This is a genomic window from Amycolatopsis oliviviridis, assembly GCF_014654365.1.
In the GTDB taxonomy this organism is placed as follows: domain Bacteria; phylum Actinomycetota; class Actinomycetes; order Mycobacteriales; family Pseudonocardiaceae; genus Amycolatopsis; species Amycolatopsis oliviviridis.
Genome location: NZ_BNAY01000016.1, coordinates 1 through 57671 on the forward strand (window position 1 = coordinate 1; position 57671 = coordinate 57671).

54 protein-coding genes (1 of these 54 running past the window's edge) are annotated in these 57671 nt (G+C 68.9%); 26 read left to right on the forward strand and 28 right to left on the reverse strand.

The window, feature by feature from the left end; genetic code table 11:
* Nucleotides 1-198: 198 nt before the first annotated feature.
* The gene (locus IE302_RS40815; protein WP_191259826.1) at nt 199-828 is read right to left on the reverse strand and encodes an MBL fold metallo-hydrolase; all 630 of its coding nucleotides are present in this window, start codon (nt 826-828) and stop codon (nt 199-201) included.
* Nucleotides 825-1910, reverse strand: a complete 1086-nt coding sequence (locus tag IE302_RS40820) for an S-(hydroxymethyl)mycothiol dehydrogenase (protein ID WP_191259922.1) — start codon at nt 1908-1910, stop codon at nt 825-827. The genes IE302_RS40815 and IE302_RS40820 overlap by 4 nt, the downstream gene beginning before the upstream one ends.
* A 151-nt stretch (nt 1911-2061) precedes the next feature.
* Between IE302_RS40820 and IE302_RS40825 the strand changes: the two genes are divergently transcribed.
* From IE302_RS40825 to IE302_RS40835, 3 genes are all read left to right on the forward strand, one after another.
* The gene (locus tag IE302_RS40825; RefSeq protein WP_191259827.1) at nt 2062-3321 is read left to right on the forward strand and encodes a helix-turn-helix transcriptional regulator; all 1260 of its coding nucleotides are present in this window, start codon (nt 2062-2064) and stop codon (nt 3319-3321) included.
* Between the two features lie 277 nt (nt 3322-3598).
* Entirely contained in the window at nt 3599-4426 is an 828-nt protein-coding gene (gene ldt-CoaP / locus IE302_RS40830) for a L,D-transpeptidase family protein (RefSeq protein WP_191259828.1), read from the forward strand.
* Nucleotides 4427-4452: 26 nt separating this feature from the next.
* Complete coding sequence (locus tag IE302_RS40835) at nt 4453-5139, forward strand: choice-of-anchor P family protein (RefSeq protein ID WP_229908288.1); 687 nt, start codon at nt 4453-4455, stop codon at nt 5137-5139.
* 466 nt (nt 5140-5605) lie between these two features.
* On the opposite strand, the gene IE302_RS40840 is transcribed toward IE302_RS40835, so the two are convergent.
* The 6 genes from IE302_RS40840 to IE302_RS40860 form a co-directional block, all read right to left on the reverse strand.
* Complete coding sequence (locus IE302_RS40840; RefSeq protein WP_229908290.1) at nt 5606-7636, reverse strand: hypothetical protein; 2031 nt, start codon at nt 7634-7636, stop codon at nt 5606-5608.
* Nucleotides 7637-7671: 35 nt separating this feature from the next.
* On the reverse strand, nt 7672-8913 hold the full coding sequence (locus IE302_RS40845) for an ATP-grasp domain-containing protein (protein WP_191259829.1): 1242 nt from the start codon (nt 8911-8913) through the stop codon (nt 7672-7674).
* Between the two features lie 142 nt (nt 8914-9055).
* The gene (locus tag IE302_RS43140) at nt 9056-9178 is read right to left on the reverse strand and encodes a hypothetical protein (RefSeq protein WP_268246802.1); all 123 of its coding nucleotides are present in this window, start codon (nt 9176-9178) and stop codon (nt 9056-9058) included.
* Nucleotides 9160-10035 carry a cation:proton antiporter gene (locus IE302_RS40850; protein WP_308436961.1) on the reverse strand — a complete coding sequence of 292 codons (876 nt, stop codon included), beginning with the start codon at nt 10033-10035 and terminating at the stop codon, nt 9160-9162. The genes IE302_RS43140 and IE302_RS40850 overlap by 19 nt, the downstream gene beginning before the upstream one ends.
* Before the next feature lie 491 nt (nt 10036-10526).
* Entirely contained in the window at nt 10527-10823 is a 297-nt protein-coding gene (locus IE302_RS40855; protein ID WP_191259831.1) for an L-histidine N(alpha)-methyltransferase, read from the reverse strand.
* A 90-nt stretch (nt 10824-10913) separates the two neighbouring features.
* Entirely contained in the window at nt 10914-11234 is a 321-nt protein-coding gene (locus IE302_RS40860; RefSeq protein ID WP_191259832.1) for a hypothetical protein, read from the reverse strand.
* Between the two features lie 88 nt (nt 11235-11322).
* On the opposite strand from IE302_RS40860, the gene IE302_RS40865 reads away from it, so the two are divergent.
* Nucleotides 11323-11682, forward strand: a complete 360-nt coding sequence (locus IE302_RS40865) for a MarR family winged helix-turn-helix transcriptional regulator (RefSeq protein ID WP_191259833.1) — start codon at nt 11323-11325, stop codon at nt 11680-11682.
* On the opposite strand, the gene IE302_RS40870 is transcribed toward IE302_RS40865, so the two are convergent.
* Together IE302_RS40870 and IE302_RS40875 are read right to left on the reverse strand one after the other, a co-directional pair.
* Nucleotides 11683-12507, reverse strand: coding sequence for an SAM-dependent methyltransferase (locus IE302_RS40870; RefSeq protein ID WP_191259925.1), 825 nt, complete (start codon nt 12505-12507; stop codon nt 11683-11685).
* 52 nt (nt 12508-12559) lie between these two features.
* Nucleotides 12560-14293, reverse strand: a complete 1734-nt coding sequence (locus IE302_RS40875; protein WP_191259834.1) for a cation:proton antiporter — start codon at nt 14291-14293, stop codon at nt 12560-12562.
* 668 nt (nt 14294-14961) lie between these two features.
* On the opposite strand from IE302_RS40875, the gene IE302_RS40880 reads away from it, so the two are divergent.
* Nucleotides 14962-16158, forward strand: coding sequence for a PLL family lectin (locus tag IE302_RS40880; protein WP_191259835.1), 1197 nt, complete (start codon nt 14962-14964; stop codon nt 16156-16158).
* Nucleotides 16159-16219: 61 nt separating this feature from the next.
* On the opposite strand, the gene IE302_RS40885 is transcribed toward IE302_RS40880, so the two are convergent.
* On the reverse strand, nt 16220-19165 hold the full coding sequence (locus IE302_RS40885; protein WP_191259836.1) for an AfsR/SARP family transcriptional regulator: 2946 nt from the start codon (nt 19163-19165) through the stop codon (nt 16220-16222).
* Between the two features lie 523 nt (nt 19166-19688).
* Between IE302_RS40885 and IE302_RS40890 the strand changes: the two genes are divergently transcribed.
* The gene (locus IE302_RS40890) at nt 19689-21236 is read left to right on the forward strand and encodes a flavin monoamine oxidase family protein (RefSeq protein WP_229908292.1); all 1548 of its coding nucleotides are present in this window, start codon (nt 19689-19691) and stop codon (nt 21234-21236) included.
* A gap of 79 nt (nt 21237-21315) precedes the next feature.
* Here the strand turns inward: IE302_RS40890 and IE302_RS40895 are convergent, their stop codons facing one another.
* Entirely contained in the window at nt 21316-22083 is a 768-nt protein-coding gene (locus IE302_RS40895) for a class I SAM-dependent methyltransferase (protein ID WP_191259838.1), read from the reverse strand.
* Nucleotides 22084-22268: 185 nt separating this feature from the next.
* Here IE302_RS40895 and IE302_RS40900 point away from each other — a divergent pair, with 185 nt between their 5' ends.
* From IE302_RS40900 to IE302_RS40920, 5 genes are all read left to right on the forward strand, one after another.
* A complete protein-coding gene (locus IE302_RS40900; protein ID WP_191259839.1) occupies nt 22269-23255 on the forward strand; it encodes an LLM class flavin-dependent oxidoreductase in 987 nt (328 codons plus the stop codon).
* Between the two features lie 93 nt (nt 23256-23348).
* A complete protein-coding gene (locus IE302_RS40905) occupies nt 23349-24050 on the forward strand; it encodes a response regulator transcription factor (protein WP_191259840.1) in 702 nt (233 codons plus the stop codon).
* Entirely contained in the window at nt 24047-25642 is a 1596-nt protein-coding gene (locus tag IE302_RS40910) for a GAF domain-containing sensor histidine kinase (protein ID WP_191259841.1), read from the forward strand. The genes IE302_RS40905 and IE302_RS40910 overlap by 4 nt, the downstream gene beginning before the upstream one ends.
* A gap of 199 nt (nt 25643-25841) precedes the next feature.
* Nucleotides 25842-27032 carry an FAD-dependent oxidoreductase gene (locus IE302_RS40915; RefSeq protein ID WP_229908294.1) on the forward strand — a complete coding sequence of 397 codons (1191 nt, stop codon included), beginning with the start codon at nt 25842-25844 and terminating at the stop codon, nt 27030-27032.
* Nucleotides 27033-27287: 255 nt separating this feature from the next.
* Nucleotides 27288-28013, forward strand: a complete 726-nt coding sequence (locus IE302_RS40920) for a hypothetical protein (RefSeq protein ID WP_229908295.1) — start codon at nt 27288-27290, stop codon at nt 28011-28013.
* A gap of 34 nt (nt 28014-28047) precedes the next feature.
* Here IE302_RS40920 and IE302_RS40925 read toward each other — a convergent pair whose 3' ends face one another.
* From IE302_RS40925 to IE302_RS40935, 3 genes are all read right to left on the reverse strand, one after another.
* A complete protein-coding gene (locus IE302_RS40925; RefSeq protein ID WP_191259843.1) occupies nt 28048-28653 on the reverse strand; it encodes a TetR/AcrR family transcriptional regulator in 606 nt (201 codons plus the stop codon).
* Nucleotides 28650-29771 (reverse strand): glycosyltransferase, encoded by a 1122-nt coding sequence (locus IE302_RS40930; protein ID WP_191259844.1) that lies wholly within the window; start codon nt 29769-29771, stop codon nt 28650-28652. Before IE302_RS40930 ends, IE302_RS40925 begins: the two co-directional genes overlap by 4 nt.
* Before the next feature lie 108 nt (nt 29772-29879).
* Nucleotides 29880-30869, reverse strand: coding sequence for a hypothetical protein (locus tag IE302_RS40935; RefSeq protein WP_191259845.1), 990 nt, complete (start codon nt 30867-30869; stop codon nt 29880-29882).
* Between the two features lie 223 nt (nt 30870-31092).
* Here IE302_RS40935 and IE302_RS40940 point away from each other — a divergent pair, with 223 nt between their 5' ends.
* From IE302_RS40940 to IE302_RS40950, 3 genes are all read left to right on the forward strand, one after another.
* The gene (locus tag IE302_RS40940) at nt 31093-31464 is read left to right on the forward strand and encodes a hypothetical protein (protein WP_191259846.1); all 372 of its coding nucleotides are present in this window, start codon (nt 31093-31095) and stop codon (nt 31462-31464) included.
* A gap of 233 nt (nt 31465-31697) precedes the next feature.
* Nucleotides 31698-32009 carry a LysR substrate-binding domain-containing protein gene (locus tag IE302_RS40945; RefSeq protein WP_229908296.1) on the forward strand — a complete coding sequence of 104 codons (312 nt, stop codon included), beginning with the start codon at nt 31698-31700 and terminating at the stop codon, nt 32007-32009.
* Nucleotides 32010-32124: 115 nt separating this feature from the next.
* Nucleotides 32125-32436, forward strand: coding sequence for a hypothetical protein (locus IE302_RS40950; RefSeq protein ID WP_191259847.1), 312 nt, complete (start codon nt 32125-32127; stop codon nt 32434-32436).
* A 26-nt stretch (nt 32437-32462) separates the two neighbouring features.
* On the opposite strand, the gene IE302_RS40955 is transcribed toward IE302_RS40950, so the two are convergent.
* The 8 genes from IE302_RS40955 to asnB are packed head-to-tail and all read right to left on the reverse strand — an operon-like array spanning nt 32463 to nt 39596.
* Complete coding sequence (locus IE302_RS40955; protein ID WP_191259848.1) at nt 32463-32738, reverse strand: hypothetical protein; 276 nt, start codon at nt 32736-32738, stop codon at nt 32463-32465.
* Between the two features lie 4 nt (nt 32739-32742).
* Complete coding sequence (locus IE302_RS40960) at nt 32743-33363, reverse strand: LysE family translocator (protein ID WP_229908297.1); 621 nt, start codon at nt 33361-33363, stop codon at nt 32743-32745.
* Between the two features lie 32 nt (nt 33364-33395).
* Entirely contained in the window at nt 33396-34319 is a 924-nt protein-coding gene (locus tag IE302_RS40965) for an ornithine carbamoyltransferase (protein ID WP_191259849.1), read from the reverse strand.
* A gap of 14 nt (nt 34320-34333) precedes the next feature.
* Nucleotides 34334-35374, reverse strand: coding sequence for a pyridoxal-phosphate dependent enzyme (locus IE302_RS40970; protein WP_191259850.1), 1041 nt, complete (start codon nt 35372-35374; stop codon nt 34334-34336).
* Between the two features lie 3 nt (nt 35375-35377).
* Complete coding sequence (locus IE302_RS40975) at nt 35378-35632, reverse strand: CDGSH iron-sulfur domain-containing protein (protein WP_191259851.1); 255 nt, start codon at nt 35630-35632, stop codon at nt 35378-35380.
* A complete protein-coding gene (locus IE302_RS40980) occupies nt 35632-36645 on the reverse strand; it encodes an iron-containing redox enzyme family protein (RefSeq protein WP_191259852.1) in 1014 nt (337 codons plus the stop codon). Before IE302_RS40980 ends, IE302_RS40975 begins: the two co-directional genes overlap by 1 nt.
* Nucleotides 36646-36681: 36 nt before the next feature.
* Nucleotides 36682-37746 (reverse strand): ornithine cyclodeaminase, encoded by a 1065-nt coding sequence (locus IE302_RS40985; protein WP_191259853.1) that lies wholly within the window; start codon nt 37744-37746, stop codon nt 36682-36684.
* Nucleotides 37747-37766: 20 nt separating this feature from the next.
* Entirely contained in the window at nt 37767-39596 is a 1830-nt protein-coding gene (asnB, locus tag IE302_RS40990) for an asparagine synthase (glutamine-hydrolyzing) (protein ID WP_191259854.1), read from the reverse strand.
* Between the two features lie 381 nt (nt 39597-39977).
* Between asnB and IE302_RS40995 the strand changes: the two genes are divergently transcribed.
* The 7 genes from IE302_RS40995 to IE302_RS41025 are packed head-to-tail and all read left to right on the forward strand — an operon-like array spanning nt 39978 to nt 47377.
* Nucleotides 39978-41294 (forward strand): phenylacetate--CoA ligase family protein, encoded by a 1317-nt coding sequence (locus tag IE302_RS40995; protein ID WP_191259855.1) that lies wholly within the window; start codon nt 39978-39980, stop codon nt 41292-41294.
* Nucleotides 41291-43027, forward strand: coding sequence for a prenyltransferase/squalene oxidase repeat-containing protein (locus tag IE302_RS41000; protein ID WP_191259856.1), 1737 nt, complete (start codon nt 41291-41293; stop codon nt 43025-43027). The genes IE302_RS40995 and IE302_RS41000 overlap by 4 nt, the downstream gene beginning before the upstream one ends.
* A gap of 28 nt (nt 43028-43055) precedes the next feature.
* Complete coding sequence (locus tag IE302_RS41005; RefSeq protein ID WP_191259857.1) at nt 43056-43463, forward strand: hypothetical protein; 408 nt, start codon at nt 43056-43058, stop codon at nt 43461-43463.
* On the forward strand, nt 43460-43762 hold the full coding sequence (locus IE302_RS41010; protein ID WP_191259858.1) for an acyl carrier protein: 303 nt from the start codon (nt 43460-43462) through the stop codon (nt 43760-43762). Before IE302_RS41005 ends, IE302_RS41010 begins: the two co-directional genes overlap by 4 nt.
* Complete coding sequence (locus IE302_RS41015) at nt 43759-44748, forward strand: class I adenylate-forming enzyme family protein (protein ID WP_191259859.1); 990 nt, start codon at nt 43759-43761, stop codon at nt 44746-44748. The genes IE302_RS41010 and IE302_RS41015 overlap by 4 nt, the downstream gene beginning before the upstream one ends.
* Nucleotides 44748-46151 (forward strand): amidase family protein, encoded by a 1404-nt coding sequence (locus tag IE302_RS41020; protein ID WP_191259860.1) that lies wholly within the window; start codon nt 44748-44750, stop codon nt 46149-46151. Before IE302_RS41015 ends, IE302_RS41020 begins: the two co-directional genes overlap by 1 nt.
* A gap of 26 nt (nt 46152-46177) precedes the next feature.
* On the forward strand, nt 46178-47377 hold the full coding sequence (locus IE302_RS41025) for a 3-deoxy-7-phosphoheptulonate synthase (RefSeq protein ID WP_191259861.1): 1200 nt from the start codon (nt 46178-46180) through the stop codon (nt 47375-47377).
* Nucleotides 47378-47396: 19 nt separating this feature from the next.
* Here IE302_RS41025 and IE302_RS41030 read toward each other — a convergent pair whose 3' ends face one another.
* Entirely contained in the window at nt 47397-47960 is a 564-nt protein-coding gene (locus IE302_RS41030) for a MarR family winged helix-turn-helix transcriptional regulator (protein ID WP_191259862.1), read from the reverse strand.
* 94 nt (nt 47961-48054) lie between these two features.
* Between IE302_RS41030 and IE302_RS41035 the strand changes: the two genes are divergently transcribed.
* Genes IE302_RS41035 through IE302_RS41050 form a run of 4 tightly spaced genes read left to right on the forward strand, consistent with a single transcriptional unit; the run spans nt 48055 to nt 52893 of the window.
* On the forward strand, nt 48055-48780 hold the full coding sequence (locus IE302_RS41035; protein ID WP_191259863.1) for an SDR family NAD(P)-dependent oxidoreductase: 726 nt from the start codon (nt 48055-48057) through the stop codon (nt 48778-48780).
* 9 nt (nt 48781-48789) lie between these two features.
* The gene (locus IE302_RS41040; RefSeq protein WP_229908300.1) at nt 48790-50262 is read left to right on the forward strand and encodes an MFS transporter; all 1473 of its coding nucleotides are present in this window, start codon (nt 48790-48792) and stop codon (nt 50260-50262) included.
* Nucleotides 50259-51848: a tyrosine 2,3-aminomutase gene (gene cmdF, locus IE302_RS41045; protein WP_191259864.1), complete on the forward strand. Its 1590-nt coding sequence runs from the start codon at nt 50259-50261 to the stop codon at nt 51846-51848. The genes IE302_RS41040 and cmdF overlap by 4 nt, the downstream gene beginning before the upstream one ends.
* 40 nt (nt 51849-51888) lie before the next feature.
* Nucleotides 51889-52893, forward strand: coding sequence for an aldo/keto reductase (locus IE302_RS41050; RefSeq protein ID WP_191259865.1), 1005 nt, complete (start codon nt 51889-51891; stop codon nt 52891-52893).
* Between the two features lie 15 nt (nt 52894-52908).
* Here IE302_RS41050 and IE302_RS41055 read toward each other — a convergent pair whose 3' ends face one another.
* The 4 genes from IE302_RS41055 to IE302_RS41075 all read right to left on the reverse strand — a co-directional run bounded on the left by IE302_RS41055 (nt 52909) and on the right by IE302_RS41075 (nt 56596).
* Entirely contained in the window at nt 52909-53979 is a 1071-nt protein-coding gene (locus IE302_RS41055; RefSeq protein WP_191259866.1) for a DUF4037 domain-containing protein, read from the reverse strand.
* 42 nt (nt 53980-54021) lie between these two features.
* Nucleotides 54022-54585, reverse strand: coding sequence for a nucleotidyl cyclase domain-containing protein (locus IE302_RS41060; protein ID WP_191259867.1), 564 nt, complete (start codon nt 54583-54585; stop codon nt 54022-54024).
* Between the two features lie 1260 nt (nt 54586-55845).
* A complete protein-coding gene (locus tag IE302_RS41070; RefSeq protein ID WP_191259942.1) occupies nt 55846-56073 on the reverse strand; it encodes a hypothetical protein in 228 nt (75 codons plus the stop codon).
* A 61-nt stretch (nt 56074-56134) separates the two neighbouring features.
* Entirely contained in the window at nt 56135-56596 is a 462-nt protein-coding gene (locus tag IE302_RS41075) for a MarR family winged helix-turn-helix transcriptional regulator (RefSeq protein WP_191259868.1), read from the reverse strand.
* Between the two features lie 298 nt (nt 56597-56894).
* Between IE302_RS41075 and IE302_RS41080 the strand changes: the two genes are divergently transcribed.
* On the forward strand, nt 56895-57671 hold the 5' portion of the coding sequence (locus IE302_RS41080; RefSeq protein ID WP_191259869.1) for a DUF5996 family protein. The gene runs 159 nt beyond the window's last position; the window shows 777 of its 936 coding nt (coding positions 1-777); the start codon lies at nt 56895-56897; its stop codon lies beyond the right edge, outside the window.

Below are 57671 nucleotides of genomic sequence, written 5' to 3' on the forward strand. Positions count from 1 at the left end.
CTGAGGCGACCTGTCCCTGCGGATCTCGAACAACACACAACCCCTGAACAACTCAGGTGTTGCAACCACCGCTAGAACCCAAGAGGAAGGGGGCCTTCATGTACTTGGGTCGCTGTGAAGGTCGAGTTTCCTCGGCTGAGCCGCGTGAAGGGGTCCTTCACGGACTGTCGTTAGAACGACACTTACCACTCACGAGGCTCAGTGGCCGCGGGCGATCCATTCGGCCAGATGCGGCGACTCCGTGCCGATGGTGGTCCCGTCCCCGTGGCCGGTGTGCACCCGGGTGTCCTCCGGCAACGCGAACAGCCGTTCCTTGATCGACGAGATGATCGTCGGGAAGCTGGAGAACGAACGCCCGGTCGCCCCCGGCCCGCCCGCGAACAGCGTGTCGCCGGAGAACAGCGCCTTCGCCTCGGGCAGGTGCAGGCAGACCGAACCGGGCGAGTGACCAGGGGTGTGGATCACTTCGAGATCCGTGCCCGCGACGGAGATCCGCTCGCCGTCCTCCACGTCCCGGAACCGGCGGCCGGGATGGGTCATCTCCCACAGCTCCCGGTCCCCGGGGTGCAACAGGACCGGCGCGTCGAGACTCTCACCGAGCTGCGGAGCGACGGTGACGTGGTCGTTGTGCCCGTGCGTGCACACGACGGCGACCACCCGGCGGCCGCCGACCGCCTCGGTGATCGCGCGTTCGTCGTGCGCGGCGTCCACGATCACGACCTCGTCGTCGTTCCCGACGAGCCAGATGTTGTTGTCGACGTTCCACGATCCGCCGTCGAGTTCGAACACCCCGCTCGTGACGACCCGGTCGATCCGCGGGTCGCTCACAGGATCACCACCGAACGCAGCACCCCGCCCGCGTGCATGGTGTGGAACGCCTTTTCGACGTCACCGAGCGCGATCCGCTCGGTCACGAACGCCTCGAGCGGCAGCCTGCCCTGCAGGTGCAGGTCGATCAGCGTCGGGAAGTCCCGCTCCGGCAGGCAATCGCCGTACCAGGACGACTTCAGCGCGCCGCCGCGGGAGAAGAAGTCCAGCAGCGGCATCTCCAGCCGCATGTCCGGGGTCGGCACGCCGACCAGCACCACGGTGCCCGCCAGATCGCGTGCGTAGAAGGCCTGCTTCCAGGTCTCGGGACGGCCGACCGCGTCGATGACGACGTCGGCGCCGAAGCCGCCGGTCAGCTCCTGGATCGCGGCGATGGGGTCGGTCTCGGTGGCGTCGACCGTATGCGTCGCGCCGAGTTGTCGCGCCCAGTCCAGTTTCCGCGCGTCGCGGTCGACGGCGATGATCGTCGCCGCGCCCGCCAGCCGGGCACCGGCGATCGCCGCGTCGCCCACTCCCCCGCAGCCGATCACCGCCACCGAGTCACCCCGGCCGACACCGCCGGTGTTGACCGCGGCGCCGAGACCGGCCATCACGCCGCAGCCGAGCAGGCCGGCGACCGCGGGATCCACCGCCGGGTCGACCTTCGTGCACTGTCCGGCGTGGACGAGCGTCTTGTCCGCGAACGCGCCGATGCCGAGCGCGGGCGTCAGCTCCGTGCCGTCGGTCAGCGTCATCTTCTGAGTCGCGTTGAAAGTGTCGAAGCAGTACTGCGGACGCCCTCGCTTGCAAGCCCGGCACTGCCCGCACACCGCGCGCCAGTTGAGCACGACGAAATCCCCGGGCCGCACGGAATCGACGCCCTCGCCGACGCTTTCCACCGTGCCCGCCGCCTCATGGCCGAGCAGGAAGGGGAATTCGTCGTTGATGCCACCGTCGCGATAGGTCAGATCGGTATGGCAGACGCCGCAGGCCGCGATCGACACGACGACCTCGCCGGGTCCCGGGTCGGGGATCACGATGTCCGTCAGCTCGACCGGCGCCCCCTTCGACCGGGCGATCACCCCGCGCACCTGTTGTGGCATTCCCTGTTTCCTCCGCTCGGCGACGAAGGCATGCGCGGTCACGCATGCCTGCCGCGAGGCTAAACCGGGACACGAGCGGCCGCGACCTGACCGTCGGTCGAGGAAAACCTGGTCTTTCGACCGGGTCAAGGGAGAGGTTAGGCTGACGCCGATGCCCGAATCCGCCGATCTGACAGCGCTGCGCGAAGTCGTCGAAGGCCCGCTGGCCGAGATCGCCGGCCGGTTCTCACGGCTGCTCGCCGAAGACTGGCCGCATCAGGCACTCGTCATCTTCACTCTGGAATGTACCGGCAGGCCGCGCAAGGTCACCGGCGCGAAGGAGATCGCGGACAAGGTCGCCATCCGCGAACTCGAAACGATCAAGTCACTCGTCGAGCCTGGCGGGCACCTGGCCCTGACGGCCACACTCGGCGGCGCCGCGCGAACGGTGTGGGCCGTGCGCGATCCGGTCGGGACGTTGCTGGTGCTCGTCCCGCGCGCCAGCCGCAAACGCTTTCCCCAGCCCGCGCGGCTGGCCGGGATCTTCGGCATCGTCGCGACGTCGATCCGCCAGCAGGTCACCCAGGCCAGCCCCGACTACCTCGCCGAGTCGCGCGCGGCGTCCAGCGAACGCGCGCGCACGATCGTGGAGATGGCCGCCGCGCACGAAACCGCGCTCGTGACGATCCTGACCGCGTTGCGTTCCACCCGGCTGGACGACCATCGCGCCCGTCTCGTCGCGACGGACTCCGCCTCCGCCGCGCTGGTGGCGCTCCGGTCCGCGCACGAAACCGATCTCGCGCTGTCCGAAGAACCGGCGCACACGGCGTTCGGCAGGCTCCGCCGGGAAGTCCGGCAGGTGATGCGACATCACGACGCCGAAGTCGAGTTCGTCGCGCCGACGAAGGACGGGCGGCCGCTGCCCGGCGAGGTCGCGCACGCCGCCCGCGCGATGACGTGCACCGCGGTGCTCGCGTTCACCACCCAGCCGGAGCTGGCCCGCCTCCGGATCGCGTGGACGAGCGATGCCGCGGCACTGCGCCTCGACATCCGTGACCAAGGATCCGGCGACCTCGACATCGCGGGCCTGCGCCTGCAACTCGACGGCCGCGCGAAGACCCTCGGGGCCACCGTCGAGGTCGACGCCGTTCCCGGCTGGGGCAGCCGCGTCACCGTCGAACTCCCCTTCGAGCCGAATTCGGACCGGACCGGCGAGGCCGTGCTCGCCGACCTCAACCGCCGCGAACTCGAAGTGCTGCGGCTCGTGGCGCGAGGACAGCGCAACAAGACCATCGCCGCGGCGCTCGGGATCACCGAGAGCACGGTGAAGTTCCACGTCGCGGGTGTGCTGAGGAAGCTGGACGTCGGTTCCCGGGGCGAAGCGGCGGCCTTGGCCCTGACCGCGGGAATCACCGCCGGACACTCCGCGTGATCAACATGCTTGACCGCACCGACGCTTCTCCACCGAATGGCCGCAGGAAGAAATACACAGAGTGTGTTTCTTCTCGGCGTTACCGAAATCGCTTTTTCACCTCGATCGAGTGAAACTCGGCACCCCCTCCTGAACTGCGGAAACGCGGGAAAACCGCAGGCAGATTCGCTCTGAAGAAGCACCGCGAGGATTGATCGGCGCGCTGCCTTGCTGTTAGAGATAGGCCTCCCGGATTCGCATCCCGTTGCGAATGACCCTGCGCATGGACAGGCATTGAATGACCCGATCGCAGACCTCTTGCGGTGCCGCACGCCCTCATGCGGCCGCCGCGCTTTTCGCACTGGCGCTGGTCGTGCTGCCGCTGGCCGGCTGCGGCACCACCACCCAGGCCGAAGGCGGCAGGGCGGCCGCTCCCGTCGTCCCGCGGGCTTCGTCTCCCGAAGCACTGGCCGCGCTGCCCGAGGCGAACACCTTCGGTGAACTGAAATCCGCGCCCGCCGACCCGGCCCACGAACTCCCCGCGGGCGGCGAAGTGCTGCACCCCAAGGCGGACGCGGCGATCTACCGTGCTCCCGGCGCCGAACCGATCGCCCGGCTTCCGGAGACGCAGATCGGCTCGCCGACCTGGGTCCCGGTGATCGCCCGGCAGGGCGACTGGGCGCAGGTGCTGCTTCCCACGCGTCCCAACGGCGCGACCGGCTGGCTGCACGCCACGCCGGAAACCGTGGAATCGGCACGGAACGATTTCGAGGTCCGCGTGGACCTCGCCGGATTCCGCCTGGAGATCCTCGAGGCGGGCAAACAGACCGGCTCGTGGACCATCGGTACCGGCAAACCCCAGCACCCCACCCCCACCGGTCGCGCGTTCATCCTCGCCTCGATCAAGGAGAGCGTGAACACCTACAGCCCGATCGTGTTGCCGCTGAGCAGTCATTCCGATTCGCACGAGACCTTCGGCGGCGGGCCCGGCACGGTCGGCCTGCACACCTGGCCGGACGACAGTTTCGTCGGCAAGGCCACCAGCGACGGCTGCATCCGGGTCACTCGCGAGGCACTGGACCGCCTCGTCGAGCTGCCGCTCGGCACCGTCGTGCACATCACCTGAGTATTCGAACCACGGAGGTAATTTCCTTGTCCCCACGTACAATCGGCGTGCTCGCCTGCACGGCCGCGGCCGGTCTCGTGCTCGCCGCCGCCCCCGCGACGGCCGCCCCCACCGAGTCCGCGTACGCCATCGCCGCGTCCGGCCTGGTCAAGATCCCTCGCACGCCCTCGGTTTCCGGGCCTGGCAAGGAATCCCTCGCCTCGGTGGCACTGCCGACGCCCGGCCCGTCGCTGGTCGGCGCGAAGGCGCTGAACGCCGAAGTGAAGCCGGGACACGCCGAATCCAGTGTCGCCGGTCTCGCTCTGAACCTCGGCCTGCTGCCCACCGGGACCGCCCTTCCCGCGTTGAGCGCCGAAGTGATCAAGGCCGATTGCCGTGACGGCAAGGGTTCCGTGTCGATCGCGAACCTGAAGGTCGGCGGCAAGACGCTCAAACTCGACCAGGTCGCGCCGAACACCACCGTCCCGGTGGCGTCGCTGCTCGAACTGACGGTGAACAAGCAGACCAAGAACGCCGACGGGACCCTGACCGTGACCGCGGTTTCGGCCAAACTGCTCGGCAAGACGCAGACCCTGGACATCGCGTCGGCCACCTGCGCCAAGTCCGCGGGCGAGACCCCGGAACCGCCGACCAAGCCCGGCGACAAGCCCCAGCCCGGTGGCAAGGCCCCCAAGCCCACCCCGGTCCCCGCGCACCTGGACGTCACCGGCTGACGTCGGGTCCAGGTGGTCGTGAGTGGTAAGTGTCGTTCTAACGACAGTTACCACTCACGACCACCTTGCCCGACTCGGTACGCGCGCTCGCTCACCTGCTGTCCGTGAAGGCCTCCTTGCCTACCCTGAAGGTAGTGAAGGAGGCCTTCACGGACTCTGGATCCCTCAAGGGGGCCTTCACGGACAGCCGCATCACCCCGGAACCCTCATTCGCCCCAGTAACCTCACACGTCACGACGGGTGCGCGTGAAGGACCCCTTCACGCGGCTCAGCCGAGGAAACTCGCCCTTCACGGGCGACCCAAGTACCTGAAGGGGTCCTTCACGGAGCCAAGCGCAAGCAAGGGGGCCTTCATGTACCGCAAGCGGGCAAGCGCCGGTACCGATTGGGGCAAGGGGGTCGTGAGTGGTAAGTGCCGTTCTAACGACACTCGCCACTCACGACCCACTGGACCGACTCGCCAAGGTCAGGTCTGCGGCGTTTTCGAGGCCTGGAGGGTGCCGCCCGGCAACCGGTTCGCGCCCCAGCTGCGTTCGATGTAGTCGATGATCCGCGTGACGTCCTCGGCGGGCACCTTGTCCGGCTCCCCGTGTTCGAGCGGGTCGGTGTGGAAGATGTAGAGCCGCGAGGCGAACTGGTCGAACGGCAGCGAAGCCTCGCCGAACCGCTCGCCGTTGCCCGCGGTCGACACCACGACGCCGTCGCCCCAGTCCTGTCCGCTGTCGTTGTTCGGGTTGTAGAAGTACACCCGGGTGACGTCCTGCGGGTCGGCGGCCACCCGCAGGATGGTGATGGCGTGCCAGCCGACGTACCGGGCGGCGCTGTCGGTGACGGCGACCCCGGCGGGCTGCGGGTGGATCAGCGGCTGCCCGCCGTTGTAGGCCGGGTGGTAGCTCACGTGGAACTGCCGCAGGAAGTTGTCGAGGTCGATCAGATTCCCGGTCTCGACGTCGACGTTGATCCGGAACCCGCGCGCGGCCCACCAGCCGTGGAACTCGGGGTTGACCCAGCGGTGCGGATCGCCGGGCCTGCCGATGCAGCGGCGCCCCATCTCGGCGTAGATCCGGTCCAGATGCGGCACCACCAGCAACGAGACCGGGTCCAGGTCCGTCTGCGGGGTGTTCGCGAGTCCCTCGGCGCTGTCCGTCGACGAGATCGGCTGGCCTTCGAAGTGCATGACGATCTCGTCGTCCCGTGCCGCCCAGACCACGATCTGCAGCAGGTAGTCCGGGTCGTTGTAGGCCCACATCGACAGCGCGCGGGCCGACTGGCAGGTCGGGTTGTCGCCCTGCCCGACGCCCAGCGGCAGGCCCAGCATCGACAGCACGCCCGCGATCAGCCTGGCCTCGGGACCCGGTTTGTCGCCGAACACCGTCGTCAGCCGCTCGCGCGCGTTCTCGGACAGTTCCAGCCCCAGCTGACGCCAGAGCGCGGGCACCACCGGCGGCGCGTGGAGGATGCCGCGGTCGAGCAGCAGCGCCAGCCCGTAGACGCACTGGGCGGTCTGGGTGTGCACCGCCACCTCGATCAGCCGGTGGATCAGGGCGCGGTGGCGCAGCAGGCAGTTGCGGCCGGTTTCGGACAGGCCGAGCGCCTCCCCGAGCAGGTAGTCGCCCTTGTTCAGCAGGAATCGCAGCAGCTCGGCGTGATACGGCGAGACCAGCCCGGTGTCGTGCATCGCCCTGGCGAACCCGGTGGCCTCGTACTGCAGGCCACCGTCGTCCATCGCCTCCAGCCGGGACCGGAAGACCTCGACGCCCGGATCCTCACGGCAGGCTTCCGTGGTACCGAACAGGGCGCTGATCAGCCTGTCGATGCCCTGCCCGGGGGCGCTGGCGAGATCGACCTCCGGATCCCCGCGGTAGACCGCGATCCGGGTGATCAGCGACTGCACCTGGTCGACCTGGATCGGCCGCTGGCGCAGGATCCGCCAGATCTCCTCGACCAGCTTGTCCAGCACGCTCTCGTAGCCGATCTCGTCGGCGACGTGCCGGAACAGGTCCCTGATCAGCTGCGCGGTCCGGCCTTGCCGCCGTTCCGCCTCGGTGGGCGGGGTGAACAGCAGCTCCAGGTTGAGCGCGATCACCTGGGACAGGAACTCGCGGGCGTCCTCGGCGGACAGCGTCGGGTGCGCGTAGTCACCCCGGGCGACGGCGAGCGTGCGCAGCTCGCTGCACGCCTCCATCACCACGGTGTCCGGGTCACCCGCGTGGAGCCCCGGCCCGACCAGCGCCGGGATCAGGATCTCCGGAGTGGCCCAGTCGGTCCCAAGGAACAGGCCCGCCTCCTCCAGCGCCCGCGCCCTGGCCTGGACCGCCGCGGCGCCGCCCGGCTGCATCAGCACCCGCCGCAACGCCTCCAGCATCCGCCGCAGCTTGGTGTGCTTGCCGAAGTCGCGGGTCTCGGCCATCACCTTGATGGCCTCGTCGAGCGAGGCCACCCGTTTGTCCAGCGTGGCGGACGCGCCATGAACATCGACGGTCGGTTTCAAAGGCATCCCTCGGGTCGGTCTCCTGCGCGCTGGGCTGCCCCTCAGACGTAGAAGTCTAGTTCTTCCTGTTGCTTCAGCAGGTCACGCATCTGGTAGGCGTCATCCCCGAAGAAGTACAGCAGACCCCAGTGTGTACCGAACGCGGTCCGTTTGGTGACCGTCTCCTCAAGCGGCGCCGAAAGATCGTGTGACTCGTAGTAGTCGTGATCCTCGGTTTCCGGCGGGATCCGCAGCTCACTGACCACGCGGCGGCGCGGGTAGACCCCGAAGCAGCCGGCGACCCCGGTGGCGTCCTCGACCTCCTGCGGGAAGAACGCGTCGATCTCCTCCTCGGTCGTCTTCGGATCGAAGGCCAGCGCCAGTCCCTGGTAGGCGTTGAACCCGTAGGCGCGTTCGAGCAGTTCGAACACCTTGAACCCCGGCGGCCGGTAGGCGACCTCGCCGAAGTACATCTCGCCGTCGTTGGTGACGAAGTACTCCGGGTGCACGAAACCGAACTCGATGTCGAAGGTCTTGATCAGCTTTTCGATCTGCGCGGTGATCTGCGGCCGGTACCGCTCCAGCTCGGGAGTGGCGGGCACGAACACCGAGTAGCCCAGCGTGACGTACTCGGAGATGTTCAGGAACTTGATCTTCCCGTTGTGGATCCACGCTTCGACGGCGAACTCCCAGCCGTCGAGATGCGACTCCATCAGGACCGGGAACTCCTCCTCCGGGATCGCGTCGACGTCGTCGGGCGTGCGGACGACGCGGTGACCGAGGCAACCGGCCTTGTCGAAGGCCTTGAGATGGATCGGGTCGTTCGGATCACCGTCGAGTTTGAGCAGAGTTTGGTTGACCCGCTTGAGAAAGCGGATCACGTCGTCCCGGTCGTGGGCCTCTTCGAAGATCCCGACCCGGATCCCGCCGAGTTGCGCCCGGCGTTTCATCAGCGACTTGTCCCGCAGCAGCATGGCCTGCCCGAACAGGCGCGGGTTGTCCAGCAGGACCGCGTTGATCGCCCCGGCCCACTCCACGGTTTCCTCGAACAGCGGGATCGCGACGTCGACGCCTTCGCGTTGCAGTGTCTCGGCGATCTCCAGCGAGCGGTCGTTGAGCCGTTCGAAATTCCATGGCAGATAAGGAATATCGTGTTCCACACAGTATTTCTCGGCCCAGTCCGGCGCCACGACGACATAGCGCCGATCGAACCGGTCCAGCGCCTCGACCGCGTTGAGGCTCCAACCCAGAAGAGCCACGTAACCTTTGTCCGGATCCTTCGTGGCCGCGTCGAGCCGCGTCATAGACCGTTCCTCCGTGTCGGCGTCGTCAGCTCCTCACCAGCTGAAGGGAAGCTACGTCCAACGCTAAGCGACATCGGGGCGTTCCGCAGAACGCACGATCGACCACGAACGGGTCGGCGGCACGTGAAGCACCGGAATCACTTCACGTCCGGGACACCGATCCGGCCGGTCCGACTTCGCGCTCGGTACGGTCCCGGCGGGCGACGGCGGGCGGGTACACCCAGCGAAGCAACGTCCCGAGCAGGATCAGTCCGAGCTCACCCACCCCCGGAAGTCCACAGTAGACAGAATGACGCCAATCCCCGCGCTGGCGAAGAAAACCGGGATGAGCGGCGTCTCGCTCCCCCGCTTCACCTTTGGCAGCAAGCGCTCGCGCAAGAACGCCGCACCGCCCTCCGGCATGGCGACGCCGAACATGAACGCGCCGAAGATCAGGTGCAGTCCCATCCAGTCGGTGGCCAGCGCGCACGCGGTCGCGCCGGCCACCATGAACACGAACAGAAGGCATCCGGACAGCACCCCGTCCATGGGACGCCGTCGCAGCCATCGCTTCGCCAGCGGGCGCACGACCGTCAGGAGCACGACGACCAGAGGCACCACGAGCAGGACCCGGGTGGGATCGGTGCCCGCGCCCGCGATCGGCGCCACCACCGCCAGCAGCGACCAGATCAGGACGTCGTCGAGCGCCGCGCAGGCCAGGGCGAGCCCGCCGATCGGCATGTCGAGCAGGTCGCGGTCGCGGAGGATCCGGGCCAGCACCGGAAACGCCGTGCAGGCGATCACGGCCCCCATGAACAGCGTGAACACCAGGCCGCCGCCTTGGGCATGACGGTCGGCGAGCAGCAAGGCCAGCAGCACCCCGGCGGCGAACGGGAGCGCGACGGCGCTGATCGAGACGGTCGACATGATCCGGCCGTGCCCGCGCACCAGGCCGCGGTCGACGTGCAGGCCGACGAAGACCATGAAAACGCAGATGCCCACGTCGGCCAGCACCGACATCGCCGGACGCACCTCGAGCGGGAACATGGCCCTGGTCACCGCGCCGTCGGCCCGGGTGGGACCCAGCAGGATCTCCCCGATCACCGGCGGCTGCCCCAGCCGCCGGGCCAGCGCGCCGAGCAGAGTGCCGCAGGAACGTCGTCCCCGTGCGCAGGAGACCGGTGATGACGACCGGCCCGATCCGTCCCCGTTCCAGCTCCGGGTTCTCCGCGACCCGGCGCGTGGTCTCGATCTGTTCGGCGAGCGAGCGTACGAGCGACTTCCTCGCTCTACTGTGTCCCGCGGGGCTCAACCGTCCTTTCTCGTCGAGTGAACGAGTGAACTGTTCCAATGCCGTCAATTCAGCCGGACATGATGCTTCGGTCGATCAAAGGAAGTTCATGAGCGCGCACTCCTGAGCCGTCCGCCCCACGAGAGAGGCAGGAAAAACCATTCATTACATTCCCGCGTAGTCCGAAATCCCCAGGAGATCGATTGCCCATGAGTGATGCCATCACACCTTGAGCCGACCGGGCAAGATCAATATGATGATTTCGTAGTCGCGGCGCCCGTAGACCATTGATTCTATTGCGTTCGAGCGCGAGTTTCACTTAATGAAGGCAACCTGATCGCAATCAGTCGCAATTCTCTTGTGAACCATTGGCTGTACCGCAACCCAGTTCGACCATCTCGTCCCGTTTGACGAGATCGCTGATCGAGTCGATATTGCGCGACAGCAGTTCCCACTCGGTCCGATACGGGTAATAGCTGTCCAGATCGCAGATCCACGCGTACAGATCCGATCCCCGTTCGTCGTATCCGTACACGGTGGGGATCAGGCGCGGAGCTTCCGAAAGGCCCGCTATCAGCTCTTGGATTTCGCTCGTGGCATCGTCGACACGGACGTCGATCAGATCGTTTACCGCACCCATTCCCGCCATCCAATGCATAGATTTTCAAGAACGGACAAGCCTTGTCACACTTACCGGAGCAGAACGGTCACCCGGGCGGCAGTGGCCGTGTCAACGCGCCGAGGCCAGGCCGGCGGCCGCTTTGTGCGCGTTCTCGATCGCTTGGCGACCTGTCGCCGAGGCCGCTCGCGCCTGCTCGACCCAGAGCAGCATCGTGGCCAGAGCCTGTTCGGGTTCCCCGACGAAGGGGCCTTCGGCGACTTCGAGTTCGCCCGCGCCGACTCGCCGTTCCAGTTCGCCGAGGAGGACTTCCAGCATTCCGTCGATGGCGCCGAGGGTGTTCCCCAGAAGGCCCACTTCTTCGACGAGCACCGCGGTGGCGACCGTGTTCACCGGCAGGGCCGCGGCCCGGCGCGTCGCGGTGCGGGCCATCCTGACCAGTTCCCCGTGGTTGTACCGATGCAGAGATTCAGTGCGAAACGGCATAGTCGCGGTTCGGCCTGTCGCCGGTGAACGGGGCGTGAGCCCTGCAACCGGCAGGCACCTGACCTGTTCGCCGGCCGCCGTGCCGGAGATCGCGCGCCGGCTCGGGCAGGTGCGCCAGGGCGTGCAGCGCGTGGTCGACGACCTCGTCGAGTCGGGACATCTGATCCGGCACCCGAACCCGAGCAACTCCCGGTCGCCCAAGGTCGGCGTCACCCCGGCGGGCCGCGCCCTGCTCGACCGGCTCTGGGAAGTCAGCGAAAACTCGCGTCAGGTGGTCACCTCGGCCGCCGACCTCGACGAGTACACGTTGCAGGAGGCCCGGAGCACGCTGCGCCGGTTGACACTTTCCTTGCGGGAACACGAAAACCGCCAGAACGACGACCGGACCGCCTAGTCAGCTGGTGCGTGCCACCCCGGCGAGCCCGCGCGAACGAGCGGCTTCGTCGTCGAAGTCCCCGGCGCCGGGCCGCCACTGGGGCAGCCACACCAGTCCGGGCTCGATCAGGTCCAGATCCCCGAAGAACTCGGCGATCTGTTCGCGCGACCGCATGATCGCGGCGTGGTTGGTCCGGCGGCCGTACTCCTCCGCCACCTGCTTGCCCGCGTTCTGGGTCTCGACGTCCTCGGGCGCGACGTGGATGTGCGACACCGCGAGGAAGCTGCCGGGCGGGAGCATCGCGCGGTGGAAACCGAGCGCGGCGTGCGGGTTCCGCTCGTCGGGCATGAAATGCAGCAGGGCCACCAGCAGCAGTCCGATGGGCTGTGTCCGGTCGATCAGGCCGGTGTCCAGCACGCGTTCCCACAGCAGGCCCTGGTCGAAGAAGTCGGCGTCCAGCGCGGCGTGCCGGTTCGGGTCCGCGGTCTGTTCGAGCAGGATCTGCGCGTGCGCACGGGCGATCGGCTCGTTGTCGATGTAGACGACCCGGCATTCGCCCGGGGCGACCTCGTCGGCCACCTCGTGCACGTTGCCCTGCGTCGGCAGGCCGGAGCCGATGTCCACGAACTGCCGGATCCCCTGGTCGACCATGAACCGGACCGCACGGCCGAGGAACGCGCGGTTCGCCCTGGCGAAGTCGCGGATCTCCGGCAGCACGGCGAGCTGCTTCTCGGCGAACGCCTGGTCCACGGCGTAGTTGTGCGTCCCGCCGAGCAGGTAGTCGTAGACCCGCCCCACCGAAACCTTGTCCACCGCCGAGCTCAAGCGCGCGGCCTCGTCCATGCTCATCCCGAACCCCAAGATCTTCGCAGGCGGCAAATCAAGTACCCGCACCTTACCGGTCCGCCAGCTGTTCGAGGCGTGCCATCTCCACGTCCAGGGAGGTTTGCGCGCGCCCCAAGGCTTCCGAGCTGTAGCGGCCGCCCGACCGGGCCCGCTGCAGGCACTCGGACTGCTCGGTGAGCACTCGCAACCTCAGCCGCAGGTACTGGTGGACGTTTTCGGATCGTTCGGGCACCGGGTCCTTCACCGACGCTTCGGCCGGGATACGGGAGTCCGAGCGCACCCGGTCGAGGACCTGCTCGCTGAACGGCCCGCTGTCCTGGTCGGCCAGGGCCGGGTCGTCCAACAGGGATCTGGCCGCGCCGGTCAGCTCGGTCATGAGGCCGACGTACTCCCGGCGCAGCTTGCCCGGGTCCTCCTCGGGCACGCGTGCCGCGCGGATGACCGCCGGGAGCGTCAGGCCCTGGACCAGCAGCGTCGTGGTCGCAACCACGTAGGCGATCAGGACCAGCAGCGCGCGATCCGGTGTGTCCTGCGGCAGGGTCTGCGCCGCCGCCAGCGTGATCGCGCCGCGCATCCCCGCCCAGCCGAGCACTATCCCGCCACGCCAGCCCAGGGTCTCGGTGAGCCGGAACTCGACGTCGGCGGCGGCACGGTCGAGCCGTTTCCGGAAATGCGCCACCCGCCGCGGTGACGCCTTGTCGAGGCGTTCGGTGACGGCGGGGTTGGACTCGTCGCCCCGCAGCACCGCCTGTGTCGTTTCCAGGCGTGGCTTGAATCGCGCGGCTTTGCGTTGTTCGCGGTAGAGCCCGGCGACGAGCGGTCCGACGAAGACGATGCGCGCGACGATGACGAGCACGGAGGCCGCCAGGCCGATCAAGAGCGCGTGCCAGGCGCTCGAGCCGTCCTTGTGCGCCTCGTCGACGAGGGTTTTGACGCTGAGCCCCATGAGCAGGAACATCCCGCTCTCCAAGAGGAAGGCCACGGTGCGCCAGTTGACGGTCTCGGCGAGCCGGTCCGTCGCGCGCAGGTGCCGCGGGGCGAGGTGACCGGTCACCAGGCCGGCGACGACGACGGAGAGGACGCCCGAAGCGCCGGCCTCCTCGGCGGGCAGGAAGGCGATGAACGGGACCACGAAGGAGATGGCGGTGTTGAGCACCGCGTTGCCCAGCAACGCGCGCACCCGGACGTTGACATAGCCGACCAGGATCCCGATCGCCACCGCCACCACGACCGCGAGGGCGAACTCCCCCACGATGCCCCAGACCGACACGGACCCGGCGACCGCGGCGACGGCGGACCGCAGCAGCACGAGCGCGGAAGCGTCGTTGACGAGCCCCTCGCCTTCGAGCACGGTCAGCAGCCGGGGCGGCAGGCCGAGCCGGCGTCCCACGGACGTCGCCGCGACGGCGTCGGTGGGACTGATGACCGCGCCGAGCGCGAACGCGGCGGGCCAGCCGATGTCCGGCACCAGCCAGTGGAACAGCCAGCCCGCCCCCAGCGTCGACCCCACCACCAGCAGGACCGCGAGGCCGGTGATCGGCCGGATGTTCCGCCGGAAGTCGACCATCGGCATGTTCACCGCCGCCGAGTACAGCAACGGCGGCAGCACCCCGGCGAGGATCAGCTCGGGTTCGATCTCCGGATGCGGGACACCCGGCAGGAAGCTCAGGCCGATGCCGACGAGCACGAGGCTCAGCGGCGCGGCCAGGTTGAGCCGCTCGGAGAACGCGGCCACCAGCACGATGCTGATCACACCGAGCACGACGACGAGGGTCAGGTCCACGGGTAGTACGCGTCCTCTCGCTGGTCAGGGCACTCCGGACGGGGCCGTCGGTGACATGACATCACCGGAGCCGCGAGTCGGCATCCGGAGCCGGAACCGGCCGAGCGCGGCGTTACACCCCGAAACTCCCGCGTAACCGGGAGCGGTGGCCCGCCGAAACGCGCGGTCCGTACCTTCCTCGCGAGCCGGACCGCGGTGCCGCGCCGACGCGGGCCTCGGGCGGCCTCCCCGTCCCCGTTCGAGGAGCATTCACCGACCCATGCTTGACCTGCGCGAGGGTGGCGGTTCCGTGGCCGCCGGGCTCGACGGTGAAGGAATTGGGACGTTCAATGTCCCGATTCCTTCACCGTCGCGTGGGTCGCCCGGTCTCCGACCTTGATCAACGGAGGATCGGGGACACTCAACGTCCCCGATCCTCCACGCTCAACCACCAGTCATACCAGTGGGTCGGTAAATACGAGTCCGTTAGAACGACACTTACCACTCACGACCCCCTCGGCCAGGCGCGGTCTGGGGGTCGGCGGCGTTGTGAAAGCCACCTTCGCAACCTTCAACGTTGCGAACGTGGCTTTCACGGCATCCGGGCCGTCCGCCACTGCGATTCCACAACATTCCCGCAAGGGGCCGGACCTAGCTTCCGACTGGTCTCGACCACTTACGGAGGAAACATGATCACGACAGTCAGGAGACGTGATGCCGGTACCGCGGCCAAGCCGCCGAACCGGCGTCGGATACTGATCAGGGCCCTGGCCGGGATGGCCATGGCCGTCCTGGTCGGGCTTTCGGCACCAGGCACGGCGCTCGCCGACGCGGAGCCGCTGGGCCCGGACGTCACCTTCAACAGCACACCGGTGATCGACCCGTCGGGGCTGTTCATGCTCTCCCGCGGGCTGGACGGCTCGATTCTGTACAGCCCGGGAACGCCCAGTACCAACGGTTACGGTGACTTCCGGTCCTTCGGTCAGCAGATCATCGGCGACCCGACCGGCGTCACGGCGCCCGAAGGCGCGCAGATCTTCGCCCGGAACACCGGCGACCAGGCGATCACCAGCCTGGTCGTCTCGTACAACTTCCCGACGCCCTTCCAGGTCATTCCCGGGCTGCTGATCTCCAGCGAGGTCACCGCGGTCAAGATCCCGCCGCGCGGCTCCCAGCTGCCGATGATCCGGATCTTCGCGCGGGACAAGGACACCGGCCGGGTCTTCACCAACTTGCTCGTCCAAGGCGCGCCGCAGGGCTGGACCGATCTCGGCCAGTTCGCCACCAGTGAGATTTCGGCGGCGGTCGTCGATTCACCGGGCCTCGACGTCAACATCCGGATCGTGGTGCGAGGCGTGGTCAATCGCCTGTTCTCCACGGTCATCAACAACAGCACCGGGGCGATCACCGGCTGGTCCCAGCTCGGCGACCTGTTCACGACCGGCAACCCGACGCTGGTCAACGAAGGCGCCATGTTCACCTTCCGGGGCAATGAGGTGTTCGCCCGGCAGAACGGCAGCAACGCCGTCTTCACCTGGAACTTCGACAATCCCGGGTGGGTCAACCTGGGCGGCGTCGCCACCAGCGACATCGCCGTCTCGATCGCCAAGGACACCGGCCTGCAGTTCTACGTCCGGGGCACCAACCTCCGGATCTTCCTGAACCGGCGTCCACCCGGGTCGACCCGGTTCGGCGGCTACGTCGATCTCCGCGGCACCGCCTTCGGCAACCCCGCCGCCAGCGGCGGAACAGCCGCACCCATCCGGACGGTGGCCGACCAGTTCATCGTGCGCGGTACCGACAACCGGATCTACAGCCGGATCCAGACCAACTTCGTCGGCGGCTTCACGTCCTACTTCGCTTTCGGAGGACCACTGCACGGCTGACCCCCATGAGGTCGTGCATCGCCGGACGGCCCGGGGCGCTCCTGCCCGGGCCGTCTTCCGCTCAGCCCAGCTCGGCCAGTTCCTTCCGGATCAGGTCGGTGGACAGGGTGAGGTCGCGGTAGATGGTGGTGGCGCTGTCGTAGTGCCGGTGCGCGGCGGGGAGGTCGCCGGTGTCGGCGGCCACCCTGGCGAGGCCGTGGTGGGCGCGGGCCGCCTGTTCCCGCGCGCCGGTCCGGACGGCCAGGTCCAGGGCCGTGGTGTGGTTCAGGCGGGCCGAATCGACGTCGCCGCGGGCACGGCACGCTTCGCCGAGTCCGTTGAGCGCCCAGGTTTCGCCGTCGCGATCGCCGTGTGCGACGAACAGGTCGAGAGCGCGGCGATGGTGTTCGGCCGCCCGGTCGGGATGGCCGCGCCGGGTATGGGTCCTGCCGAGGCCGTCGACGCACCAGGCCTCGCTTCCGAGGTGGCCGATGGAGCGGAACAGTTCCACGGCTTCGTTGTGCAGGGCGAGGGCGTCGCTCAGGTGGTCGCGAGCGAGGGCGACCTCGGCGAGGCCGAGTTTGGCCCACGCCAGCCCGAAATGATGGCCCGCCCGCTCGTGCAGGGCCATGGCGTGCTCCAGGTTGGTCACCGCGGCGGCGTGCCCGATCCGGGCCTCGACCGTGCCGAGCCTGGTCAGGACGTGCGCCTGGGCCACCGGATCGGTGTCATGGCGGAACAGGGCCAGCGCCCGGGTGTAGTGGTCGATGGCGGGCCGATAGCGTCCGGCGCGTTCTTCGACCATGCCCACGGCGGCCACGGCCCGGCCCTGCGAAGACACGTCGCCGATCTCCTTGAACAGCGCGGCCGCCGCGCTGAGATGCGCCACGGCCGCGGCGGCCCGGCCCGCCTGGAGATGGACGCCGCCGAGCGAGTGGAGCGCGGTGGCCTCACCGCCGCGGTCGCCGATGGCGTGGGCGGCGGCGCGCGCGTGGTCGTGGATGCGGATGGCGACGGTTTCGTCGCGCCCGTCGAGATAGCGGAACAGCAAGCGGGACAACGCCACCGCGCTCTCGGGACGGCCGCGGGTCGCCGCGTGCGCGGCCAGCGCCGGCATCGTGGCGAGTTCGGCGTCCAGCCACTCCCGGGCCTCTTCGGCGCCGGGGAACCCGGGCACCGGGCTACCCGGCGCGAGGACCTTCGGCCTGCGATGGGCTTCGCCCGGGTAAAGCAGGTCCATCGCCGCGGCGATCGTGGCGAGATAGTAGGCGTAGACGCGGTCGAGCGCGGAACGCTCGTCGACGTCGCCCGCTTCGGTCGCGTAGGCCTTGAGCAGGTCGTGCATGAGGTACCGGTCGACACCGGCCGGTTGCACGAGATGCGCGCGGACGAGGACGGTAAGCAGGGTGTGTGCCGTCGCGAGCGGTTGCCCGGCGAGCGCGGCCAGCGCGTGGACGTCGAAGGTCGGCGCGGGATGGTGGCCGAGCGCGGCGAAGGCGTCGACGGCCTGATCGCTCAACTGCCGCAACGACCAGGAGAACACCGCCCGGATGGCGGCGCGCTGGTCGTCCCCGCCGCTCAGCACGTCGAGGGTCCGCTGGGCCGCGCGCAGTTCGGCGGCCAGCCGGGACAGCGGGACCGCGGGCCGGGACACGGCGAGCTCGGCCGCGAGACGCAGGGTCAACGGCAGGCGCACACACCGTTCGGCGAGCGAGGTGGCCGCCTCGGGTTCGGCGTCCACCCGCTGCCCGACGAGCAGCCCGAGCAAGGTGACCGCGTCGGCGAGCGGGAGCTGGTCCAGGGTGACGCGGTGCGCGCCGTGCAGCGCCACGAGACCGGTGAGCGCGTCACGGCTGGTCACCACGACAGCGCAACTTCCGGTGCCGGGCAACAACATCCGGACCTGATCGACGGACGCCGCGTTGTCCAGCACCAGGAGCATGCGCCTGCCGTCGAGCTCGGTGCGGAACCGGGCGGCGCGTTCGGTCACGCCGAGCGGGACTTCCGCGCCGCCGGGCAGCAACGCGGTCAGCAACGCGCCGAGCGCGTCGCCGGGCGAAACCGGCTTCTCCGGCGCGTACCCGCGCAGATCCAGGTACAGCTGCCCGTCCGGGAACCGGTCACGCACCCGATGTCCCCACTGCACGACCGTCGCCGTCTTGCCCGCCCCGGCCGTCCCGGTCAGGCAGACGATCACCGGCTCCTCCCCCGCCCGGTCCGCCAGCCTGTCCAGCTCGGCGATTTCGCCTGTCCGGCCGGTGAACCCGGTGACGGCGGCGGGCAGTTGCGCGGGTACCGCCCGCTCCCCCGACGGGAGATCGTGGCGCAGCACGGCTTCGTACACCGCGGCCAGCTCCGGTCCGGGATCGACGCCGAGCTCGTCGCGGAGTGCCCGGCGGATCCGTTCGTGCACGGCGAGGGCGTCGGCCGTCCGGCCCAGCGCGTACAGCGCGCGCATCAGCACCGCCGCGGCCCCCTCGTGCAACGGGTGCTCCTCGACCAGCTCGGTCAACCGGATGACCGTGGCGGCCGCCTGACCGGCGCGGATCTCGGCCGCCGCCCAGGCCACCACGGCGGCTTCGTGTTCCTGGCTCAAGGTGCGGCGGGTGCGCTCGGCCCACTCGCCGGACAGCCCCGCCAACGGCTCTCCCCGCCACAGCCCGAGCGCCTCGGCCAGGGCGGTGCGGTCGGCGGCCTCGTCGCGCACCGCGTTCCGGAAGCGGAACACGTCGACCTGCTCGGGACGGATGTCCAGGCGGTAACCACCGGAGTCCCGCGCGAGCCACGTGCTCCCCGGGTCGGCCTGTTCGAGCACTCGCCGGACCCGCGTTATGTGGGCCTGCAAGGAACGGCGGGCCTGTTTGGGCGGCGACTCGCCCCACACCCGGGTCACCAGGGTGTCGAGCCCGACCGTTCGCCCGGCCTCGAGGAGCAGCACCGCCAGGATCTGCTGCTGGCGTGGCTCACCGACCGCGAACGACCGCCCGTCCGCCCGTATCGTGACCGCACCCAGAACTTCGAAATCCACTCCCGACCCCTATGCGCTCCAAAGCCATCGTAAAGCCGGGAATCCCGCTCTCACAAACACTTTCAAGCTCACCGTAGGCCGGTCAGGAATGGCCAACCGGCCGGGACAAAGGTGATTCTCGTACGACAGCCCGGCCACCGGTGCGCTGCGGCGAGCCGGGATGTCCATGCCACGGGGGCGCGACCGCCCGCCCGCACGTCAAGGTCGAGAGCTGAACCGCTCCACCGAAATCAGCAGCGATCCGGTCGTGAATCTACGGCAGGCACAGAAATCCGGGCCGATCCGAATACCCGTCCATTCGGCTGCCCGAATGTCGTATTGAGGGCGCGAAACAATCCGGAGTACGGTCACGGGTGGCACTCGTTCTCGTGAATACGAGGTGCAAGGGGATCGGATTCACCAGGCCCGCGTTTCGCGGCCGATGGAATTCCGGAATTCGGAGAACATTCACCGGAGGGGCGATTTTTCGATGACTGATTCAGGCTGGAGACCAGGTTTACGAAGACGGGATTTCCTTTCCGCGGTGGGGATCGCGGGCGGGGCGGGCACCTTGCTCGCGACCATGGGGGCGTTGGGGCTGGCACCGACGGCACAGGCGGGTGTCCCTTACCGGCCGCCCCGGCGTTCGGATTTCACGCTTTCCGGGCGCGGTACGGCGAAAGTGGTGATCCTGGGCGGTGGAATCGCCGGCCTGACCATTGCCTACGAGTTGGGCAAGGCGGGTTATGACTGCACGATTCTGGAGGCGAGGGACCGGGTCGGCGGGCGGAACTTCACCGCCCGCGACGGCACGGTGCAAACCGACATACGCGGTGAACGGCAGACCGCCCGCTTCAGTGACGACGTCTACATGAACACCGGCCCCGGCCGGATCGCGCAATGGATGGTCACCCTCGATTACTGCCGTGAACTCGGCGTTCCGATCGAGGTTTTCACCAATACCAACGCCAACGCCTTCCTCTACAACGAAGCGGCCGGAATGCGGGAGCCGGTCCGGTACCGGACGGCCAAGGCGGACGTGTACGGGTACGTCAGCGAACTGCTCGCCAAGGCCACCGACCGGCGCGCGCTGGACGGCGAACTCACCAAGGCGGACAAGGAACGGCTGCTGGACTTCCTGCGGGACTGGGGCGCGATCGGCGGGAACGCGGGGAACCGGCGCTACACCGGTACCCCGCGCCGCGGTTACTCGGTCGATCCGGGCGCGGGCGATCAGGCGGGCGTGCCGCTCGGCCCGGTCCCTTCGCTGTCGAAGACTTTCGCGAACGGCGTCGGCCAGTACTTCTCCTTCGAGTTCGACTACGACCAGGCGATGCTGATGTTCCAGCCGGTCGGTGGCATGGACCGGATCCCGCTGGCACTGGCCCGCGAGATCGGCGGGCATCGGATCCGGCTGCGCCACGTCGTCACCCGGATCACCGGCGGGCCGGACGACATCACCGTCGCCTACCGCGACGCGGACGGCGAGCAGCGACGGATCACCGCCGACTACTGCGTCGCGGCCCTCCCGCCGCATGTCCTGGCCAGGATTCCGCACAATCTCGGCGCGGACGTGCAGAACGCGCTGCGCGCGTGGCGGATCGACGCGGCCGCGAAGATCGGCCTGGAATACCGAAGCCGGTGGTGGGAAACGGACTACCGGATCTATGGCGGGATCACCGAAACCGACCTGGACATCGAGCACCTCTGGTACCCGTCGCACGGTTTCCACGGCCGGCGCGGACTTCTGCTGAACTACTTCTACGACGAGCACGCCAGGAAGTACGGGAATCTCAGCCCGGGCGAACGGGTGCGGCGGGCGGTGGCGCAGGGCGTCAAGGTCCACGGCGAGAAGCACCGCACCGAACTGACGAACTCGTTCTCGGTGGCCTGGCAGCTCATCCCGCACATCGAAAGCGCCTGGGCCGTTCCCCCGGTGGGCACTCCGGCGTACCGGCTGCTCGGCGAGCCCGCCGGCCGGGTGTACTTCACCGGTGACTGGCTCAGCCATCTGACCGGCTGGCAGGCCGGCGCGTTCGAGTCGGCCCGGCTCGTGGTCGGCCGCTTGCACGAGCGCGTCCTGTCCCACTGACCCGACGTGTCGCGAACGCCGCTTCCGAGACGTCAGACGTCCCGAAAGCGGCGTTCGCGACGGGCTCCGGGGACACCGCTCACAGGTCCGCCTTCAGCGTCGCGGTGGCGTCCTTGACCAGCACCATCACGTCCTGATGGCGATCCCACGCGGCCTCGTCGTACCCGGCGAGGCGCAGATCGGGCGCCTCCAGCGCGCGCTGCACCGCCCAGCCGGGCGAGCTGAGCGAGATGCCGTATCCGTCGTTGCCCGCGTAGTCGTTGTAGCCGAAACCGCAGGCCTTGTACGCGGCGAGCATGCGGTCGGTGGCCCGCGCGTCCAGTCCGTAGTCCTTGCCCGCCTCGGCGCGCATCGCCATCCGGCGGCCGTGCGTGGTGACCACCGCGACACCGCCGGGAGCCAGCGCGCGAGAGAAGTAGCGCAGCAGCGGGCCCCAGGCCGGGGCGTCGAGATGGGTGAGCACCGAACCGCACCAGAGCAGGTCCACGTCGGTGATCTGCTCGATGTCGCCGACGTCCGGGGCACCGGCGACCGCCCGTGCGCCGAACGCCCCGGCGCAGCTGGCCAGTGCCGCCGGGTCCATGTCGCACGCGATCAGCTCGGCCGACGGGAAAGCGGCCCGCAGTGAGCGCATCACCCGGCCGTAACCGCACCCGAAGTCCAGCACCCGCCGGGGTTCCGGCCGTCCGGTGACCTGCAGCGCGGCGAGCACGGCGCGCAACGCGTCCCTGGACACGCTCATGTAGTGCTCGGTGTTGTTGCCGGCGAACATGCTGTCGCCGTCGGCGATGCTGGTGCTCACCCTCGCCATGACGCCCGCGACCGTCTCGTCCAGCGATTCACTCATCTGTTCCCCTGATGGTTCGGCCCCCTGCGGCCGCCTCTTCGGCGAGCCGGTCCGCGAACCGTATCGGTCCTCCTGAAGGCGGGCGCAGCCGCGCCGTTGTCCGGGATTTGATATTCGCGTGTGCTCGCGTTGAGGCCGGCTCGGCACGATCGGCCCGACGATGACGTCTCCAGGAGGCCGGACGCATGAAGCTCGCTCTCTACCTTCCCAACTTCCGCGACGAAGTGACCGTCAAGGAGCTCGAAGACCTCACCGCCCTCGCCGAGGACCTCGACTTCGACTCCGTCTGGACGCTCGACCGGATCGTCGTCCCGGAGACCTCCGACCGCGCCGAACTGACGTATCCGTTCGGCATGATGACCGACCTGCCCAACGCCCTGCCGGTCGTCTCGCGCGGCAAATGGTTCCAGGGCATGACGCTGATCCCGTGGCTCGCCGCGAAGACGACGAAGGTCCGGATCGGGATGAGCATCATCGACACCCCGTACCGCTCCCCCGGCGTGCTGGCGGCCGAGCTCGCCACCCAGGACCACCTGTCGGGCGGACGGCTCAACGTCGGTATCGGCTCCGGCTGGATGCCCGAGGAGTTCGCCGCCGCCAGCGTCCCGCAGCTGTTCCCGCGCCGCCACGCCCACGTCCGCGAGACGATCGAGATCATGCAGGGCATCTGGTCCAACGACCTGTTCGAGTATCACGGCGAGTTCGCGGACTTCCCGCTGTCGGGCTTCGGCCACAAACCGATCCAGCAGCCGCCGCCGATCTTCTTCTCCGGTCTGAAGGACCCGAAGCGGTCGGCCAAGCGCATCGCGAAATACGGCCTGCAGGGCTGGATCGGCATCCAGGACACCCCCGAGGACATCAAGCGCTGGAAGGGGGAGATGGAACGCGAACTGGGCGAGCTCGGCCGCGGGTTCCCGGACGGTTTCGAGATGTGCAGCATGATCTGGTTCGTCATCACCGACGAGCCGATGGACCAGACGCCGGCGGGCAAGAGCACGAACCTGCTGGCGGGCAGCGCCCGGCAGATCGAGGACATCCTCAAGCGCTACAAGGAGGCCGGGCTGACGATGCCGCTGCTGTGGCCGCCGTTCCGGGACGTGCCGACGTCCAAGACCCTCGACGACCTCAAGCGGCTGACCGAGGAGATCATGCCGAAGGTCGAGGCCGCCTAGGCACGGCTCGCTGATCTGGCCGCCGCACCGCAGGTGAGGCACCATGGGTGTCGGTCGCGGCGCGGCGGCCGGACGTCGGCGAAGGAGCCCGCGATGGACGCCCATGGGACGCTGTCCGGTGGCCGCGAGGCCGCCGGACGCCTGGTTCTCGTCGTCGACGACGATCCGCGGGTGCGGACCGTCGTGGCCTGGCAGCTGGAGGCCGAGGGCTTCCGGGTCACCGAGGCGGCCGACGGCAGGCGCGCCCTCGAAACCATCGAACGGGAACGGCTGGACCTGGTCATCCTGGACCTCGCGCTGCCCGGGGTCGGCGGGCTGGACGTCCTGCGGCGCCTGCGCGGCGGCGCGCACGCCACGCTGCCGGTGATCGTGCTCTCCGGGCGCAGCGGGGAGACCGACCGGATCGTCGGGCTCGACCTCGGCGCCGACGACTACCTCGTCAAACCCTTCTCCCCCGGCGAACTGGCGGCACGCGTCCGGTCGGTGCTGCGGCGGGCCGCGCCCACCCCGCCGGTGACCGCGGCCGGGCTGCGGTTCGACCACGCCGCGCGCGAAGTGTTCCTCGACGGCAAGGAGCTCACCATGACCGCCAAGGAGTTCGACCTGCTGGCGTTCCTGGCGGCCCACCCACGGCAGGTGTTCACCCGCGCGCAGCTGCTCGAACGGGTCTGGGCGAGCGCCGCGGAATGGCAGGGTGAGGCGACCGTGACCGAGCACGTCCACCGCTTGCGCCAGAAGATCGGGCCGGGGCCGGTACGGACGGTCCGCGGCGTCGGCTACCGGTTCGAGCCATGACCCGGACGACCGGGGCCACCGCCGACACCGAAGCGTTGCTGCGGACGCAGTCCGGTGTCCTCGAACGCATCGCGGGCGGCGCGCCGCTGACCGAAGTGCTGACCGAGGTCGCGATCACCCTGGAACGGCTCATGCCGGGCTGCCACTGCTCGATCCTGCTGCTCGACCTCGAATCGGCGACGTTGCGCCACGGCGCCGCGCCCTCGCTCCCGGCGGCCTACTCCTCGGGTATCGACGGACTCCCCATCGGCCGCGACGCGGGATCCTGCGGCACGGCCGCGTTCCTGGGAATCCCGATCGTCGCCGAGGACGTCACCACCGACCCGCGGTGGGTTGGCTACCGCGAGCTGGCGGGAGCGCACGGACTGCGGGCCTGCTGGTCGACGCCGATCCGCGGGCGGGACAACGTCGTCGGCACCTTCGCCGTGTACCACGAGCGGCCTCATCAGCCGACGCCTCGCGAACAGGATCTGGTCGACCGGCTCACCCACCTCGCGTCGGTGGCGATCGACCACGACATCCTCTTCGGCGCGCTCGCCGACAGCGAGGAGCGGTTCCGGCGGGCGTTCGACGACAACGCGATCGGCATGGCGATCACCGATCCCGGCGGGGCGGTCACCAGGACCAACCAGGCGCTGCGCCGGCTGCTCGGGCGCTCGGAACACGAACTGACCGGGGTCCGGCTCGCCGAGCTGTTCTCCCCGGCGGGCACACCACCGGCCCCCTACGAGGCGACGCTGCGCCATCCCGACGGCCGGACGCTCGACGTCGTCGTCTCGGTGTCACCGGTGGCCGGGCCCGACGGGATGCCGGTCCGGCTGATCGCCAACGTCCTGGACGTCACCCAGCGGCGCGCCGCCGAACGCGAACGCCGGGGACGGCACGAAGCGGACGTCGCACGCCAGGCCGCCGAGCGGGCCAGCCGCGCCAAGACCGACTTCGTCGCCGCGCTCGGCCACGAACTCCGCACGCCCCTGCAGGCCGTCACCGGGTTCACCGAGTTGCTCGGGTCGCTCGACCTGCCCCCGGAACGCCGCCGGGCGGCGCTGGAGCACATCAACGGCGCGGCGGGGCACATCCTGGCGATGGTGGACGACGTCTTGGACATCGCCAGGATCGAAGCCCGCGCCCTGCCGCTGCACCCGGCGGACATCGACGTGCCGACGGTGGTCGCCGAGGTCCTGAGCCTGCTGGAACCGCTCGCCGACGCCGAAGGGGTGCGCTTCCGCGACGAGAGCGGCGCGAGCACGGCGCACTGCGACGAGCGGAGGCTCAAGCAGATCCTGCTCAATCTCGCGGGGAACGCCGTCCGCTACAACAGGGCGGGCGGAACCGTCGCGATCACCACCCGGGCCGAAGCGGACGCGGTGGTCATCACCGTCGCCGACAGCGGCTGCGGTATCGCGCCGGAACACCTCGACCGGCTGTTCACCCCGTTCGACCGGCTCGGCGCCGACTCCGGGCAAGGCGTCGGGCTCGGCCTGCCGCTCGCGAAGGGGCTCACCGAGGCGATGGGCGGCAGGCTCGCGTTCACCAGCGTGCTCGACGAGGGCACGACCGTCGAAGTGACGCTGCCGCGCCGAGGCCGCTGAACGGCTTCGCGAGAGTCCTTTGTGGACGATGTACCCTTGTCGTGTCTCCTCACCGGAGGGCTCACTGAGCCCTCATGGGCTTTGGCCTCGCTGACAGGTTCCCCGCCACGCCGTGGCGGGGAGGTGGGAGTCGTCTTCGACCATGGCGAGGTCTGTTTTGGCTCCCTTCTCATCACCTTCCCCGTCCACCACCGCGCACGTGCTCGTGATCGGCGCGGGCTTGGGCGGTCTCTGCCTGGCTCAGGGCTTGCGCCGCGCGGGCATCAGCACCGCCGTCTACGAACGCGACGCCTCGCCGGTGGCCCGCGCGCAGGGGCATCGCCTCCACCTCGACGCGAACGGCCGCCGGGCACTCGCGGCCACACTGCCGCCGGACCTGTTCGCGCTCCTCGGGGCGATGGCGGGCCGTCCGGCACCGCGGGTGAGCGGTTTCGACGAGCGGCTGCGTCCGGCCGGGGTGTTCGCACTGGACGAGGATCCGGTGCCGGACGACGTCATGCCGTCGCATGTGGTCATCGACCGGCGCATCCTGCGCCAGGTCCTCCTCGACGGCCTGGACGAGGTCGTCGAATTCGGCAGGCGGTGTGTCGGTCACGAGGCCGACGGGGACACCGTCACGGCCTTCTTCTCCGACGGCGGCACCGCGCGGGGAACGTTGCTGGTGGCCGCCGACGGCGTCGGGTCGGTGATCCGGTCCCAGCGCCTCCCGCACGCCCGCGTGATCGACTCCGGTGCGCGGTTGATCTACGGGCGGGTTCCGCTGACGCCCGCCCTGCGCGCGGAATTGCCGCCCGCGATGTCCAGTGTCTTCAACTCCGTCGTCGGACCGGGACGACGGTTCCTCGGCATCGCGCCGGTCGAGTACCGGGAACGGCCCCGCGCGGCCGCGGCCCGGCTGGCCTCCCGAGTGGAGCTGGATCCGGCCGAGGACAGCCTCGCGGTCATGTTCGGACGGCGCCGCGAGTCGCTGGGCCTGTCCGACGAGGAACTGCTCACGGCGTCCGGCGAACGGCTGCGTGAGGTCGTGCTCGGACAGCTCGGCGGATGGCATCCCTTGCTGCGGCGCGTCGTCGCGGACTGGGACACGTCGACGCTGTATCCGATCACGGTGCGCGGCAGCGTCCCCGTGCCGCCGTGGCCGAGTTCCCCCGTCACCCTGCTCGGCGACGCCGTCCACGCGATGAGCCCGGCGGCCGGTGCCGGAGCGAACATGGCGTTGCGCGACGCGGCCGCGCTTTCCACCTCATTGGCCCGTGCCACACCGGGAACCCCGCTCGTGGACCTGGTGCGGGACTACGAACGGGACATGATCGAGAAGGGGTTCGACGCGGTGAAGCGTTCGTCGGCGAACGGCGTGCGGATACTCGGGGAGGACCCGCTTCCCGAGTGAGCGGGAAGCCAAGGGCCGCCCGGAAAAGCGCATGGCGGCATTTTTCCGGTGGCGTCCCGGAGACCCCCGGCGAAACCCTGATGTGAACAGTCCACGGAATTCGAAACGAGAAGAACGCGGAACCGGCGACCGGACGAATTCGGCTTCGTCACCGATTCGTCCGGTCGCGCGCCGACGGGGGATCTCATGCTGACGCGACGACCGTTTCCGATACGGAACGCATTCCTGAACGGATCGGGCGTTCTCGGCGCCGGAATGGCGCTGCTCTTGCTCGCCACCGCGTGTGGCGGTCCTGCCGCTCCACCGCCCTCCACTCCGCCGTCGTCTCCGGCGGTCACGACGACGGCACCCACGAGCACGACACCGGCTGTCGATCTTTCTTCGCTGCGCCAAGGAAAGATCCCGGCTGTATATCCCGAGCCGGACCTGAGCGGCCTGCCTCCCAAGCCGGCGGATTCCGCGCCACTGCGAGAGCGGATCGCCTGGGAAGCACTGAAGAAGGTGACCGACTTCGCCCATCGCGTCGATCCAGGGGCGCGCTCGTCCTGCCCCGCCTTCGACCCCGGTCGCACCACTCTGTTGACCTGTACCGTCACCTACCTCGGCGAGAAAAACGACTACGTCCTGCGCGACATCAAGTTCAAGGGCAACGGGTTGACCGACGGCCGCAGTGAACAGGGCATCGTCTCCTACACCGCGGAACCCACCGCCGGGCCGATCATCCACGACCAGGTCGAGGCCGTGCTGCGCTACCAGAACGGCACCGAGTACGCGGCCTGCGACATGCCCGAGCACGTGCGGTTCGCCTTCGACTCCACCCGGCGGCGGCCGTCGAGTTCGTCGGTCGAGGGCAAGTGGATCCACGTGCCCGGCATCTCCTGCCGCCAGCTGGACCCCGCGACCAAGACGATCCGCACCGTCCCTCTGGAACTCTACGAATTCGGCTCGCCCGTCCATCCCTCGTCGCGGACCGGCGGCTGACCCGGGAGGCTTCGAGGACCGACGGCGAGTACTGTCAGCCGCCGAAGATCGTGATGGCCTGCTTCGCCAGCCACCGCTCGCTTTCGTCCCAGGTCCAGCCGCACTCCTTGACCAGGGTCCGCCACGCGTTGAACCCGAAGCAGAACCACAGCACGTCCGTCGCGTGCGAGACGTCGGCCGCCAGAAAGCCCTTGTCCCGCAAGGTTTCGGCGATCGAGGTCAACGCCTGCCGGTACGGGGTCGTGCTCTGGCGCCAGAGCAGCTCACCGTCCTCGTGCACCGGCAGCGCCGCGAAGAGGATCTCGATGACCTGCTGGGAGTTCTCGTTCCCCAGCCGGGTGCCGTGCGCGACCATCGCCACCGCCTCCGCCAGATCGCCGGTCCGACGGACGGCTTCGACGACGGTGGCGGAGTCCGTTTTTTCGATCGATTCGCCGATGATGCGATGCAGCACGTCGGACTTGCCACCCGTGCTCGCGTACACCGTCTGCGGCGCGACGCCCGCCTCCTTGGCGATGTCGGCGACCGTCACCCGGGCGTACCCGTTGGCGGAGAACAGGTCCGTGGCCGCGCGCAGGATGTCCCGCCGGGTTTCGGCGGCGTCCCGCGCGCGGCGCGGCGAGTGGTACGGCCTTGTCACGGCTTCGTTTCCAGCGTCCCCACCACCTCGGTCGCGGCGGGCATCGCCGCGATCTCCTTGGCGATCATGCGCACGGACTCGCGAACGTTCACCTCCTCCAGCGCCGTCCGGACCGCGGCCAACGTCGCTTCCGGCGTCTGCGACGGCGGCATGAGGGCGATGCCCGCACCGGCGGCGGCGACCCGCTCGGCCTGGAAGAACTGGTCCGCGCCCTGCGGCAGCACGACCAGCGGCACAGCTTTCGCCAGCGCGGCGGACGTCGTGCCCGCGCCGCCGTGCGTCACCACCACGTCGACGCCGTCGAGCAGGTCGTCCATCGGCGTGAAGCCGGCGAACGTGATCCGCGAAGCATCGACGTCGAACTCCTCCGGCCGCGCGGCGAGCCCGAGCGTCACCACGATCTCGACGTCCAAAGTGGACAATGCGCGCAGCAGCGGGCTGAGTTGTGCCGGCCTGCTGAAGAAAGTCCCGAACGTCACCAGCACCCGGGGCCGCGACGACGGAGCGAGCTTCGCCGATTCGGTGCCCGGCTCCCGGAACGCCTCCGGCCGCAACGGCAGCCATCCTTCCGGCTGCCGCCATTCCTCGGCGCGCATCGACGCGGGCCACGTGTCCAGGAGCCATTTTCGGGGCCGCCACGGCAGCCCTCGCGACTCGTGCCGTGAACGCGCCATGGCGTCCATCGCGTCGGTGAACGGCGGCGGCAGCGGCGGCCCGAAGGCCAGGGTCGCGACCGGTGCGTCCGCCGAGGCCGCCACCAGCGGTCCCACGTAATCGCACAGCTCGGCCACGACGAGATCGGGGCGGAAATCCGCGGTGACGGCGAGCGCCTCGTCGGCGGTCAGATCGACACGAGTCCCCGCGAAGAACTCGGCCACCGACTCGGGCGTGGGATCCATCGCCGGGTCGGCCCCGGTACGCCGCGCGACCTCGGCGAACAGCACATCCGGCAACGGACCGGCGGCCAGCAGTTCGAGGCCCTGCGCCGAGAGCACCGGCGCCATCCCGGCGGCGGTCAGCACGGCCACGTCGTGGCCCCGGTCCCGGAAGGCGCGTGCCAGCGGGAGCAACGGCAGCAGGTGACCGTGCTGCGGGACACTCGAGAAGAGGATTCGCATATTGATCAGAGTACCCCTCTAACCAATAGATGATCTAGCAAGCGGGTCACAGGCCGACCGGAGGCGCCCGCGGGACCGGGGCGTCGAGATCCGCGACCGGCCGGTACATCACTGGTCCTCGGTCGCCGTGTCCCGCAAGAGATCCCGATAGCCGCGGATGGCCGAACGGATCTCCTGGAGGTAGTCGTCCGGCCCGAACGGCTGGGTGTGCGCCCCGAGATCGGCGATGTCGGCGGGCACTCCCACCGTCTCGACCGTCGCGCCGTAGGGCATCGCCACCGTGCGGATCGCGCCGGCTTCCTGGTAGGGAACGTAGATCGCGGTGGTGATGAGCAGAACGTGGGCCTTCCACAAGGACTGCCGCCGCGGCCCCGCCCACCAGCCGAACGTGTCCGCCGTGTTGGCTCTCCGCACCGCGGGTTCACTGGACGGCGCCGCGACGACCGAGAGGTCGGGCCGTCCCGGGAACCGGGCGACCGCCCAGTCTCCGTTGCCCGTCCGCCCGGACGCGGACCGGTTCACCTCGGGCTCACCCCTGAGGTCGAACGCCCGGGCCATCCCCAGCAGTATGGCGTCCATCTCGTTGCCCGCCGCGATGCCCAGGGCGGACGCGAGGTCCAGTTCGTCACCGGCGAGTGGCCGGAAACCGCCGAGCGCCGTGACGTTGCCGAAGACGACACCACTGCGCGAGAGCTTCGCGGCATAGGCAGGCCGCACGAGGCACGCCCGGACGAGTCCGCCCAAGATGAGCACGTAGTCGTAGTACCGCCGGCTCGGAGGACGCGGCTCGACCAGGCCCAGCGCCGACGCCGTCGCCACCGCGGCACGCTTCTGAGCCGGCGTCAGGTTCGCGCGCACCGCCTGGTTGCGTTCGGCACCCCGCCGGAAGTTCCAGTGCTTGTCGGAGAGCTTGTCGAACCACCCGAACAGATCGTCGTCGCTGACATCGCGTGGCGGTGCCGCACCCCACTCCGCCGCCAGAGCCGTCAACGGCTCTGACCTGATCCACGCCCCGAGGGCAGCCCTCATGCGTGCGCGTGCCTCGGACCGGGGTACGTCCGCCGACCAGGTGGGCGCCGCGACGCCGTTGCCCGCCATCAGTTCGCCCTCCTTCGGGGGACGTGGATGAAACCGCCGGGCGTGGTCATCGATCACTACCTCCCTGGCGGGCGGATGCCATTCCTCCCGACGCTTGGATGCAGAGTCGCGCGCCGGTCCGGCGCGTTACAGAATTCGCCGAACGGCAGCGAGAGCGGAGAAGATCGAATTGCGTAACGCCGTGCGGACACCCGGCGACTCCCCAGCCGAACAGGAGGAAGCCGTGAAACTTCCACACGACATCGTCGAACTCGTGACCACTTACATCCGGGTCGAAATGCACGAGATCGGGCCGCCGCCCGGATATGACCCACGGCGGATCTACAATATGTACGCGCAGGCCACCGCGAATTCCGCCGAATTCCTCGCCGCCGTGGCCGCCGCCGTTCTCCCGGCGGGCGGCGAGGCGGCCCGCGGTGGCGCCCGTCTGGTGTGGGAATTGTTGTCAGTCGACCACTTCGACACGGACCGGAACGCGCGAGCCATGCTGATCGCGGGCGTGCGGTGGGCGCGGGCGACCCGCCGTCCCCTCGTGCCCTACGAAATGACTGCCGCCTTCACCGAGGATCGGATGGGCCAGGGTATTGAGGGGTAAGGCGAAAAATGTCCTGCCCGCTCGCCGGGGTGCCTGCTTCGGATGTTGTGAAAGCCACTTTCGCAACCTTCAACGTTGTGAAAGTGGCCTTCACAACGCCGCCGACCCGCCAGGCCGCGCTGGGGCCGGACCGGAGCGGCGAGTGACAGGTGTGTGGAAATAGGGACATTCAACGTCCTCATTCTCACACACCCGAGGACACAACGCGGCTGGCCGGCCGGACCTCGCTTCGGATGTCCGATCTGGAGGGTGAGTCGAGGCCTCGCTGGAAGGGGGTTCCCGGTGGCGACGGGACCGGCCCCGAGGTCGCCGACGTGGTCCAGCTGGTCGACATGGTCAAGGTGGGCCGGATGATCGGTGTGCTGCCCCGTTCACTGATCGAGCCGATGAACGCCGGCGTGGTGTGCGTCCCGGTGATCGACGCACCACTCAGCCGCCTGGTACTCGCCTGGAACGAACAGGACCGCCGGCCGCTGGTCGCGTCGTTCGTGGCCGCCGCGCTGGAGGCCAAGCCGCACCAGGACTCCGTGGCCGCATCACAGTAAGCCGCCGGAAAAAATCTCACCATCGCGGAGAAGCGGGACACTTTTATCGCAACTTCCCCCATTTCGGCTCGAATACGAGCTTGATTCGAAGCCGGGATGTGCGAAAGTCGAGCGTATGTCCGACGAGCATTCGAAGAAAGCGTGTGACGACCGCCCGCGTTCCGTCGACGAGCTCGCTTTCGATCCGCAATGGCGGATCACCCGGAGTTCCAGGAGCCGGCGATGGGTCACGGCCGAGTACCGGGCCACCGATCCCGAAGACCCGTGGGTCATCGGCCTCACGCCGATCGCGCACGACCTCGTCGCCGCCATCCTCTGGAAAGGCGACATCGTCACCGAACACGAACGGGGCTCGGAGACGGCCATGTGCGAGCTGGCCCGGCGCTGGATCGCACGACTGGGTGAGCAGTCCTTCGGCCCCGCCTGATCGTGATGGCCGGCAGGCCATCACGATCAGGCGCCCGGATAGCTGTCTCGAACGGCGAAGGTCACTTCGCCCACCAGTGCACGAGCAGCGTCCAGCGCGTTGTGGAGCGTGGCGATGTCACACTCCGTTCCGCGCTGCCGGAGTTCGATCAGGGAAACGGCGCAGGTGAGCGCGCTGTCGACGGCGGCCATGAGCGGATCACCGGACACTCTCAGCACGCCCCGGGCCCGCTCGACCGCGTCGACGGCACGCCCCACCTCGCTGCCGGTCCCGACGAGCGATTCCTCTTGTCGTATGACCACACCGTCACACTCCCACCAAGGCCATGACTCCGAGTCCCAGCAAGATCACGCCTACCACCGAATCCAACGATCGCTTGACGCGCGGCCGGTTCAGGAACGGGTGGAGACTTCCGGCGGCGAACGCGAACCCGAACAACCACAGGGCGCTCACCGTGACGTAGATGGCGAAAAGCACGAGTTCGGCACCCAGGGCCGACGCGGCCGAGCCCGGGAGGAACTGCGGAAGGATCGACAGATAGAACAGGCCGATCTTCGGGTTCAGGCAATTCATCAGCAGCCCGCGCAGGAAGAAACCCGAGTTCCCGCGATCTTCGCGGCGCGGAGCCGGAGGCGCCGCCGACACCGCGGAACGCAAGGCCGTGATCCCGAGCCAGACCAGGTAGAGCGCGCCGGCCACGGTGACGACCTGGAAAGCCACGCTGCCGTTGGCCAGCAGCGCCGACAGCCCCAGAACCGACGCGACACCCCAGAGGACGATGCCGAGCAGGACCCCGCCGGCGGTGCGCACCGCCGCCGGACGTCCGGCGGCGGCACTCGTCTGGAGCAGCAGAGCCTGATCCGGCCCCGGAACGATGACGATGACCGCGGCCGCCGCCGTGAAAGTGAGCAAAGTGAAGCCAGTCAAGCGGTCCCCCCGCGTCGTTCAGCCGAAAATGTTCACCGGGAGTCGCGGTAGATCCATTCCAGGATCGCCACCGCGCTGCCGTACTTCATCCGTGCCTGCTCCCAGGCGATCGAGCGGTCCCCGTCGAGCACCGATCCCTTGACCTCGTCACCGCGGTGCGCGGGCAGGTCGTGCATGAACACCGCGTCCGGCCACCGGGCCATGACCTCGTCGTCCACGTGGAACGGACGGAAGTCCTCCCGCCAGTCCGCGCTCGGCTTCGCCGTACCCGTGGTCTGCCAGCGAGTCGTGTAGACGACGTCGGCCGCGATCTCGGCCGAATCGAGGTCGTGGGTCTCGATGAACCGGGAAGCCGAGGCCGCGCCCTTTTCCTCCAGCGACCCGAGCAGGGCGGCATCGAGCCCGTACCCCTTCGGCGTGGCGAAAACCACCGTGACACCACGATAGGTACTGAGGATCTTTCCCAGCGCCGCGGCCGTGTTGTTCCCTTCGCCGACGTACAGCACCGACAATCCGTCCACTTGACCGAAGTGCCGAAGCATCGTCGCCGCGTCGCAGACGCCCTGAGTCGGGTGCTCCTGCGCGGCCATCGCGTTCACCACGGGCAATCCCCCGCTGCGGGCCACCAGCCGCATCTCTTCGAGCGGGCCCGCGGTGCGCATCACCAGCCCGTCGAGCATCGCGCCGAACATCCGGCCGGTGTCGTGCAGCGACTCACCGGTGTTGAGCTGAAGATCGCCGGGACCGTACGGGATGACCGAGGCGCCGAGCCGCAACGCCGCCGACGTGAACGCGGTCCGCGTGCGCGTCGAGGTCTTGGCGAAATAGATGCCGAGCACTTTCCCGGACAGTTTCTGTTCCAGCCGCCCTTCCCGGGCGAGCACGTCGACCGACCGCTCGACGATCCCGTGCAGTTCTTCGGTGTCGACGTCATCGAGAGAAAGAAAACCGGCCATGCTGCGCACCCCCGTCAGATCAAAACCAGCGAATTGTCCACGACTCGCGACGAGCACACTTCCGGGAACTCCATCTCCGACCTCGCCGTGAGTTCCTTCGCGCGGCGCCAGCCCGGCGAATAGATCGTGTCCTCGTAACGGTCGCCGCCGTCGGGACAGACGACGACCACGTGCTCGGCGCCGAGCCCCTCGCCGACCCACCGCAAGGCACCGGCCACGGCGGCACCCGAGCTCCCGCCGACACGGACACCCAGCTCGTTCGCGACCCAGTCGCAAGCGGCCACCGCCTCGGCCGCGGTCACCTTCACGTTCAGGCAGTCCTGCCCGGAGACGAAGGAAGAGGTCCGGCTCGCGCCGATCCCGTTCAGGCTGCGAGAGGCGGGCGGGCCACCGAGCGCCACCGAGCCCACTTCGTCCACCGCGACGCAACGCCAGGGCAGGCTGTTGCGCTCGACGTAGTCCGTGAACCCGCGAACGGTGCCCCCGGTCGACACCCCGAGGAAGACGTCGAGTTCCCCGTGCGGGACGGCGGCGGCGATCTCCGGGGCGGTCCCCTCGGAATGCGCGCGGGGATTGGCCGGGTTCTCGTACTGGTTCGGCCACACGAGCAGCTCTTCGGCCGCCATTCGGTCGCGGATGTAGGCGATCCTGGAAAGCAGGTACCCGCCCGTCGCGTCGGGAGTCGTCACTTCCACGATCTTCGCGTCCGCGCTCCGCATCTGCCGCACGAGCTTGCGCGACGTCCGCGGGTCGACGACGGCGGTGAACTCCACCCCGCAGATCTGGGAGTACCTGGCCAGTGCGACGCCGAGGTTTCCGGACGTCGACTCGATGATCCCGCCGCAGAGCACCCCCGACTCGAAGGTCGAGGAGAGCAGGGAATACGCCACTCTGTCCTTTATGGACCCAAATGGGTTCTCCTGTTCCAGTTTCAACCAGAGATTCGTCGTTCTGCCGCGATATCTCGTCACGGCGTGCAGCATCGGGGTTCTCCCCGGCACCGGGCCGTGCAGTTCACTCGGCAACGTCTTCCCCTCCCCCTTGTACCAGGTCACTGGTCACGTCCGGTTCGACCGATCTCCATTGCTGATGCTCCTGGCCCAGATATGGCTGCCGTCGCAGAACGGCTTCTGCAGTGAACGTCCGCAGCGGCAGAGCGCGATGGTCTTCCGCTGCGGATCTATCGGTTCGTCGGTCTGGCTGCGCAGGTCGTAGTCGCCGCGGATGATGACCGGCCCGTCCTCGCACACCACGACCGTGGCAGGCGCGGGCTTCCGCACCGGATTCCCGGCGTCCCCTCCCTGGGTGTCCATCAGCCCGCCGCCACGGATGTCGCGCCGCGCAAAGAGGACTCACCGCGTTCCCAGGAGGACAGCAGGTACTCGTTGGCCCGCGCGCCCAGTTCGGCCGTCACGAGGGCGCCGAAGACCATGTCGGACAGCTCACGCGGGTTGTCCCGCACGAATTTGCCGCACATGTCGTAGGCGGCGAGCTGTTCGTGGACGGCATCGGCGACGATGTGCTCCTGGAAGAACAACCACGAGTCGTCCGACCCGTCCAGCCGCTGCAGCCCGTTCCGGAAATTGCGATTCACGAAGTGCGAGCCGATTTCCGTCATCGCGAGATTTCCGAGCATCGCACCCCGGTGACGACCGTAGGTCCCGAAATAGGATATCACGTTCACGTTCGCCAGCGAACAAGCCGGGACGTCCTCGAAATACGCGCCGAATTCGGTGTGCATGCCGAGCTCGGCGAGGGTCAGCTCGAACAACTGGGAATGGAGCCTGCCCGGGATTCCGCCGCCGTACTCGTCGGCCTGGATCTCCACCAGGGCCGGTTTGCCGCCACCGCGCACCCGCGGGATGACGAGGCTGTGATGGTCCGCTTCCATGAGGCTGTAGACGGAGCGGTGCATGAGGAACTCCCGGAACTGCTCCATCGTGGCGTCCTGCTTGAGGTACCGCGAAAGAGACCGTCCCGGGCTCGGCTTCCCGAGTTCCATCAGGAAAGCGGGAAGCTCCTCCACGTCCACCGGTGGGAGCAGACCTGCGGTTTCACGGAGCTCGCGGGCGAAGCGGGCTTCGAGGCGCTTCCGCAGCTCGATCAGCGAGGTTTCCCATTCCCACTGTTGCGCCGATTCGCCGAAGAGGCAGTACTGGGGCCCGTAGCACAGGAACAGACTCAGCTGCAGGTCCTCCTCGGAGATGGATTCCACCTCGGTCGCCGAAATGGCTCCCAGGACGGATTCGTCACCGGCCTCCGGAGGACGCTGGAAGACCCGGACGAGTATTTCGCTCACCGGACCGCGATGGTTGGGCAACCGCACCTTGACTCCCTGAATGATGACGGTGGAAATTCCGGGTCAGACGAGCTCCAGTGCCTGCCCGATGTCGGCGTCGTCCGCCTGGCGCAGGACCGCGCCGAACAGCGCCACATCGAGAATGCCGAGCCCGAAAGGGTTCACGACGACGTAACCGGTGTCCGGCCGCTGCGCGACCGTCTCGCCGGCGAGCAGCTCGCCGAGCGTCGCGGTGATCGAGGGCCGGTCCGTTCCCGTCTTCGCGGCGATCCGCCCTTCGCCGATCAGACGTCCCAAGGGCCGCCGGGGGTTTTCGACGATCAGCTGGACGTCGTCGACGAACAGGGCCGAGGCTCCGGTCAGGACTTCGTCGGTCAGGTCGCCGAGCGAGACGTTGACCAGGAGCGAACCCGGCCGCACCCAGTCCGGCTGGACGTACCCGTCCGCGACGGTGGTCAGGAACACGGTCGTTTCCGCTTCGGCCATCGCCTCGGCAGGCGTGGCCGCGACGGTGAACGAGATTCCCGGGTGCCGCGAGGCGAGTTCGCCCGCGAGGCTTTGGGCCACCGTCCGTCGCACGTCGCACAGGACGACCCGGCTCAGCTCCGGGCATCTCGCGATGAGCAGGGCGAGGTGCACCCGCGCCTGGGTCCCGCATCCGACGACGGCCAGCGAGCGGATCGCCTGGTATCCGGCGGCTTCGACGGCGATCGCGGTCACGGCGGCCGTGCGCACGGCGCTGAGCACGCCGACCTCCATCACCGCGGTCACCCGCGCCGTCCGCGCGTCGAAGCAGAGCCCCAGCCCACCGGCCCGTTCCAAGCCGAACTCCGGGTTGGACACGCTGGCGTTGATGATCTTCATGCCGTAGGCGCCCTCGGCCCCGTCTGCGAGCACGGCCCCCGGCATGCCGATCGAACGACTGTAGGCGCCGTGCCGGTTGGTCCACGACAGATAGGCCTCGCTCGGCAGGATGGTCCGGCCGAGGTGATGGCTCATCAGCGCGTCCTTGACCGCGGCCACGACGTCGACCTTCGCCAGGCACTCCACGACTTCGGCCCGGCCGAGGAACCGCACCGACTCCGGCGCCGGCCTCGCGAGCACGTCCGCGAGCCACAGGTTCTCCATCGTTCCTCCTGTCGATCCGGTCACGAGTTCCACGTCTCCCGGTACCACTGGGCGAGGCTCAGGGCGGTTTCCAGCGGGTTGCGCCGGAGCTGGGTGTCGAAGTAGCCGTCCGGCCTGCTCAGCAGCTCGCGGAGCGCGCCCGCGTCGACGATGTCCAGCGCGGGCGAACGGTTCTCCGCGAGGAGGGTGCCGGTCCGCCGTCGCAGATCCTGTTCGTACCGGGTGTCGGCGGTGGTGGGGTACGGGCTCTTCTTCCGGTGCAGCACCGAATCGGGCAGCAGCCCGGCCGCCGCGCCGCGGAGCACGCTCTTTTCCCTGCCGTCGTAGGTCTTGATCTTCCACGGGACGTTGTGCACGTACTCGACCAGCCGGTGATCGCAGAAGGGCACCCGCACTTCGAGACCGGCGGCCATGCTGAGCCGGTCCTTGCGATCCAGCAGGACCGGCAGCCAGCGCGTGAGGTGCAGATGACCGAACTCGCGCATCCGCCGGTCCTGCGCGTCTTCTCCCGGCAGGTGCTCGACTTCGCCGATCGCCTGCCGGTAGCGGTCGGCCCGGTATTCCCCGAACCGCGTGTGCTCGCGGAACTCGGCGGTCAGCATCTCCTCGGGGACGAACTGCATGGTGCTGAGCCAGGGAAAGTCCGCCTTGGCGACGACGGCCGGATCGTGGAACCAGTTGTAGCCGCCGAACACCTCGTCCGCGGATTCGCCGGACAGCGCGACGGTCGACTGTTCACGGATGGCCGAGAAGAGCAAGTACAGCGAGGTGTCGACGTCGCCGAAGGTGAGCGGAAGGTCGTGCGCGCCGAGTACCGCGTCCCGGTTCGCGTCCTCCGTGAGGGCTTCGTCCGGCAGCTCGATGGTCCGGTGCGCCGTCCCGAGGTGGTCGACGACCTGGAGTGCGTATGGATTGTCCCGTTCGGGCCGGAACTCGCTGGCGCGGAAATGGTCCGCGCTGCCGACGAAATCGACCGAGAACGAACGGACCGGACCGTCCCCGGCCTTGTCGAGGACGTCCGCGGCCATGGCGGTCAGCGCGCTCGAGTCCAAGCCGCCGGAGAGCAGCGTACACAGCGGCACGTCGGTGATCAGCTGCTGCCGCACGGTGTCGACGAGCAGTTCCCGGACGTGGGCGACCGTGTCCGCGATGTCGTCCTCGTGCGGAACTGTCGGCAGGCTCCAGTACCGGGACAGTCGGCTGCCGTTGTCGTCGACGGTGAGGACGTGTCCCGGCGGCACCTCGTACAGGTCGCGGAACGGAGTGACACCGGGAGTCTTGACGAGCCCCAGCAGATCGGCGAGGCCCTGGTGGTCGATCCGCGCGGTGAACCCCGGGTGGGCCAGCACCGCTTTCGGCTCGGACGCGAACAGCACCGCTTCGCCGGACCTGGCGTAGTAAAGGGGTTTGATGCCCAGCCGGTCGCGGACCAGGAGCAGTCTCCGCGCACGCGGGTCCCAGAGCGCGAAGGCGAACATCCCGTTGAGCCGTTCGACGAAGCCCTCGCCCCACTCCAGATAGGCGTTGAGCACCACTTCAGTGTCGCCGTGGGTCCGGAAGACGTGTCCGCGCGAGGCCAGTTCCGCTCTCAGCTCAAGGAAGTTGTAGACCTCCCCGCTGTAGCAGAGCACGGCGTGCGGCTGCCCGGACGAGCCCGCGATCATGGGCTGCACGCCCCGGCGCACGTCGAGAATGGCCAGCCTGCGGTGCCCGAGTCCCACATGCCCGTCCGCCCACAGCCCTTCGTCGTCCGGACCGCGGCGGACGAGCGTACGGGTCATGCGTTCGAGCTCGACTTCTTTCCACTCGGTGGGACGGCTGAGATCGATCCAGCCGGCGATTCCGCACATGACGCTCCCTGTCTTAGAGGCATGCTGGTACAGCTCGATTCGCTCGTACGCTGCGATGAGTCGTTCACCCCGGCGACACGTGTCATTGGCTTGGCGCGACCGGGAGAACGAAAGTGGGGTGTTTCACCGACCAGGGCGGCGTTAGAGTGTGGACGCACGCCGACGACTGCCGGTAATTCATCTGGCGAGGACAGTACTCAGCGCACAACAGCGCCCGTACCGCCACCAGAGTGACGTCGGCGCGTTTGAGACGGCTCTCGATGTCTCGCAGGACAAGTTGCGACAGCTCCGCGTTTAGTGCTAAACTCTACCGGCAATTGAATTGCCATGGGGTAACGACGGGTCATTGACCGAGCTTTATTTCCTGGGGAGGAATTGTCCTTGATCATCAACGGCAGCGATCGGTTGCGGCTGGTTGAGCAGGCAGGGAACGAGATCCGCGAACAGCAGCGGAGCCTGCCCAGTAAAGACTTCTACCTGCGGAAACTCTCCCAGACGTGGCGAAGGGCCGAGCGGACCGAAGCCTACGTCGGCCTCCCGGAGTACTCCTTCGCCAGGTTCGAGGAACTCGGCACCACCAGCAAGTATCGCCTCAAGGAAAACCCATACGAATTCTTGGCGGCCTCGGTCGACGCGGCGGCCAAATATTATGAAACAACCGGGACGACCGGACTGCCGACGCCGACCCCCCGGCTGGCGGAGGACATAATCTGGAACACCGTTTCGGTGGCCGAGGCCTGGCGTGATCTGTTGCCGGAAAATGATCGTGTATTGATTATGCTGCCCTCGGACATCGTGCCGGTGGCGGACCTTATCGTCGGCGTCTGCGAGTACCTGGGGCGACCGCATACCCGGGCCTATCCGTTCGCCACCGGGATCTCCGACTGGGACCGGCTGATCGGATTGTGCCGGTCCTTCCGGCCGACCACTGTTTTCGCGGCGCCCGGAGTGGCACTGCAGTTCAGCAGGCTGCTCAAACAACGCGGTCTGCTGGCGGAACTGAGCGCCGGCGTGCGCCGGTTCATGCTGCTCGGCGAGGTCAGCACCGCGCCGTTCCGGACCCGGCTCGGCCGGTGGTGGGACGCCTCCGTGCTGGACGCGAGTTACGGCAGCACGGAGACCGGCACCCTGGCCGCCGGCTGCGCGAGGGATCGCCTGCATCTGCTGACCGCCACCAACTACTTCGAACTCGCGGGCGACGACGGAACGGTCCGCCCGCTGCCGCCATCCGGCGCCGGACGGCTCGTGGTCACCCCGCTCAACCTGCACGCCCGGTGCGTCCTGCGCCTGGACACCGGGGACGACGTGCGGATGGGCACCCGGTGCGACTGCGGCGACCGTGCCCCGGTGATCGAGGTCGTCGGCCGCGGTTCCGACGCCGTGGCCGTGCGCGGCGCGAAGCTCACCGTGCGCGCGGTCGAAGAGGTGGTCTACGGCGAAACCGAGGCGACCGGCTACCTGATGGAGACCGACGCGCCGGGCGCCTTCGCCCGGCTGATCCTGGAACGGGACGTGCACTGGGACAGGGCGGGGGAAGCCACGATGGCCGACCGCCTCCAGCATTCGTCCCGCGAGGTGCTCGGCCTGGAGTGGGACGAGGTGCTCTTCGTCAACCAGTTGCCCGCGAGCACGAAGAGCGGCGCTTCGCAGAAAAGCTGGAAACGGTCCAACTTCCGGGTCGTGGGGGCGGGCGGATGACCGCGCGTCTCGCTCCCCACGCGCCGCTCGGGACCGCCGTCACCACCGGTGAAGCCGACCTGTGGTGCACCTACGCCGCGGTCCGCACGGCCGCGTGGCTGGACCGGGCGGGCGAGCTGCCCGGCAACGCGGCCACCGTCGATTACCTGAGCAGCCGCCGCAACACCGACGGCGGCTACGCCTGGAGCAAGGGAATGGCCTCCGACGCGTGGGCGACCTTCTACTGCACGCAGGCGATGGCCGAACTCGGTGCCGACATCCCCAAGCTCGGCGCGACGCGGGACTGGCTGCGCCGGACCTGGTCGGGTGACGCGTACGCGATGCTGCCCGGACAGGCCCCCGACGTCTGGGCCACGCATTTTTCGGTGCGCAGCGTGGTCGAACTGTGCGGGGACACCCCGCCGGACCGCGAACGGCTGGTGAGCTGGCTGCGCGCGCTGCAGGCGCCGGACGGGGGCCTCGGCTGGTCGCCTGAGCATGCCGGGGCCACGGCTTCCGACGTCCGTGCCTGCTTCTACGGGGTGATGTCCTGGCGGGCGTTGCGGTCCCTGGAACCGGATCTGGCGCTTCCGTGGAACGGTCCCGCGCTCGTGCGCTGGCTGCGGGATCAGCAGTCGGCCGAAGGCGGTTTCCGGTTCGGGCCGTCGGCGGACACCGCGTGCATGTGGGCCACCTACCGGGCGACGGCCGCGCTGGAAACGCTGGGCTCGGCCCCGGCGGGGAAACAGGCTTGCCTCGACTGGATCCTGGACCGCCGGACGACCGACGGCTCCTTCGTCCGGTGGGCCGGTTACGACGTGGCCGACGTCTGGGCTTCGTTCTGCGCGATCGGCTCGCTGCGGTCGCTGGGCGCGGACACCGGCCCGCACACCGCCCCCGTACTGCGCAGGCTGCGCGCGCTTTCCTGTCCCTCCGGTGGTTTCACCTACCGCGAACCCGATCGGGCCGGGGACGCGCTGAGCACCGCGGCCACCGCCTTGATGACGGCGGCCGACGATCCGCGACAGGAGCGGTGGCGTACCTGGCTGGCCGGATGCCGGCTGCCGAACGAGGGCGGGATCATGTACATGCCCGCCCGGGGCAGCGAAGTGCGGTGCACCCTGTGGGCGCTCGCCGCGGGAGCCGCCGAGGCCGATTCCACCGCACCGCTCGAAATCGCGGACTGGCTGGCCGGGCTGCAGAACCCGGACGGTGGTTTCGGCTACTGGGAAGGCCGGGGATCGGATCTGGTCTCCACCGCGGCGGCGGTGGAAACCTTGCGGCTGCTCGGAATTCCGGTCTCGCGGGTACTGGACACCACGCGGCTGGCGGAGTTCGTCCTCGGCTGCCGCGACGAGGAGGGTCACCGGCACGTGCCGGGGGCGCCTCCCACCCTCCGTGCCGGATTGCAGGCGATGCGGATCAAGGAGCAACTCGGCCGGGCCGCACCCGGCGAACTGGCCGCGCTACTCGAACGCCATCGGGTGCCCAGTGGCGGCTTCGCCAACGTGGGCTCGCGCATGCCGGATCTGCTGAGCACCTACGAAGCGGTGGTGACCGCGGACCGTCAGCGGGTCTTCGTGGATTTCGCCCGGTTGACCGTCTTCCTCGACCGGCTCGTCCGGCCGGAGGGAATCGGGTGGACACCGCTCGCGCCGACCGGCGGCGGGGTGCTGGCCGATTGTCTCGGCACGCTGCTTCGCGAACGGAGCGAGGGACGCCGGGCGGCCCTGCCCGCGCTCACCCTGTCCTGAGGGAAACCCTTCCATCCTGGGGAAATCCATGCCCACCATCACCATTCGCACGACAGCTCTGTCCACTGTGGAACGCCGGGCGATAGCCGTCCGGCTGACCCGCTGGTTCGCCGAACACGACAGCGACCGCAAACACGTGGTCGTGCGGTTCGAACGGACCGAGGAAGGCTCGGTGTTCGTCGGCGGACTGCCGATCGAAGCCCTTCCGCGCGAAGACGACGGTCTGCACCACGCGAGTGTCGTCTGCTGCGTGTCCGTCGGACGGGACGAAGCCTTCTACGAGGAACTGGCCGACGTACTCGCCGACTCGCTCGGCATGACCACCGGGACTCCGTTCTTCTACCTGGAATTCCGGCCCACACCCAAGGAATCCGTGTACTTCGGTGTCCAGGGACACCTCCGTCGCGCGGACTCCACACTGAGGGGAAACCGATGACCGTATCTTCCGTGCCCACCCTCGACTCCCTCCAGGCCCGGACCAGGACCGTGCTGGCCGGCCTGTTCGGTCCGGAGATCGACGACCTTCCCGCCGACACGCCGCTCCCGGAAACTCTCGGCGACCGCTACGACAGCCTCGGCGCGATGGAATGCGTCACCGCGATGGAAAAGGAGTTCGGCATCGAGGTCGACTTCGTCGAGCACGACGTCCGCTACACCTTCGCGCAGCTGGACCGCATCGCCGAGTTCGTCCATTCCCAGCTGGAGGACAGGGCCGTCTTCGGAGGGGCTCGATGACGGCGCCGGAGATCGAGTTCCGCACGTCCGGGCACACGGGTACCCCCGCCGTCTGGCTGCGGACCCCGGACCAGCTGCGGGCCGAGGCCGGGCTCATCGCGGACGAACTCGTCGGCGAGATCGAGCAGATCGTCAGCTTCGCGCCGGTGGAGCACCTGTTCGGCAGGCTGTTCGCACAGGTCCTGCCGGAGATGCGCGACGTTCCCGTGCACCATCTCACCCACGCGCCCACCGGATTGCCGCCCGAGGTGGAGGACAAGCGGACGCTGTTCGTCTGCCTGCCGTCGAGCTGGCTGGTGCTGCGTCATCTGCTCGACCGGCTCAAGGCGCTCCCCTCGGCGGTCGCCCTGCACGGGACCGGGCCGACGGTACCGGCCACCGGTGAGGTGATGGCCGCGTTGTCCGGCACCGGTTTCCGCGCGTTCGAGCTGTTCGGATCCACCGAGACCGGCGGGATCGCGCACCGGGAGATCGCACCGGCCGGTACCGAGACGGGACGCTGGCGGCTCCTGCCCGACGTCGAGTTCGCCGATCCGCGCGAAAGTCCGGGACAGTGGCTCCACATCCGGAGCCCCCGGCTGGCCCGCCGCGGCGACATGGCGGCCAGGCCGGAAACGTGGCAGCTGCCCGACGTCATCCATCGCGAAGGCCGGTCCTTCGCCTTCCACGGGCGGGCTTCGGCGCTGATCAAGGTGAACGGGGCGCGGGTCAACCTGGAGGAACTCGCGACCGCGCTGCGGAACCCGGCCGACGGCCTGGACGTGGCCTGCCTGCCCGTACACGATCCCGTCCGCGCCGAGCACTACGAACTGTTCTACAGCTCCGATCGGAACCTTTCCCGCCAGCAGATCTTCGCCCGGTTGCGGAAGGTCATGCACGACGTCACCCCGCCGCGCGCGGTGCACCAGGTCCGGCGCATCCCCCGGACCTCGACCGGGAAGATCGCCGTCACCGCCCTGTACGCACTCACTCAAGGGGCGAGCTGATGGCGGGCCGCCCGCTTCCCTCCGCGCCGGCCGCGTCGCTGACCGGGTACGCCGAGCACGCCGGGATCACCTACCCGGACGATCGCCCGGAACTTCCCGATCTGCTGGAGCTGCCGCTGGCCGAACGATGCGCCCGGCACGACCGAGGCGAGTGGGACGACCGGAAATGGACGGAGCAGAACGAAACCTGGTACTCCGTGGCCGATGCCCGGTACCGGGCGGTCACCGCGCGGCGGACCCCGGCCTCGGGTACGCCGCTGATCCGGGTCGGCGTCAAGGACACCATCGACGTCGCCGGCCTGCCCACTTCCTTGGGGCTGCGCCATTACCGGCATCATCCGGCGGTGTCGGCGACGGCGCTCTCCCGGCTCGACGGCGTCGAGGACCAGGTGATCGGCAAGGTCGTCAGCACCGAGCTGAACATCGGTGTCGGCTCCGGCTGCGTGAATCCCTATTTCCCGCACATCGACCCCGCCGGTTCGAGTACCGGCGCGGGCGTCGCCGTCGCCGCCGGCATCTGTGACCTCGCGATGGGCACGGACGTGCTCGGGTCGGTGCGGTGGCCCGCCGGGCACTGCGGCACCGTCGGCCTGCGGATGACGCACGATCCCGGGCTGCTGCCCGGCATCTTCCCGTTGTCACCACCGATGGACGCGGTCGGCTGGGTGGCGCGCACGGCCGAGGATCTCGCGTTCCTGTGGCGGCGCCTGGGTCTTCACACCCTGCTCGGTCAGCCCGGGCGGACGCCGCCCGCCCGGTACCGCATCGGTGTGCCCGCCAACGTACGGGACGGCTCGTGCGCTCCCGAAATGCTGGAGACACTGGACCTGGTCAGCGCCGCGCTGGCAGACGACGGCCACGAGACGACCGATCTCAGGGTGGGCGACGAGCTCTGGCAGCGTCGCGGCGACGCCTGGCAGCTCTGCGCGCGGCAGGCGTGGGACGGCTACCGGCTGTGGCGGCACTGGATCACCGTGCCGGTGCACGAGAGCACCGAGCAGACGCTGGAGATCGGCGCCCGGGTGACCGACGCCCAGTACGCGGAGATCCTCGACGCGATGTACTCCTGCCGTCAGGAGAACGCCGCCCGCTTCGGCGATCACACGCATGCCTGGCTGCTGCCGCTGGATCCCTCTCCCCCACCCGACATCCGGACCGGCCGCCGGGTCGCCACCACCATCCCCGCCCCCGGGGAAGCCGACTACGACCGGCGGATCGGGTACACCCCCATCGCCAGTTTCGCCGGGTTGCCCGCCGTCGCCGTGCCCGTCCGTCTCAGCCGGGTGAACCGGGCGCCGCTCGGGGTGCAGATCGTCGGCCCGCCCGGCAGTGAAGAACGGCTGATCGATCTGGCCCGACGGGTCCAGCTCCGGCTGAAACCGCCGGAGCTTCGCCCCGCGTGATCACCACCACCACACAGGAGACCGTGATGATCCCCGACGCAGTGCTGGAAATCGCCGCCGCCCACCAACCCGACTGGTCCGCGCCGGAGGAACTGGCCGCCGTGCGGAACGAATTGCACGGCAGGCCACCGCTCGTCGACGCCCATTCGTGTCACGCGCTCGCCGGCGAACTCGAATTCGTCGCCCGCGGGGAAGCCGTGGTGATCCAGGCGGGCGACTGTGCCGAACTGTTCTCCGACTCGGCGCGGCACCGGGTCCAGGCCAAAGCATCGCAGCTGCACCACCTCTGCGAAACCGCCGAATCCGCCGGGGTGCCGACCGTCCGGATCGGCCGGTTCGCCGGGCAGTTCGCCAAACCCCGTTCCTGCGCGACGGAAGTCCTGCCGGACGGCACGGAGATCCCGGTCTACCGCGGCGACGCGGTGAACGGCCTGAACCCCACCGCCGAGGCCAGGCGAGCCGATCCGGCACGCCTGCTCACCGCCTACGACCTCACGGCGACCGGCCTGGACGCGTTGTTCATGCGGCAGCTGCTGCTTTCCGAGGGCGGCAGCGGGATCAGCTCGATGCTGGCACCGACCTACATCAGCCACGAAGCCCTGCTGCTGGACTTCGAGCACGCCCTGCTGCGGCAGGACAAGGCCCGCGGCGGCAACTACGCCTCCTCCGCCCACATGGTGTGGATCGGTGAGCGCACCAGACAGCTCGATCACGCGCATCTCGCGTTCGCCGAGCGGATCACCAACCCCGTCGGAGTGAAGATCGGCCCGAACGCGACCCCGGAAGAGCTGATCGCCATCGTCGACCGGCTGGCCACCGGGCATGGCCGGGGAAGGCTGAGCCTGATCGTCCGCATGGGCGCGGAGAAGATCGCGGACCGGCTCCCCGCGCTGGTGACCGCGCTCGGCACGCGGGCCGGGCAGGTGACCTGGCTGAGCGATCCCATGCACGGCAACACCAAGAAGACCACGGCCGGGCAGAAGACCCGGGTGGTGACGGACATCGAGGCCGAGGTCGGCGACTTCTGCCGGATCCTGCGGGAGCACCGGGTCCACCCGGGCGGGCTCCACCTCGAAGTCAGCCCCGACCCGGTGACCGAATGCGTGGACACGACGGCCGAGCTGACCGGCGCGCTCCGGCTGGACCGGTACGAGTCGGCCTGCGATCCCCGGCTGAACCCGGATCAGGCGCAGCGGGTCGTCCGGCATTTCACCAAGCTGCTCTGAACCCCCGGCGCGGCGGGGTTCAGAGCGCCGTGCCGACATCGCCGACGTGGGAAACGCCGTGATCGTCACAGCGAACCTGCACCTCGGCGAGCAGTACCCGTAGCAATGAGGCGAGCTGGGCCCGCTGTTCTTCGCTCAGCCCGGAAACCAGTTCGAGTTCCCGTTCGAGTACCCGATCGACGGTCTGTTCCACCAGCGAGTGCCCGGCCGGTGTCAGCGTCACGAACACGCTGCGGCCGGGCGGCTCGGTGTGCCGCACGACCAGACCCTCGCGTTCCGCGCGGGCGACCCGCTGCGAGATCGCTCCCGCCGTGACCAGGGTCAGCCTCGCCAGTTCCCTGGTCGTCAGCGAGTACGGCGGCGAACTGCGCCGGAGCACGCTGAGCAGGTCCAACGTGGCCGAATCGACGTCGGAGTCCAGCAGGACGCGCCGGCGGTCCTCACCGAACAACTTGGCCAGCTGCCACACCCGCGTCACGATGCCGATGGACTCGGTCGACGTGCCGGGCCGTTCGCGCTGCCACGCCTCCTCGATCTCGTCCGCGGCGTCCGGCGTGGGGTCCTTTTCGGACGCTGCACTCATCCCAGACCTCCACCGCGGTTGTCGGCTGCACGGCACACAGCCTATCATTTAGGCCTAAACGTGAGTTAGGACCGACCAACACGAAGGAGGCTAGATGACCCGGACGATCCTGGTCACCGGCGGGGGCACCGGCATCGGAAGGGCCGTGGCGGCGAGGTTCGCGGCGTCCGACGCCATCGTGCACATCACCGGCAGGCGCAAGGAGGTACTGGTCTCGACGGCGGGCGAGCTGGGCTCGTCGGTGCGGCCGCTCGTCTGCGACAGCACCGATCCCGAGGAGGTGACCGCCGCGCTGGACGGCCTGGCCGGGCCGATCGACGTGCTGGTCAACAACGCCGGCGGCAACACCGACTTCGATCTCCCCGAGCAGGACGGGCTGGCCGGGGTCCTCGCGCACTGGCGGGCCAACCTGGACGCCAACCTGATCAGCGCCGTGCTGACCACCACCGCGGCCGAGGGCAAACTGGCCGAAGGCGGATCGGTGATCCACATCGGGTCCATCGCCGCCGACCAGGGCGCCGGATCGTACGGCGCGGCCAAGGCCGGGCTCGCGTCGTGGAACGTCGACCTGGCCAAGCGGCTCGGCGCCCGCAAGATCACCGCGAACGTGGTTTCGCCGGGCTACATCCGCGAGACCGAGTTCTTCCGGGACAAGCTTCCCGCCGAGCGGGCCGAGCAGCTGATCGAGGCGACCAGCACCGGCCGCGCCGGGGTCCCCGCCGACATCGCCGAAACGGTGTACTTCCTCGCTTCCACCGGCGCGCGCCACATCACCGGGCAGACCTTCGGGGTCAACGGCGGCGCCCACCCGACCAGGTAAAGGACGAAAATGGTTGCCGTCGCGGACACCGCGCCCTCGACCGTGCCGGGTCCTCGTGACTGGGCGGGGATCGGGGTGGTCCTGCTGGCCACGTTCATGGGCCAGATCGACATGTTCATCGTGAACGTGGCCAGCCCGCCCATCCAAGCGGATCTGGGCGCGAGCTTCGGCCAGATGCAGTTCGTCATCGACGGCTACGTGATCGCCTACGCGGCGGGAATGGTGACCGGCGGGAAGCTCGGCGACCGGTTCGGCCGCAAGAAGGTGTTCCAGTACGGCGTCGCGGCGTTCACCGTCGCCTCGTTGCTGTGCGCGCTGTGCCCGACGGCGAATCTCCTGATCGCGGCACGAGTCGTGCAGGGCGCCGCGGCCGCCGTCCTGATGCCCCAGGTGCTGTCGATCATCCAGGGCACCTTCGCCCGTCATCAGGACCGGCAGCGCGCTATCGGCGCCTACGGGTCGGTGATCGGGCTCGGAGTCGTCGCCGGGCTGATCGGCGGCGGGCTGCTCCTGAACGTGGACGTCGCCGGGCTGGAGTGGCGGACGATCTTCCTGATCAACGTGCCGATCGGCCTGCTCATCCTGCTGGCCGCGCCGTCGACGGTCCGGGAGAGCCGGAGCGAGACCACCGCGCCGCTGGACATGGTGGGGACGGTGCTCACCGCGTCCGTGCTGCCCATCCTGCTGATCCCGTTGTCGCTCGGCCCGGAACACGGCTGGCCGCCGTGGATCTGGCTCTGTTTCGCCGCCGCCGCGCTGCTGACGGCCTGCCTGTTCCGCTACGAGAACAGGCTCGCCGCGCGCGGCGGGGATCCGCTGCTGCCCGCCCGCGTCCTGCGCGGGCGCGGGTTCCCGGCCAGCATGGCGACGGTGACGGTGTTCTTCGCCGGCAACGCGGGCTACTTCCTGGTGCTGACCTACTACCTCCAGTCCGCGTTGCGCCTGGACCCGCTGGCCACCGGTGTGGTGTTCGTGCCCCTGGGCGTCGGGTTCGCGGTGGCCTCGGTGGCCGGACGCCGGCTCGCCGAACGCTTCGGAACCCGCGTGCTGATCACCGGCGCGCTCCTGATGTTCGTGAGCTTCCTGCCGATGCCGTTCATCGTGCAGGCGGGCACCGGCACCCAGGCCGTCGCGCTCGCGGCGACCATCGGGCTGTCCGGGATCGGGCAGGGACTGGTGGTCTCACCGCTGGTCGGCATCGCCATGGCCCAGGTGCCGCCGGACCTGACCGGGGCGGGTTCCGGGGTGCTGAACACCGTCACGCAGGCCGCGATGGCCGTCGGGATCGCGGGGATCGGCACGGTCTACCGCGCCGCGCTGGGCCGCAATCCACAGGACACGGTGTCGATCCCCGCGAGCGATTTCGGTGACGCGTTCGTCGTCACCTGCGGGGTGCTCGCGGCGCTCGCCGTGGCGACGGCGGTGCTGAGCTGGGTGCTCGGCCGATCGAGGACGACGACAGAGGCGGGAGCCGGACTGTGACGACGAGGAAACACCGACCTGTCGAACTCGACGGCGAAAGCCTGGACCTCGCCGGTGTCCGGCGGATCGCCGAGCACCGGGCGCCGTGCACGGTGGCCCCGGACGCGCTGGCCGCCGTCGAGAGCAACCGGAAGTCGTTCGAGGAAATGGTGGCCAGGGGCGTTCCCGTCTACGGCGTCACCACCGGATACGGCGAACTGGTGCACCATCCGGTCGGGGCGGGCGACGAGGTGGCCCTGCAGACGAACCTCGTCCGCAGCCACAGCGCCGGGGTCGGCCCGCTGTTCGCCGGGGACGAGGTCCGGGCGATGATCGCGGCCCGGCTCAACGCGCTCGCCAAAGGCTATTCGGCCGTGCGCCCGGTCGTCCTCGACCGGCTGGCCGCGTACCTGAACCTGGACATCATCCCGGCCGTGCCGGAGATCGGGTCGCTGGGCGCCAGCGGGGACCTCGCGCCGCTCTCCCACGTCGCCTGCACCCTGATCGGCGAGGGTTACGTCCTCGAAGGCGGCGAGCGGACACCGACCGGGCCGGTCCTCGAACGGCACGGGATCGTGCCACTGGACTTGCGGGCCAAGGAAGGTCTCGCGCTGATCAACGGCACGTCGGCGATGACCGGACTCGGTGCTCTGGTGGTCGGCCGGGCGCTCGACCAGGTGCGGCAGGCCGAGATCATCTCCGCGCTGGTCGTGGAGGTGCTGCGCGGCTCGACGAGCCCGTTCCTCGCCGTCGGGCACGAGCGGGCCCGGCCCCACCGGGGTCAGATCGACACCGCGGCGAACCTGCGCCTGCTGCTGAAAGGCAGCGAGCTCGCCGTCGACCACGCCGAACTCTCCCGGCAGGCCCGCGACGGAGACGGCGAGGTGTACCTGCAGAAGGCGTACACCCTGCGCGCGGTGCCGCAGGTGCTCGGCGCCGTCCGCGACACCCTCCGGCAAGCCGAAGCCACCCTGGAGATCGAACTCAACTCCGCCAACGACAATCCCCTCTACTTCGGCGATTCCGGCGAAGAAGAGCTCTTCCACGGCGCGAATTTCCACGGCCAGCCGATCGCGTTCGCGATGGACCACTGCACGATCGCGCTCACCCAGCTCGGCGTGTTCTCCGAACGGCGCACGCATCGGCTGCTGAACCGGCATCTCAACGACGGGCTGCCCGAGTTCCTCATCGCGAACGATCCCGGCCTGCACAGCGGGCTCGCCGGAGCGCAGTACCCGGCGAGCGCGCTGGTCGCGGAGAACCGGACCATCGGCCCCGCCAGCACCCAGAGCGTGCCCGCCAACGCCGACAACCAGGACGTGGTCAGCATGGGCCTGATCGGGGCGAGAAACGCCCGCCGCGTACTGGCGAACAACAACTGGATCCTGGCGGTGGAACTGCTCGCCGCCGCGCAAGCCGTCGACGTGTCGGGCCGGTACCCGCGCCTCGGCCCGCTCGGCCGGATCACCCACGACCAGGTGCGGGCGACGGTCCCGGCGCTGGACCGGGACCGGTGCCTGAGCGACGACATCGGGGCACTGGCCGCCGCGCTCTCCCGCGGGGACTTCCTCGACGCGGTCGTCCGCCACGAAACCGGGCTGCGGTGACGGTCGTTCCCGGTCCGCTCCGGCTCGGAAAGGGGTCTCGGTGACGCACGACGATGTCCTGCCCACGCGTGTTCTGGGGGACGGCGGACCCGCCGTGTCCGCACTCGGCCTCGGGTGCTTCGGGATGAGCCAGGCCTACGGCGCCGCGGACGACACCGAGTCGATCGCGACCGTCCACCGCGCGCTCGACCTCGGCTGTACCTTCTTCGACACCGCGGAGGTCTACGGACCGTTCGACAACGAGGAACTGCTCGGCGCCGCCTTGCGCCACCGGCGCGACGAGGCGTTCATCTCCACGAAGTTCGGCTGGGAGTACGCCCCCGACGGCACCCGCGGCAGGCTGAACAGCAGGCCGGGCCACATCCGCCGGACCGTCGACGCGATGCTCTTCCGGCTGCGCACCGATCACATCGATCTGCTGTCGCAGCACCGGGTCGACCCCGCCGTCCCGATCGAAGACGTGGCCGACGCCGTCGGCGGGCTGATCACCGCGGGCAAGATCCGCTACTTCGGCCTCTCCGAAGCCGGGACGGCCACGATCCGCCGCGCGCACGCGGTCACCCCCGTGACCGCCCTGCAGACCGAGTACGCCCTGTGGGAGCGCCACATCGAGGCCGAGATCCTCCCGCTCCTGCGCGAATCGGGCATCGGCCTGGTCGCCTATTCCCCGCTGGGCCGCGGTTTCCTGACCGGAAACGCCAAACCGGCCGAAGAGTACGCCGCCAACGACTACCGCAGGAGGGATCCTCGCTTCCAGGGCGAGAACTTCTGCGCGAACTCCGCCGCCGTCGACGTGGTCGGCGTCATCGCCCGCCGGATCGGCGCGAGTGTCGCGCAGGTGTGCCTGGCGTGGCTCCTGGCCAAAGGCGACGACATCGTGCCGATCCCGGGCACCAAACGCCGTCGCACGCTCGAAGAAAACCTCCGGGCCGTCTCTCTGCGGCTCGGCACCGAGGACATGGCACTGCTCGACGCGGCGGTGCCGGCGGGCATCACGAAGGGCAAGCGGTACCCGGAAGACGCCATGTACATGAACGGTCTCTGATCCGCGCGCCTCCGGTCAGAGAACGAGTCCGGGGCCTGCGAGGTAACGGCGGCGCACTTCGAAGTGCGACCGGTCGGTGAGGTCTGTGCTGTCGACGTACTGATCGATCGCGCCGACCGGGGGCAGAGCCCGCACGGCCGCGTCACTGATCGTCGCGACCAGGGCGTCGGTGAACCGGTAGGCGTCCAGCACCAGGAAGGGCCGGTCGTGGAAGTAGCGGACCGTCCCGTCGATCGGCTCGGTGAGACCGAGATCGTTGTGCAGCCGGGCGGCGATCTCATAGGCGGGCGAAAGGTGCTGCTCCCGTTCCTGCCAGCCTCGTGCGGACAGCGCGCCGGACAGATACGGAGTCAGCGCCCGGGCGCAGGGCAGCGCGGCGAAGGCGGTGCCCAGCCACTTGCTGTAGGGCGGGTACACCCGGTTCATCAGCAGGCACAGCTTCATCAGGTCGCGAACCTGCCGCGCGGCTACCACCGCGGAGCCCAGGTCATCGCCGACTTCGCCGCAGCGCCCGACGAACGGTTCCTCCTGTGACAAGCGCATCCACTGGCACGCCAGGACGTAGCGCCAGACGTCGTCCGGGTACCAGGCAAGCAGCTTCCGGTAAGGCTCCAGCAGACCCAGCCCGTCGTGGAAGACCATGCCACCGGTCAGCTCACGCAACACCTGCGTCGGAACCGCCAGCCAGGCGGGGATCGACAGACCGTCGGCCGGGTCTGCGCCGAGATGCCAGGTGAAGAAATCCCGCAGGCCGGTGACGTGCACCCAGTGCCGGGCCGGTGTGTCCGGCGGGAAGGCGAAGCGGACCGGGTAGCCACGGAATTCGACCGGCAGCTCCCGATCGAGCAGGGCGTCCAGGTCGTCGCGGCGGGCCAGGAAATCCGCGCCGCCGAGGAACAATTGCATCCGCGGCCCCCAGGCGTGATCGGTGGAGCGCACGGTGTCGAAGCCTTGCACCTCCGAACCCCAGCCGATCAACGCCGCCGAGTACGGGATCCCGTCCAGCGCCCTGTCCAAGATCGGAGCGACGACCTCGGTGTAGAACCGTGCGGCCAGCTCAAGACCGGGCAGGAATGATCGCGTCACGCCCGCCACCCTGGCAGGAGCGCACCGTGGACGGCCAGTCGATTATTCAGAGCGGTCGAGGTAGGGGTGGTCGGGCAAGGTGATCCAGGCGGGCTCGTCGATCTCCTTGACCTCGACCTTGACCGGACGCCAGGTCGCGGGCGCGACACCGGGAATATGGCGGACGACTTCGTCGAACAGCCCGTCCGACGCGATCACCGCCAGCACCCCGGGCGACGCCGCGAGCGCGTCCTTCAACGGAGAAGCGTCACACAGCCGGAACGTCTTGGTCAGCGACGATGAGGTGACCCCGTACGCGTCGTAACCGACTTCCCCGGCGTGCAGCGCGATCCGCAACCTGATCTGCTGCGTCTCCGGGTGCTGGTCGTTGTGCACCCGCAGCTGCGTCACCAACTTCGGCAGTACGGCCTCGACGAACGCCGCCTTGTCCACCTCGCCCGGAACGAGAACCAGCATCCCGTCTCCGCGATCCTCCTGGTAGCAGGCTCCCCACGCGGTCCCCGACGCCGCGATCGCCGTCTCCATGATCTTGTAGAGCCCGGCACGTACCGCCTCCTGATCCGGTCTCGTCCGGCGTCGTTCCCCGAATCCCTCCACGTCGACCACCAAGATCAAGTGATGTCGTGGACCTCGCTTCGTCTCCTTCGCCCTGCCGAACAGTCCGGCACGAGGGTGGCGCCGGAAACGATGCTTCCCAGGCGACTCGCTCTTCCGGGGGAACAAGCCCTTGATCCACCACGCAAAGTCGCAATTACCCAGATGCCGGAAGATGTACTCGGTGGCCATCTGGGTCTTGACAGAGGGAAGTTCGGCCGTCTCACGCATTTTGGACTCGCAGTCTTTGTGGATGCCTGCTCAGATTCAGACACGGTTACGACAGGGCCTGGGTCTTGTACCGCTTTCCGCAGCCGGTCAGCCCGGAAAGCGCGCATCAGCACACTTTCCAGTTCCACATCGGCCGAGAACTCGACGATGAGCACCGGATCCGGCGTGTCGTTCGGGTCGGCGATGGCGTCTCGGAGGTGACCGAGAAGCGGAATCCGGCCACCGAAATGAGTGGCGGCCACCCGGACGACCTTGGCCGTTTCCGACCGTCGCGCGCCATCGAGTAGCTCTTCCCGGACTGCCTCGGGAAAGCGAAGGCCCACCTGTGACCCAAGTGGACTTCACTTCCTTGAGTCCGGGAGCGTACATGATTCCCGAAAAAAGTAATTCGAGGAGGTGCTCCAGTCTCGCTTCCGGTACGAACTCTTGTCCTACCAACTTCACCACGTCGAGACGAACCGGCACCGCCGCGAGCTGCGCCAAGCGTAGCGCCGGCGACGACACCACTCTGCGGAATCTGTGCACTCTTTCGGCGGGTGACGAAGTTACCGGCGAGTCGCCGGAATCGGACTGGAAAATCCGTTCCGTCGGCGTCGTTTGTCGTTTCGCCGGTCATCAGTGCAGCCCACCGGCCCAGCGCCTGCGGCCGCAGTTCGAGCACCGGTACTGGCACGACACGGGCAGGGCACCACCGAGCCGGGTTCGAGCCAGGCGTCCGCGAGGTCGCACACCCACCGACCGTTGGAGGCCAACACGTTCGGAACCCTCAGCCGCGCCTTGTGCGGGCTCATACCGCACAGGCCCCACAGCCGTTGCAGAAGCAGGTGCACGATGCTGACCGGCATCTTCCTGGTCGTTGCCCGTCGTGGATTCCAACAAGCGGACCTGAATGGCACGGAAAGCACCCATTTGCCGGAGCAATTCGACAACCACGGACACTCTCGGGCACTGCAAGGCCACCGACGGGCCGTTGTCGAGAACGAGCGTCAGATCCAACCAGCGCTCTTTCCTCGATCGGGTGACAGGCCACCACCACCCGACCTACGCGGCCCGGACGGCGTCGAGCAGCCTGTCCGTCGGCAGACCGCCTTCCGCCTTGCTCCGCTCGGCGAACTCGTCGTCCTCGAAGATCGACAACAGATCGTTGGGCACGTCCGTCTCGGACTTGTCCAGCTCGTCGACCAGCAGCTTCATCGTCCCCGGATTGCCCGTCACCAGCAATGGCCGCCGCAATACAGCGCGGCATTCACCATGGGACTCGAGCGTCACGCTTGAGACGCTGAGTGTCCCGAGCGTCACGCTCGGGACATCCCCGCATCAGGGGGCGGAGTCAGCAGTCGTCGGGCAGCCGGTCGAGGACCCGTTCGAGCGCGGGTCCGATGACGTCGAGCTCGGAGTCGGTGAGCGCGCCGATGAAGTACCGGCGGACGGCGGCGACGTGTGCGGGAGCGGCGGCGACGATGGCCGTCCGGCCTTCGTCGGTGAGCCGGACCATCGACCCGCGCGCGTCCTCGTCGCACTCCTCACGGACGACGAGGCCGCGCTTCTCCATCCGGATGACCTGGTGGGAGATCCGGCTGCGCTCCCAGCTGACCATCCGGCCGAGGTCACGCGCCCGCAGTACCCCGCCGGGCGCCTCCGACAGCGGCACCAACAGCGTGTACTCCGCGGCGGACAGCCCCGCATCCTGGACCAGCTGACGCTCCAGCACCGCGGTCAGCCGCGGCAGCACGCCGATCATCCCGCGCCACGCGCGCGCCTCCCGGTCGTCGAGCCAGCGTGCCTCACCCATTGGCGGAGCCTACCAGCGATGTTGACGCGTCACCAAAACTCGCGTAGATGTGGATGCGTCAACAAAAGCAGGGTGGTCGTCATGCCGTGCACGCGACAAAGGGAGAGCTTCGGATGTTGTGAAAGTGGCTTTCACAACACCGCCCTGCCGCCAGCCCGCAGTGAGCCGAGGTGGTCACCACGCGGACCGCAGAACCCGAGGCGAAGGGGGCCTTCCACTCGTGCGATATGGGGATAGTCCCCTTCGCCGCGCAATAGCTGCACCGTAGCCCTCGAACGAGAGAAGGATGCGAAAACCGATGACCGATCCCGCGACGACGAGCTGGCCGAGCCTGAAGGTCTCGGACTGGACCCCCACCCGCGAGACCCTGCACATGTGGACCCAGATCGTGGGCAAGATCCGCATGGCCCACGCTCCCCTGATCAACCACTGGTGGCAGGTGACGCTGTATGTCAGCCCGCGCGGGCTGACGACGTCGGCGATCCCGTACCGCGCGGGGGCCTTCGAGATCGAGTTCGACTTCGTCGGCCACCGGCTGGAGGTCCGCAGCAGCGACGGCGGCGCCCGGGGCTTCCCGCTCCGGCCGATGCCGGTCGCCGAGTTCTACACGCGAGTCCTGGACCTGCTCGGCCAGCTCGGGATCGAGGCGGAGATCCGGCCGCGCCCCAACGAAGTCGAGCCGGCGATCCCGTTCGCCGAGGACCACACCCACGCCTCCTACGACGGCGAGGCGGCCGCCCTGTTCTGGCGGCAGCTGCTGCAGGCGAACCGGGTGATCGGCGAGTTCCGGTCACATTTCGTCGGCAAGGTCAGTCCCGTGCATTTCTTCTGGGGAGCCATGGATCTCGCCTGCACCCGCTTCTCCGGGCGGACGGCACCGCCGCATCCCGGCGGAGCGCCCAACTGCGGGGACTGGGTCATGGTCGAGGGCTACTCCCGGGAGTTGTCCAGCTGCGGGTTCTGGCCCGGTGGCGGAGAGGAAGGCGCCTTCTACTCTTACGCCTATCCCGCACCCGAGGGTTTCGCCGAGCAGCCGATCGGCCCCGAAGGCGCGTACTACAGCGCCGAATTCCAG

Excerpts from the sequence above, each read along its gene's own strand:
- IE302_RS40820 (WP_191259922.1), bottom strand. The coding sequence starts at position 1,910 with ATGCCACAACAGGTGCGCGGGGTGATCGCCCGGTCGAAGGGGGCGCCG.
- IE302_RS40825 (WP_191259827.1), top strand. The coding sequence starts at position 2,062 with ATGCCCGAATCCGCCGATCTGACAGCGCTGCGCGAAGTCGTCGAAGGC.
- ldt-CoaP (WP_191259828.1), top strand. The coding sequence starts at position 3,599 with ATGACCCGATCGCAGACCTCTTGCGGTGCCGCACGCCCTCATGCGGCC.
- IE302_RS40840 (WP_229908290.1), bottom strand. The coding sequence starts at position 7,636 with ATGCCTTTGAAACCGACCGTCGATGTTCATGGCGCGTCCGCCACGCTG.
- IE302_RS40845 (WP_191259829.1), bottom strand. The coding sequence starts at position 8,913 with ATGACGCGGCTCGACGCGGCCACGAAGGATCCGGACAAAGGTTACGTG.
- IE302_RS40855 (WP_191259831.1), bottom strand. The coding sequence starts at position 10,823 with ATGGGTGCGGTAAACGATCTGATCGACGTCCGTGTCGACGATGCCACG.
- IE302_RS40860 (WP_191259832.1), bottom strand. The coding sequence starts at position 11,234 with ATGGCCCGCACCGCGACGCGCCGGGCCGCGGCCCTGCCGGTGAACACG.
- IE302_RS40870 (WP_191259925.1), bottom strand. The coding sequence starts at position 12,507 with ATGGACGAGGCCGCGCGCTTGAGCTCGGCGGTGGACAAGGTTTCGGTG.
- IE302_RS40880 (WP_191259835.1), top strand. The coding sequence starts at position 14,962 with ATGATCACGACAGTCAGGAGACGTGATGCCGGTACCGCGGCCAAGCCG.
- IE302_RS40895 (WP_191259838.1), bottom strand. The coding sequence starts at position 22,083 with ATGAGTGAATCGCTGGACGAGACGGTCGCGGGCGTCATGGCGAGGGTG.
- IE302_RS40900 (WP_191259839.1), top strand. The coding sequence starts at position 22,269 with ATGAAGCTCGCTCTCTACCTTCCCAACTTCCGCGACGAAGTGACCGTC.
- IE302_RS40905 (WP_191259840.1), top strand. The coding sequence starts at position 23,349 with ATGGACGCCCATGGGACGCTGTCCGGTGGCCGCGAGGCCGCCGGACGC.
- IE302_RS40910 (WP_191259841.1), top strand. The coding sequence starts at position 24,047 with ATGACCCGGACGACCGGGGCCACCGCCGACACCGAAGCGTTGCTGCGG.
- IE302_RS40920 (WP_229908295.1), top strand. The coding sequence starts at position 27,288 with ATGGCGCTGCTCTTGCTCGCCACCGCGTGTGGCGGTCCTGCCGCTCCA.
- IE302_RS40930 (WP_191259844.1), bottom strand. The coding sequence starts at position 29,771 with ATGCGAATCCTCTTCTCGAGTGTCCCGCAGCACGGTCACCTGCTGCCG.
- IE302_RS40935 (WP_191259845.1), bottom strand. The coding sequence starts at position 30,869 with ATGGCGGGCAACGGCGTCGCGGCGCCCACCTGGTCGGCGGACGTACCC.
- IE302_RS40945 (WP_229908296.1), top strand. The coding sequence starts at position 31,698 with ATGTCCGATCTGGAGGGTGAGTCGAGGCCTCGCTGGAAGGGGGTTCCC.
- IE302_RS40950 (WP_191259847.1), top strand. The coding sequence starts at position 32,125 with ATGTCCGACGAGCATTCGAAGAAAGCGTGTGACGACCGCCCGCGTTCC.
- IE302_RS40965 (WP_191259849.1), bottom strand. The coding sequence starts at position 34,319 with ATGGCCGGTTTTCTTTCTCTCGATGACGTCGACACCGAAGAACTGCAC.
- IE302_RS40975 (WP_191259851.1), bottom strand. The coding sequence starts at position 35,632 with ATGGACACCCAGGGAGGGGACGCCGGGAATCCGGTGCGGAAGCCCGCG.
- IE302_RS40985 (WP_191259853.1), bottom strand. The coding sequence starts at position 37,746 with ATGGAGAACCTGTGGCTCGCGGACGTGCTCGCGAGGCCGGCGCCGGAG.
- asnB (WP_191259854.1), bottom strand. The coding sequence starts at position 39,596 with ATGTGCGGAATCGCCGGCTGGATCGATCTCAGCCGTCCCACCGAGTGG.
- IE302_RS41000 (WP_191259856.1), top strand. The coding sequence starts at position 41,291 with ATGACCGCGCGTCTCGCTCCCCACGCGCCGCTCGGGACCGCCGTCACC.
- IE302_RS41005 (WP_191259857.1), top strand. The coding sequence starts at position 43,056 with ATGCCCACCATCACCATTCGCACGACAGCTCTGTCCACTGTGGAACGC.
- IE302_RS41010 (WP_191259858.1), top strand. The coding sequence starts at position 43,460 with ATGACCGTATCTTCCGTGCCCACCCTCGACTCCCTCCAGGCCCGGACC.
- IE302_RS41015 (WP_191259859.1), top strand. The coding sequence starts at position 43,759 with ATGACGGCGCCGGAGATCGAGTTCCGCACGTCCGGGCACACGGGTACC.
- IE302_RS41020 (WP_191259860.1), top strand. The coding sequence starts at position 44,748 with ATGGCGGGCCGCCCGCTTCCCTCCGCGCCGGCCGCGTCGCTGACCGGG.
- IE302_RS41025 (WP_191259861.1), top strand. The coding sequence starts at position 46,178 with ATGATCCCCGACGCAGTGCTGGAAATCGCCGCCGCCCACCAACCCGAC.
- IE302_RS41030 (WP_191259862.1), bottom strand. The coding sequence starts at position 47,960 with ATGAGTGCAGCGTCCGAAAAGGACCCCACGCCGGACGCCGCGGACGAG.
- IE302_RS41035 (WP_191259863.1), top strand. The coding sequence starts at position 48,055 with ATGACCCGGACGATCCTGGTCACCGGCGGGGGCACCGGCATCGGAAGG.
- IE302_RS41040 (WP_229908300.1), top strand. The coding sequence starts at position 48,790 with ATGGTTGCCGTCGCGGACACCGCGCCCTCGACCGTGCCGGGTCCTCGT.
- IE302_RS41075 (WP_191259868.1), bottom strand. The coding sequence starts at position 56,596 with ATGGGTGAGGCACGCTGGCTCGACGACCGGGAGGCGCGCGCGTGGCGC.